Consider the following 55760-nt stretch of genomic DNA (forward strand, 5'->3'; position numbering starts at 1 on the left):
GGCGGAAACCCCCTAACACTTAGCACTCATCGTTTACGGCGTGGACTACCAGGGTATCTAATCCTGTTCGCTCCCCACGCTTTCGCTCCTCAGCGTCAGTTACAGACCAGAGAGTCGCCTTCGCCACTGGTGTTCCTCCACATCTCTACGCATTTCACCGCTACACGTGGAATTCCACTCTCCTCTTCTGCACTCAAGTTCCCCAGTTTCCAATGACCCTCCCCGGTTGAGCCGGGGGCTTTCACATCAGACTTAAGAAACCGCCTGCGAGCCCTTTACGCCCAATAATTCCGGACAACGCTTGCCACCTACGTATTACCGCGGCTGCTGGCACGTAGTTAGCCGTGGCTTTCTGGTTAGGTACCGTCAAGGTGCCGCCCTATTTGAACGGCACTTGTTCTTCCCTAACAACAGAGCTTTACGATCCGAAAACCTTCATCACTCACGCGGCGTTGCTCCGTCAGACTTTCGTCCATTGCGGAAGATTCCCTACTGCTGCCTCCCGTAGGAGTCTGGGCCGTGTCTCAGTCCCAGTGTGGCCGATCACCCTCTCAGGTCGGCTACGCATCGTCGCCTTGGTGAGCCGTTACCTCACCAACTAGCTAATGCGCCGCGGGTCCATCTGTAAGTGGTAGCCGAAGCCACCTTTTATGTCTGAACCATGCGGTTCAGACAACCATCCGGTATTAGCCCCGGTTTCCCGGAGTTATCCCAGTCTTACAGGCAGGTTACCCACGTGTTACTCACCCGTCCGCCGCTAACATCAGGGAGCAAGCTCCCATCTGTCCGCTCGACTTGCATGTATTAGGCACGCCGCCAGCGTTCGTCCTGAGCCAGGATCAAACTCTCCGATAAAGTAGTTTGACTGACTACGCACATCGCTGTGCGATTTATTTAAAACTTTGAATTAACAGGTACGTTTTGTCTTGTTTAGTTTTCAAAGATCATTACCGCTTGTTGAAGCAGCTTTATTATCTTACCACTCAGCTTCTTTTATGTCAACAACTTTTTTCAAGTTGTTTCCGAAGCTTTTAGTTGTTGTCTGCTGTTCATCAGCGACGTTTAATAATATACCACGGTGTCTCTCTATAAATCAAGCATTTTTTTAAAACAGAGAAAAAAAGAAAACCAGTATATTATCTTTAAAGTTTGAGAATGGTCGGGAAGACAGGATTCGAACCTGCGACCCCATGGTCCCAAACCATGTGCTCTACCAAGCTGAGCTACTTCCCGATTTTTAAATATATTATGGCGCGCCCGAGAGGAGTCGAACCCCTAACCTTTTGATCCGTAGTCAAACGCTCTATCCAATTGAGCTACGGGCGCAATCAATTTCACAATATCCCGTTGGGATAAAATGGAGCGGAAGACGGGATTCGAACCCGCGACCCCCACCTTGGCAAGGTGATGTTCTACCACTGAACTACTTCCGCAAGATGTACAGCCAGAATACAGCATCAGATAACCCAAAAACTGTATTGTTATTTATTCAGTAAAACTCCAAACGGTATAACCCGCAGAATAATCTAAAGCATACTGTTCATTATGACAAAAGTAATTATATCAAGGTTTTGATAAAAGTCAATACCGATTAACAATTAATTATGTTAATCTCTTTTGCACCCTTGAAGAAAGGCTTCATCTGAAGACGCGCTAAATACCTATACCTTAACTGGTACAATCAGTAACAGATTTTTACTGAACTGAACAAAAAAATAACAGTTCCATAACATGCGGAAACTGCTTCAGATCAACGTATTTAGATAAGCTTCCAAGCGGGCTCGAACCGCTGACCTCTTCCTTACCATGGAAGTGCTCTACCTGCTGAGCTATGGAAGCAATGGCTCCGCAGGTAGGACTCGAACCTACGACCGATCGGTTAACAGCCGATAGCTCTACCACTGAGCTACTGCGGAATATTATAAGCTTCATAAACAAAAACATGGTAGATAAAATAAAAAAGCTTGGCGGCGTCCTACTCTCACAGGGGGAACCCCCCGACTACCATCGGCGCTGAAGAGCTTAACTTCCGTGTTCGGCATGGGAACGGGTGTGACCTCTTCGCTATCGCCACCAAACCATTGAGAGTGTTCTCTCAAAACTAGATAACAGTAAGCATACATTCAAATTGGTTAAGTCCTCGATCGATTAGTATCTGTCAGCTCCATGTGTCGCCACACTTCCACCTCAGACCTATCAACCTGATCATCTTTCAGGGATCTTACTTCCTTGCGGAATGGGAAATCTCATCTTGAGGGGGGCTTCATGCTTAGATGCTTTCAGCACTTATCCCGTCCGCACATAGCTACCCAGCGATGCCCTTGGCAGAACAACTGGTACACCAGCGGTGCGTCCATCCCGGTCCTCTCGTACTAAGGACAGCTCCTCTCAAATTTCCTGCGCCCGCGACGGATAGGGACCGAACTGTCTCACGACGTTCTGAACCCAGCTCGCGTACCGCTTTAATGGGCGAACAGCCCAACCCTTGGGACCGACTACAGCCCCAGGATGCGATGAGCCGACATCGAGGTGCCAAACCTCCCCGTCGATGTGGACTCTTGGGGGAGATAAGCCTGTTATCCCCGGGGTAGCTTTTATCCGTTGAGCGATGGCCCTTCCATGCGGAACCACCGGATCACTAAGCCCGACTTTCGTCCCTGCTCGACTTGTAGGTCTCGCAGTCAAGCTCCCTTGTGCCTTTACACTCTGCGAATGATTTCCAACCATTCTGAGGGAACCTTTGGGCGCCTCCGTTACCTTTTAGGAGGCGACCGCCCCAGTCAAACTGCCCACCTGACACTGTCTCCCCGCCCGATAAGGGCGGCGGGTTAGAAGGTCAATACAGCCAGGGTAGTATCCCACCGATGCCTCCACCGAAGCTGGCGCTCCGGTTTCCAAGGCTCCTACCTATCCTGTACAAGCTGTACCAACATTCAATATCAGGCTGCAGTAAAGCTCCACGGGGTCTTTCCGTCCTGTCGCGGGTAACCTGCATCTTCACAGGTACTATAATTTCACCGAGTCTCTCGTTGAGACAGTGCCCAGATCGTTGCGCCTTTCGTGCGGGTCGGAACTTACCCGACAAGGAATTTCGCTACCTTAGGACCGTTATAGTTACGGCCGCCGTTTACTGGGGCTTCAATTCGCACCTTCGCTTACGCTAAGCGCTCCTCTTAACCTTCCAGCACCGGGCAGGCGTCAGCCCCTATACTTCGCCTTACGGCTTCGCAGAGACCTGTGTTTTTGCTAAACAGTCGCCTGGGCCTATTCACTGCGGCTCTCTCGGGCTTGCACCCTAACAGAGCACCCCTTCTCCCGAAGTTACGGGGTCATTTTGCCGAGTTCCTTAACGAGAGTTCTCTCGATCACCTTAGGATTCTCTCCTCGCCTACCTGTGTCGGTTTGCGGTACGGGCACCTCTCACCTCGCTAGAGGCTTTTCTTGGCAGTGTGGAATCAGGAACTTCGCTACTATAATTCGCTCGCCATCACAGCTCAGCCTTCACGGGAAACGGATTTGCCTATTTCCCAGCCTAACTGCTTGGACGCGGATATCCAATACCGCGCTTACCCTATCCTCCTGCGTCCCCCCATTGCTCAAATGGTGAGGAGGTGGTACAGGAATATCAACCTGTTATCCATCGCCTACGCCTTTCGGCCTCGGCTTAGGTCCCGACTAACCCTGAGCGGACGAGCCTTCCTCAGGAAACCTTAGGCATTCGGTGGAGGGGATTCTCACCCCTCTTTCGCTACTCATACCGGCATTCTCACTTCTAAGCGCTCCACAAGTCCTTCCGGTCTTGCTTCACAGCCCTTAGAACGCTCTCCTACCACTGTTCGAAGAACAGTCCGCAGCTTCGGTGATACGTTTAGCCCCGGTACATTTTCGGCGCAGAGTCACTCGACCAGTGAGCTATTACGCACTCTTTAAATGGTGGCTGCTTCTAAGCCAACATCCTGGTTGTCTAAGCAACTCCACATCCTTTTCCACTTAACGTATACTTTGGGACCTTAGCTGGCGGTCTGGGCTGTTTCCCTTTCGACTACGGATCTTATCACTCGCAGTCTGACTCCCAAGGATAAGTCATCGGCATTCGGAGTTTGACTGAATTCGGTAACCCGGTAGGGGCCCCTAGTCCAATCAGTGCTCTACCTCCGAGACTCTTACCTTGAGGCTAGCCCTAAAGCTATTTCGGAGAGAACCAGCTATCTCCAGGTTCGATTGGCATTTCACCCCTACCCACACCTCATCCCCGCACTTTTCAACGTGCGTGGGTTCGGGCCTCCATTCAGTGTTACCTGAACTTCACCCTGGACATGGGTAGATCACCTGGTTTCGGGTCTACGACCACGTACTCAATTCGCCCTATTCAGACTCGCTTTCGCTGCGGCTCCGCATCTTCTGCTTAACCTTGCACGGGATCGTAACTCGCCGGTTCATTCTACAAAAGGCACGCCATCACCCGTTAACGGGCTCTGACTACTTGTAGGCACACGGTTTCAGGATCTCTTTCACTCCCCTTCCGGGGTGCTTTTCACCTTTCCCTCACGGTACTGGTTCACTATCGGTCACTAGGGAGTATTTAGCCTTGGGAGATGGTCCTCCCGGATTCCGACGGAATTTCACGTGTTCCGCCGTACTCAGGATCCACTCAGGAGAGAACGAAGTTTTGACTACAGGGCTGTTACCTCCTATGGCGGGCCTTTCCAGACCTCTTCATCTACCTCGTTCCTTTGTAACTCCGTACAGAGTGTCCTACAACCCCAAGAGGCAAGCCTCTTGGTTTGGGCTGGTCCCGTTTCGCTCGCCGCTACTCAGGGAATCGCATTTGCTTTCTCTTCCTCCGGGTACTTAGATGTTTCAGTTCCCCGGGTCTGCCTTCTCATATCCTATGTATTCAGATATGGATACCACTCCATTACGAGTGGTGGGTTTCCCCATTCGGAAATCTCCGGATCAAAGCTTGCTTACAGCTCCCCGAAGCATATCGGTGTTCGTCCCGTCCTTCATCGGCTCCTAGTGCCAAGGCATCCACCGTGCGCCCTTTCTAACTTAACCGTTAAAAAGAATCACTACGTGATATCTTGCATTACTAATTGAATGTGAATTACTTCTGTTATCTAGTTTTCAAAGAACAACATCTCGAAGAATCGAATGATCCTTCAAAACTAAACAAGACAGGGAACGTTCTGTTTATAAGACCCAAGGTCTTATATTCCGTTAAAATCCTTAGAAAGGAGGTGATCCAGCCGCACCTTCCGATACGGCTACCTTGTTACGACTTCACCCCAATCATCTGTCCCACCTTCGGCGGCTGGCTCCATAAAGGTTACCTCACCGACTTCGGGTGTTACAAACTCTCGTGGTGTGACGGGCGGTGTGTACAAGGCCCGGGAACGTATTCACCGCGGCATGCTGATCCGCGATTACTAGCGATTCCAGCTTCACGCAGTCGAGTTGCAGACTGCGATCCGAACTGAGAACAGATTTGTGGGATTGGCTTAACCTCGCGGTTTCGCTGCCCTTTGTTCTGTCCATTGTAGCACGTGTGTAGCCCAGGTCATAAGGGGCATGATGATTTGACGTCATCCCCACCTTCCTCCGGTTTGTCACCGGCAGTCACCTTAGAGTGCCCAACTGAATGCTGGCAACTAAGATCAAGGGTTGCGCTCGTTGCGGGACTTAACCCAACATCTCACGACACGAGCTGACGACAACCATGCACCACCTGTCACTCTGCCCCCGAAGGGGACGTCCTATCTCTAGGATTGTCAGAGGATGTCAAGACCTGGTAAGGTTCTTCGCGTTGCTTCGAATTAAACCACATGCTCCACCGCTTGTGCGGGCCCCCGTCAATTCCTTTGAGTTTCAGTCTTGCGACCGTACTCCCCAGGCGGAGTGCTTAATGCGTTAGCTGCAGCACTAAGGGGCGGAAACCCCCTAACACTTAGCACTCATCGTTTACGGCGTGGACTACCAGGGTATCTAATCCTGTTCGCTCCCCACGCTTTCGCTCCTCAGCGTCAGTTACAGACCAGAGAGTCGCCTTCGCCACTGGTGTTCCTCCACATCTCTACGCATTTCACCGCTACACGTGGAATTCCACTCTCCTCTTCTGCACTCAAGTTCCCCAGTTTCCAATGACCCTCCCCGGTTGAGCCGGGGGCTTTCACATCAGACTTAAGAAACCGCCTGCGAGCCCTTTACGCCCAATAATTCCGGACAACGCTTGCCACCTACGTATTACCGCGGCTGCTGGCACGTAGTTAGCCGTGGCTTTCTGGTTAGGTACCGTCAAGGTGCCGCCCTATTTGAACGGCACTTGTTCTTCCCTAACAACAGAGCTTTACGATCCGAAAACCTTCATCACTCACGCGGCGTTGCTCCGTCAGACTTTCGTCCATTGCGGAAGATTCCCTACTGCTGCCTCCCGTAGGAGTCTGGGCCGTGTCTCAGTCCCAGTGTGGCCGATCACCCTCTCAGGTCGGCTACGCATCGTCGCCTTGGTGAGCCGTTACCTCACCAACTAGCTAATGCGCCGCGGGTCCATCTGTAAGTGGTAGCCGAAGCCACCTTTTATGTCTGAACCATGCGGTTCAGACAACCATCCGGTATTAGCCCCGGTTTCCCGGAGTTATCCCAGTCTTACAGGCAGGTTACCCACGTGTTACTCACCCGTCCGCCGCTAACATCAGGGAGCAAGCTCCCATCTGTCCGCTCGACTTGCATGTATTAGGCACGCCGCCAGCGTTCGTCCTGAGCCAGGATCAAACTCTCCGATAAAGTAGTTTGACTGACTACGCACATCGCTGTGCGATTTATTTAAAACTTTGAATTAACAGGTACGTTTTGTCTTGTTTAGTTTTCAAAGATCATTACCGCTTGTTGAAGCAGCTTTATTATCTTACCACTCAGCTTCTTTTATGTCAACAACTTTTTTTACGTTGTTCCCGAAGCTTTTTGTTGTTGTCTGCTGTTCATCAGCGACGTTTAATAATATACCATGCATTCTTTAAATTTAGCAAGTGTTTTTTTCATTTTTTTAAAACGTATTTCGTTATATTCATCTCCGCCGCGGCATACGATGTAATCAAGCATGGACAAGATAAGGAGGCGTCATCAGTGAATCACTTCTACGTGTGGCACATCAGAAGGATAAAACAGCTGCTTATTATTATCATTGCCGCATTTGCAGCAGCCAGCTTTTTTTATATACAGAGAGCCGTCCCCCTTCCTGTATTTTTAACTGATAGCGGCCCAAAGGCTATTTCAAAAGGGGAGACGAGAGCGGGGGAAGTCGCATTAACATTCGATATCAGCTGGGGCGATGAAAAGGCGGTTCCGATTCTGAACGCGCTAAAAGCAAACGGTATTAAAAACGCTACTTTTTTTCTATCAGCTTCTTGGGCGGAACGGCACCCGGACACAGTTGAACGTATGGTAAAAGACGGACATCAAATCGGCAGCATGGGATATGCGTATAAGAATTATACCAACCTAGAGGACAATGAAATAAAAAAAGATATCCTCCGGGCCCAGACCGCATTTAAAAAGCTGGGTGTGAAGAATGTTCATTTACTCCGCCCGCCGACCGGACAATTTAATAAAAAGGTTCTTACCATTGCACAGCAGTACCACTATTCAGTGGTTCATTACAGTGTTAACTCGCAGGATTGGAAAAATCCCGGTCCTGATAAAATCATTGAAAATGTAAACAGTCATATAAAAGGCGGCGACATTGTTCTGCTGCACGCCTCTGATTCAGCAACACAGACTGAAGAAGCGCTCCCCGCCATCATTCACAATTTAAAGCAAAAAGGACTGAAAAACGTGACCGTCGGCGACCTGATCGCAAATACTGACGTCAAGTCATCAGAAGTGAAATAATTACCTCTGGGCAAACTTCGGCAGCATTAGCAGCTGAAACGCATTGCAGCCCATCAGCGGAATCAGCATCAAATAAAGCCAGTCCTCATTATTCACTCGTAGCGCAGGAACCCATTCAAGCGCTGTAATAACAACCATTAAAAATAATGATGAAACGAACGTATTTTTTGAGGACTGCTTTTGTTTTATATACGCCGTCAACAGGCCGACGGCAAGCAGAGCCAGCGGCAGCCAGACAAACCCCGCAATCGAGTCATCCCGCTCTCCGAAAAACAAAAATCTGACGTACATTAAATCAAAAGCGACAAACAGAATGATAAACAGCTGAAGCAGATTCCAAAGCGAGCTTGATCTGAGAATTTCAAGGGCAAACCGGTGCACCGTCAGAAAAACGAAGAATCCCATCTGGCTGATCACACTGAAAATCATGCCCACCCCGATAAACCAGATCAGAACGGAGAAAATCTGACCGGCCTCAAAATTCAGAAAGAACCCCTTGTACTCCCCCCACTTCAGAGCAAATCCCACGACGCTTGTAATAAGAGCGCCCACAGCTAAAATCGAAAAGAAAAATCGAACAAGCCCGCGGCTTTTCATCTCTTATTCATCCCCCTGACAATCGCGTTCAGCGATATTTTGTTATGTATAAATCCATTCCGATGAATCATATTAAAAATAAGTACAAGTAAGGAAGGAGCTTATGCATGTCAAAAGCCAAAACGCTATTGATAAGCTGTTTTGTTTTATTATCTGTAACAGCTTGTGCTCCAAAAGACCAAGCAGCGGATATGGATTATGACCAGACTAAAAAAATGGTTGTTGATATATTAAAGACCGATGATGGAAAAAAGGCAATTAAGGAAATATTAAATGATGATGCGATGAATGAGGCATTGGTGATTGATCAAAATGCCATTAAAGGCACAATAGAGAAAACCCTCACCTCTAAAAAAGGGGCGGAGTTCTGGAAAACCATTTTTGAAGACTCAAAATTCGCCGAGAGCTTTGCAAAAACTCTTCAGCCCGAGCATGAAAAAATCATAAAAAAACTGATGAAAGACCCTGATTATCAGAAAAGTTTTATGCAGATCATGCAGGACCCCGGCATGGATAAAAAATACTATGAGCTGGTGAAAAGCCAAAAGTTCCGCAGTTACTTAGAAGATGTAATTACAGAGACACTTTCCAGCCCGCTTTTCAAAAAGCAATTCGAGGATGAATTGAAAAAAGCAGCTTCAAGCTCTGAAAAAGAAAGCCAATAAAAGGCCGGGCCGTGTTGATCCCGGCCCCTTTTTTATTCAGCTGTTTTTTCAATGACTTTCTGGGCGATCCCCATATAAATTTCCCCGATCGGATGACTTCTGTCATAGACAGAAGGCGCAAACTGATCCTTGTCCCAATCAGGCTGTTTTAAAGGAATTCTGCCAAGCAGCGGCACTTGCAATTCCTCTGCAAGCTTATCTCCACCGCCTTGACCGAACACATATTCTCTCTCGCCGGTTTTTGCACTTTCATAGTAAGCCATATTTTCAATGACCCCTACAACTTCATGATCGGTCTTAATCGCCATAGAACCCGCTCTCGCCGCTACAAATGCGGCTGTAGGGTGCGGCGTTGATACGATAATCTCTTTGCAGCTCGGAAGCATCGTGTGTACATCGAGCGCCACATCACCAGTGCCGGGCGGCAGATCAAGAACGATATAGTCAACCTCTCCCCAGTCAACTTCATGGAAGAAGTTATTCAGCATCTTGCCCAGCATCGGCCCTCTCCACACAACCGGAGCGTTTTCTTCGACGAAAAAGCCCATCGACATAACCTTTACTCCAAATCTTTCGACAGGAAGCAGTTTTTCTCCTTCTACTGTCGGGCGAACTGTAATACCCATCATGTCCGGCACGCTGAATCCGTATATATCCGCATCGATCAAGCCGACTTTTTTTCCGAGCCGCGCAAGAGAAATGGCCAGGTTGACGGAAACCGTTGATTTGCCGACACCGCCTTTTCCGCTTGCCACCGCAAGAAAGACCGGCGGATGTTTCCTATTCAGCAGGGTTTCGCTTTCAGCAGCCGGCCGGCTGAATTTCGCCAATGTTTCTTCCGGCAGCTCTTCAAACCGCAGTCCCACAGTTTCCGCACCCGCTTCTTTCAGAACGGATACGATTTCCTGCTGAATACCCATCTGTTCAGCCGTCCCCGTTTTTGCCAATGCAATTTTCACACTGACATGCCGTTTTTCCGGCTTGATCTTTACTTCTTTAATGGCATCCAATTCTCCCAGCGGTCTATGAAGAAAAGGTTCGCGCATGTTTCCGACTATATTTCTTACTTCATCTTCTCTTATCATCGAACCCTCACCCTTTGTGTATTCGTTTACAAATGGTATTATACCATATATTAAACATAGAATCGGCGAAAAACCCTCCTTACTCGGGAGGGTCTCCTTTCTCTGTGAAGTATCTCAATACGCCCTTATACACGGAAGAAGCGATTTTGTCCTGATATTTGGGCTGGCCGAGCCTTTTCGCTTCCGCGGGATTGGACAGAAATCCGATCTCCACCAGCGCGCCCGGTTTGGTTACATTCTGCATTAAGTAAATGCCGTGTATCCGTTTCGCCTTTCTCGTTGTATTCTCCAAATTGATTCTCAATTCGTCCTGTATATATTTTGCCACTTTTTCATTTTCTTCGTATTTTCCATAGTAGAAGCTTTGGGCGCCGCTCCATCTCGGTGACGGTATGGCGTTCAGATGAATGCTGATATAAAGCTCCGCCTCTGAACGGTTGATGATTTCCACGCGCTTTCTCAGATCTTCCGCTTTGCGTCTGCTGTAGCCTTTCGTCCCTTCAGGAGCTAAATCAGTATCCGTCTCCCGCGTCATAATGACCAAAGCTCCCTGCTCCTGCAAATAGTCTCTGACCCTGGAGGCCACTTCGAGAGTAATGTCCTTTTCAAGGTGACTGCCTCCCGTGGCGCCTCCGTCCGGCCCGCCGTGTCCCGGATCGAGATAGATGATTTTCCCGCTCAGCGGCAGACTCCACGGCCGCCAGGAATCATCATTATGGAATTGAAACCGGAATAAACACAATAATATGATAAAGCCAAGTAAAAAACCGAGCCATTTCAGCTTTTTTGTCATACCTTTCCCTCCCGCTTGTCCCCGTTATTAATAAGTATGGGACAAGGGAAGAAATTATGATTACCTCATGCGGAGCTTACATTGTTTTTCTCTTTGCAGAAATCCTTCCGTCCACCAGCTGTTGATAAACCGGCAAGACGCTTCATAGATTTCTTTTTGTTCAACGGAAGAATATTGCTCATGCGTCCAATTGCAAAGATATTCAAAAAAATCGACCGTCAGTTCTTCCTCTTCTTCAGCCGAACGGGCGTTTGCCCTCTGCAAAGACTCACCATAATAGCCAAAGACGCCGAACCGGCCGCCTAATAAATACGCTTCAATTGCAAAATCTATGCATCCTTCACTCAGAATGCCGTTTTCGTCTTGAAGAAAGGGAAACAAAGGGGTAAGACATGCTTTTACGGACTGAATGATCTGCGTCAGTGACAGCTCCTTTAGTAAACTCTTCTCAAGCTCAAAATCCTTCTGGCGTTTCACGTCTGAAAAAGATAATACTTCTGCCATTGCCAGCCACGCTCCTTTTTACTGTTATTTTGAAAGGAAAAGGGAAAAAGCATGCTTTGTTGATAGTGGAAATCCTCCCAAATGAAGGAGTTTTATGTTAACTGGAAGAATAAAGAGCTGAGGTGACGTTATGAAAAAGCTGTTTCAATACAATTGGACGGTGCGTGACGAGTGGTTTATGATATGTGAAAAGCTGAGCCGGGAGGAACTGACGAAAACCCGGACGGGCGGAATGAAGAGCATCTTGCGCACTTTATTTCATATCATTGATGTCGAGATCAGCTGGGCTCGTGCCATTTTAGGTAAAGATGATGTTTTACCTGCTGAGTCTGACTATACGAGCATTCAGGATCTCAGAAAACTGTCTGAACAGTATCGGGAGGATGTCATTCATGCGGTCTCCCTCAAAGGATCGGATCTTGTTAAGCCGGGCTGGATGGACCAAACCTTTCCTAAAGAAGATATTCTCCGCCACATCCTTGCGCATGAGATTCACCATATGGGACAACTGTCGGTTTGGGCCAGAGAAATTGGAGTAGAACCGGTTTCGGCTAATGTGATCAGCCGTCCGCAGGAAAAAGCCGCAAAAAAACAGCACCTCTGACGGGATGCCGTTTTTATATTTTAATGCTTCTTGTTACGGAGTATGTATTAATGTATTCATCCAGCACGAGGCCGCCTTTGTCCTCGTAAAAACCGGCAACCATGAAGCCTGCGTCAATCTGACCTTTAATTTGATCCTCCAGCGTATGACCGAATTCAAGCGCTTCATGATTATCAATAAGTTCCTTTACCTTTTTCTTACTCAGATCTTTTTCATCCGAAAACGGAATGGAATACTTTACTTTTAGTACGCCTTCCTGCTCTAAATCCATATCAAATAAGAACACGACGGGATTTACAAAACCGGAGACTAAAGACCCGCCTTTTTTCAATACGCGATGAGCTTCTTTCCATACCGGAAGAACCGTATCAACAAAGCAATTCGATACCGGGTGCACGATAAAATCAAATGACTCATCATCAAAACAGCTCAGATCATTCATGCTGCCTTTGACAGTCCGCAGCGTAAGATCGTCCCGCTCGGCAACCATTCTGTCTTGCGCAAGCTGTTTTTCCGAATTGTCAAAGATGGTCACGTCCGCTCCTGCAGCAGCAAGAACCGGCCCTTGCTGTCCGCCTCCTGAAGCGAGACAAAGAACCTTCAGACCGTCTATGGGCGGAAACCAATCCGCCGGCACATCTTTTCCGGGGGTCATTCTGATGCTCCAATTGCCTTTTTTCGCTTCACCAATCGTATGAGAATCAACCGCAACCGTCCATTCATTGCCTGTTTCGACTTTTTTATCCCATGCCTTGCTGTTATGTATGACTAACTTATTCATTATAACTGCGCTCCTTATTGGTAATGAATAGAGTATAACAAACAATTCTAGAAAAACATCGGATAACCTCTTGAATATGAGAAAAAAATACAAAAAAACCACAACCAAGAAGTTGTGGTTTTTGCCATCCAAAACGATTAACGTTTTGAGAACTGAGGTGCACGACGAGCGCCTTTAAGACCGTATTTTTTACGTTCTTTCATACGAGCGTCACGAGTCAGAAGACCAGCACGTTTAAGTGTTGCACGGTATTCTGGATCTGCTTCAAGCAAAGCACGAGCGATACCATGACGGATTGCTCCAGCTTGACCAGATAAGCCGCCTCCATGTACGTTTACTAAAACATCATAAGTACCAGCTGTTTCAGTTAAAGTTAATGGTTGTTTGATATCTTCGATTAGAGCTGGAGATGGAATGTGCTCGCTGATTTCACGATTATTAACGACGATACGACCTTCACCTGGAACTAAGCGCACACGCGCTACAGAACTTTTACGACGGCCAGTACCGTAATATTGAACCTGTGCCAAATTGGTAACCTCCTTTTTAATTAACCGCGAAGTTCGTAAACTTCAGGTTTTTGTGCTTCATGTGGATGCTCAGATCCACGGTATACGTTCAATTTCTTGAACATTTGACGACCTAGAGAACCTTTTGGAAGCATGCCTTTGATAGCAAGCTCAAGCATTTTCTCAGGGTAGTTTGTACGCATTTCAAGAGCAGTTCTTGATTTTAATCCGCCTGGATGTTGAGTGTGACGGTAGTAGATTTTGTCAGTTAACTTTTTACCAGTTAACTCGATTTTTTCAGCGTTGATGATGATCACATGATCTCCAGTATCAACGTGCGGTGTGTAAGTCGGTTTGTGTTTCCCGCGAAGGATAGATGCAACTTCTGTAGAAAGACGTCCTAAAGTCTTGCCTGCTGCATCAACAACTAACCACTTGCGTTCAATAGTACTTGCGTTAGCCATAGGTGTTGTACGCATTGAATTTCCCTCCTAAATAATCTGTCATTTTCAATAATCTTCGATTACGTTCTATTTCACAACACAATAAGTTCCGGGGCTTATCGTGGGGTTGAAATACATACCATATGATATCTTATAACTTTATGCAGACTCTGTCAAGAAAATGTTACACCTGGTTTAGTTGTCATAGCAAACGCTCCATAAATACAGCCCGTGCCCCGGTGCGGTGCGCCCCGCGGCTTCGCGATCCTTCGCTTCGAGCATTGCTTTTACATCATCGGGAGAAAATTTTCCAGCTCCTGTATCCAATAACGTTCCGGCAATGATTCTGACCATATTATAGAGAAAACCGTTTCCGGTGATCCGCATCTGCAGGCCGTCTCCGGTCTCAGTCCAATCCAGCTCGTAAATCGTTCTGACTTTATCCTGAACCGCGGTATCAGCCGCGCAAAAGCTTGTGAAATCATGTGTCCCGACGAGGTGCCTTGAAGCTTCCCTCATTTTCTGCACATTAAGCGGATATGCAAAATGGTAAGCGTAATGTCGTTTAAATACGTCCGGGTGTTTCTCCGTATATACAAAGTAGCGATATTCCTTTTGGACCGCGCTAAATCGTGCATGGAACCCATCATCCGCAATCTCTGCTGTTTTGACGGCAATATCATCAGGCAGCAGGGCATTGAGCGCAAACGGCCATTTCTCAGCCGGGATGGACAGCGGTGTATCAAAATGAATGACCTGCCCGGCAGCATGAACATCGCTGTCCGTGCGGCCGGATGAGTACACAGGCACTCTGCCGTCCGTTTTATGGATGACGGCCAGCGCTTTTTCCAATTCACTTTGAACGGTCCGCTTTCCAGGCTGAACCTGATATCCGTTAAATAAATGCCCGTCATAAGCAATGGTACATTTCACTCTCATTCAGCAGCACCTCTAACTTCTTAAGAAAAACAATAACACGGCTAATACGATGATGAGCAGAATGGCTCCGGTATCCTTTCCGGTCCAGACGAGCTTTCTGTATTTCGTTCTCCCCTCACCGCCCCGGTAGCCTCTCGCCTCCATGGCGACCGCAAGCTCTTCCGCACGTTTAAAGGCGCTGACAAACAGCGGGACAAGCAGCGGAACAACCGCTTTGATTCTGTCTTTCACCGGGCCGCTTGTAAAGTCCGCACCCCTCGCCATTTGCGCCTTCATGATTTTATCTGTCTCTTCCATCAATGTCGGGATAAATCGCAATGATATCGACATCATCAATGCGAGTTCGTGTACGGGCAGCTTCACCTTTTTAAAAGGATTCAGGAGCTGCTCCATTCCATCCGTTATTTCAATCGGCGTTGTTGTCAGCGTCAGCAGCGTCGTCATAAAGATAAGGTAAACGAAACGGAGGGAGATAAAAATCCCCTGTATAAGTCCGCCCTCATACACTTTAAACCAGCCAAGCTGAAAAATGACAGATCCTTCATGCGTCATGAAAATGTGTAATAAAAAGGTAAACGCCACAATCCAGATAATCGGCTTAAGCCCCTTCAGCAAAAAGCTGAACGGCACGCGAGTCAAGGCGATCACCCCGAATGTAAACAAACCGAGCAAAGCGTACGTCTGTACGTTGTTTGCCAAAAAAACGATACATACAAAAAGAAAGATGCTGACAAGTTTTGTTCGCGGGTCCAATCGGTGAATAAGCGATGATCCGGGAACATACTTTCCGATAATCATGCTGTCCATCATTGGTCCTTTTCCTCCTGAAAGAAAGCCTTGATTTCACTGGCGGCATCCTGCAGGGTCAGCATGGGTTTTTCATACTTGACTCCGAGAGCCTCCTCAAGCCGTCTCTGAAACTTCACCGATTCAGGAAGATCCAGTCCCATTTCGGCCATCTCTTCACCTTTTACAAACAAGTCACGCGGACTCCCCGTCGCTTTAATGGTCCCTTTGTGCATGACGATCATTTCGTCGGCATAACGGGCGGCGTCCTCCATGCTATGGGTGACGAGAACGGTAGTCAGGTTTCCCCGCTGATGAAGCGCATAGAACATGTCCATAATGTCCTGGCGCCCTCTCGGATCAAGACCGGCCGTCGGTTCATCCAAAACCAGCACTTCCGGCTCCATCGCGAGAACGCCGGCAATCGCCACTCTGCGCATCTGGCCGCCGCTGAGCTCAAATGGTGAACGATCCAAAATGTCTTCCGGAAGGCCCACAAGCCCCAGCATTTCTTTTGCTTTCCGTTCAGCGTCTTCTTTTTTTACACCAAAATTCATCGGTCCGAATGCGATGTCCTTCAGCACAGTCTCTTCAAACAGCTGATGTTCGGGAAATTGGAAAACGATTCCGACTTTTTTTCGCAAAGTCTTAAGATCTTTATTCTTTTTACCGGCTGCCAGAATCGTGCTCCCGAGTTCAAGCTGTCCTTTAGTCGGTTTCAGCAACCCGTTTAAATGCTGCAGGAGCGTCGATTTGCCCGACCCTGTATGCCCGATGACGGCAACGTAGCTGCCCTCTTTTATCACGGCATTGATATCATACAGAGCCAGCCGTTCAAACGGTGTCTTCATTTGATAGCGGTGTTCTACATCTTTGATTTTAATGTCCACAGCTCATTCACCAGCCCTTCCTGAGTCAGATGGTTTTTCGTTAACGCCAGTCCGCTTTCTTTCAAAAGCAGGCTGAGCTGGAATGAGAAAGGCAAATCAAGACCGATGCGAACCAAGTCTTCGTTTAATTTAAAAATCTCTTCAGGCGTGCCCTCTGCATATTTCCTGCCGCCGTTCATCACAATGATCCTGTCCGCCCTTGCGGCTTCTTCCAGGTCATGTGTTATCGAAATGACGGTGGCCATGCCCTGATCTTTTAAGCGTCTGACAGTATCAAGGACTTCTTCTCTCCCAATCGGGTCAAGCATGGATGTCGCTTCATCCAAAATCATAATATCAGGACGCGCGGCAATAATTCCCGCGATCGCCACTCTTTGTTTTTGACCTCCGGAGAGATGGTGCGGCTCTTGATCAAGAAAATCCTGCATATTGACTTGTGTGACAGCCCAATCTACTCTCTCAATCATTTCTTCGCGCGGAACACCATTGTTTTCTAAACCAAAAGCCACATCATCGCGAACAGTCGTTCCGACAAATTGGTTATCGGGATTCTGAAAGACCATCCCTATTTTTTTTCGCACATCCCACACGGTATCCTCAGTCAGTTTGATGCCGCCGACTTCAATTTCTCCGGCCTCGGGCAAAATCAGTCCGTTCAGTGCTCTGGCCAAAGTCGACTTCCCTGAACCGTTGTGGCCTACGATAGCAAGCCATTCTCCTTCGTATACCTCCAGACTCACACCGTCCAACGCCGGTCTTTCTGCATCTTTGCGGTAGCGGAATAGAATGTCTTTTACGGATATAAGCTGTTTTTGATCCACGGGCGCCTGACCTCCTCTCAGCTATAGCTCTGCTTTTCTGTCTCATGATAAAAAGTTCTGATATCTAAAAAAAGGGCATAGATCCAGTTAGAAACTGTCCCGCCCTTCTTTAGATACACAAAAATATGTGATTAAACCAATTCGATGATTGCCATTGGTGCACCGTCACCACGGCGAGGACCAAGCTTCATAATACGTGTGTATCCGCCTTGGCGCTCCTCGTAACGAGTTGCAATGTCAGAGAATAATTTTTGAAGTGCATCTTGGTTATTTTCTTCATTAGCAACCTCGTTGCGAATGTATGCAGCTGCTTGACGACGAGCATGCAAGTCACCGCGCTTACCAAGAGTGATCATCTTTTCAACAACAGAGCGAAGTTCTTTCGCACGTGTTTCAGTTGTTTCAATTCTTTCGTTGATGATCAAATCTGTTGTAAGATCACGAAGCATAGCTTTACGCTGTGAACTCGTACGTCCTAGTTTTCTGTATGACATGTGATGTCCCCTCCTTTAATGGAATGCTGTTTCTAAATAAAAAACACACGAAAATCCTAGTTCACATGGAAACTAGATCAATCGTCTTTGCGAAGGCCGAGTCCAAGTTCTTCTAGTTTCGCTTTCACTTCTTCAAGTGATTTGCGTCCCAGGTTGCGAACTTTCATCATATCTTCTTCCGTCTTGTTCGCAAGTTCTTGAACCGTGTTAATGCCCGCACGCTTCAAGCAGTTGTAAGAACGGACAGAAAGGTCAAGTTCCTCAATCGTCATTTCAAGAACTTTTTCTTTTTGATCCTCTTCTTTTTCAACCATGATTTCAGCATGCTGAGCTTCGTCAGTTAAACCGACGAATATATTAAGGTGTTCAGTTAAAATCTTTGAACCGAGAGCAATTGCTTCCTTCGGTCCAGTGCTTCCGTCAGTCCAAACATCAAGTGTAAGTTTGTCATAGTTTGCAACCTGGCCTACACGAGTGTTTTCTACCTGATAAGATAAACGAGAAACTGGCGTAAAGATTGAATCGATCGGAATCACGCCGATTGGCTGATCGTCTCTTTTGTTCGAATCAGCAGGTGTATACCCACGTCCTCTTTGTGCAGTAAGGCGAACTCGGAAACTCGCATTCTCACCAAGAGTCGCGATATGAAGATCCGGATTAAGGATTTCAACATCGCTGTCGTGTGTAATATCAGCTGCTGTGACAGTTCCTTCGCCCTGTACATCAATTTCAAGCGTCTTCTCTTCATCAGAGTAGATTTTCAATGCAAGCTTTTTAATGTGCAAGATTATCGTTGTAACATCTTCCACAACGCCTTCGATTGTCGAGAATTCGTGCAGTACACCATCTATCTGGATCGATGTTACAGCGGCACCAGGGAGTGAGGATAAGAGGATACGACGTAAGGAGTTACCCAGAGTTGTACCATATCCACGCTCAAGCGGCTCTACGACAAACTTACCAAATTTGGCATCGTCGCTGATTTCAACCGTTTCGATTTTTGGTTTTTCAATCTCGATCATTACTTAAAACCCTCCTTCAAAACGTCGAAACCTCGAATAGAATCATATGAGATTCCATCCGAAATTCCCCATTGTTTAGTCCCGTATGTGCTCAGGCAACGAGTCGGTGCATTCGTTTCATAAATAACTGTATCATAACCCATTATTGACAGGGACACAAAATCTATACAAACAAATTACACGCGGCGACGTTTTGGTGGACGGCATCCATTATGAGGAACAGGAGTTACGTCTCTGATAGCTGTAACTTCAAGTCCGGCAGCTTGTAAAGCACGGATTGCAGCTTCACGGCCAGAACCTGGTCCTTTAACAGTTACTTCAAGAGTTTTAAGTCCGTGTTCGATTGAACCTTTAGCAGCTGTTTCAGCAGCCATTTGCGCAGCAAAAGGAGTAGATTTACGAGAACCTCTGAATCCTAGAGCTCCGGCACTTGACCAAGAAAGAGCATTACCATGAGTATCAGTGATCGTAACGATCGTGTTGTTGAAAGTTGAACGAATATGAGCGATTCCTGACTCAATATTCTTTTTCACGCGACGTTTACGCGTGTTTTGTTTACGAGCAGCAGCCATTGTTTAGGTACCTCCCTTACTTATTTTTTCTTGTTAGCTACAGTACGACGCGGACCTTTACGAGTACGCGCATTGTTTTTAGAGTTTTGTCCGCGAACAGGCAAACCTCTGCGATGGCGGATTCCGCGGTAGCTTCCGATTTCGATCAGACGCTTGATGTTAAGAGAAACTTCACGGCGAAGGTCACCTTCTACTTTCAGTTTGTCAATAACATCACGGATTTTACCAAGTTCTTCTTCAGTAAGATCACGCACACGAGTATCTTCAGAAACACCAGCCTCTTTCAAGACTTGCTGAGCCGTTGTGCGGCCAATTCCGAAGACATATGTTAAAGAAATAACAACACGTTTGTCACGTGGGATATCTACACCAGCAATACGAGCCATTCTCTGGGCACCTCCTTATTAATTATCCTTGTTTTTGTTTATGCTTTGGATTTTCACAGATCACCATTACTTTTCCTTTTCTGCGAATAACTTTACATTTCTCGCAGATTGGTTTAACTGATGGTCTCACTTTCATGTGTTTCCAACCTCCTTCAGTTTCCGGAGTGCTTTATTTGTAACGGTACGTAATCCTGCCACGAGTTAAGTCATATGGAGATAATTCTACCGTAACTTTGTCTCCAGGTAAAATGCGAATGAAGTGCATGCGGATTTTACCAGATACGTGAGCCAAAACCGTATGGCCATTTTCGAGTTCAACTTTGAACATCGCGTTTGGCAGTGTTTCGACAATCGTACCTTCCACTTCAATTACATCGTCTTTCGCCATTCAAGTGTTCTCCCTTCTTCAAATCAGTAACTTGCTCTCTGACAAATTTCAAAAGAGAAAATCTCAGTTATCCGTTTGTCACACGCCCTGTTTCGTTTATACTGTTCTGAACTTCCGGAGATACGCAATCATAAAGGGTGAATGATTGATATTCTTTTTCTAAGGAGAATGAAATGTACGCTTTTCTCCGTCTGCTTTAGTACACGATGATGAATCTTCATTCCGATGACAGCAGCTAGCCTGTTTTTCTTCCGACCAATTGTAAACCTACAATCTGCCCAGGTGCGGAATGAAAACATGTGTCAAGGAATTCATTTCATCATCTAGACTTTTGTCAGTATATCAAAACCCGTTTCCGTAATCGCAATCGTATGTTCAAAATGAGCACACTTTTTCCCATCTACCGTTACAACCGTCCAGTTATCAGCCAATGTTTTCACATATCGGCTGCCAGCGTTAACCATCGGTTCTATAGCGAGAACCATACCAGGCTTCAGCCTAGGTCCTTTGTTTGGCGGACCGTAATGAGGAATTTGCGGATCCTCATGCAAGTCTTGACCAACACCATGTCCGACATACTCCCTAACAACTGAAAACTGCTCATTTTCGACATACGTTTGTATTGCGTGGGAAATATTCGACAAACGTTCACCTGGTTTTGCTTCCTTCAAGCCTTTATATAAAGACTCCTCTGTTACTTCCAGCAGTCGTTTATCATCATCACTGATGTTTCCTACCGGATATGTCCAAGCAGAGTCACCATGATAACCATTTAATTTAGCACCGATATCAATGCTGATAATGTCACCGTCACGTAAAACCCTTTTACCGGGTATTCCGTGAACGAGTTCTTCATTAACTGATACACAGATGCTCCCGCGAAACCCATTATACCCCTTAAAAGATGGGATTGCACCCTGCTTCTCAATAAAACGTTCGGCAATTTGATCCAATTCTTTTGTCGAGATTCCTGGTTTAATGTGCTTTTTCATCTCTTCATGAGTCAAAGCCACGATTCGCCCTGCTTCCCGCATGATGCCAAGCTCACGAGGGGTCTTACAGATAATCATTTGCTCAATCCTCCAAGAAGCTCTTTCACATCTTTGTACACGTCGTTAATGTCCTGCTGGCCATTGACGTTGACAAGATACCCTTTCTCAGAATAAAAATCGAGTAAAGGCTGAGTCTGCTTCATGTTGACCTCAAGCCGTTTTGAGACGGTTTCCTCATTATCATCTGCCCGTTGATAAAGGTCTCCTCCGTCTTTATCACAAACATCCGGCGTTTTCGGCGGATTGAAAACCAAATGATAGGTTGTGCCGCAAACACTGCAAATTCTGCGTCCAGTCAAACGTTCCATTAAAGAGTCTTTGTCTACTTTAATGTTAATGACATAATCAATCGGCTTGCCGTATTCCTCAAGAATGTTTTCAAGAGCTTCAGCCTGAGCGACTGTTCGCGGAAATCCGTCCAGAAGAAAACCTCTTTCACAATCATCTTTGCCTAGTCTTTCTTTGACAATGCCGATTGTGACTTCGTCCGGTACGAGCTCGCCTTTATCAATATAAGACTTTGCTTCGAGTCCGAGTGGTGTTTCTTCTTTCATAGCAGCACGGAACATATCTCCCGTTGAGATATGAGGTATCCCATAATCCTCAACAATTCGTTCTCCCTGTGTGCCTTTACCGGCTCCAGGAAGTCCCATTAAGACTAAGTTCATTCGGATTTCCCCCGTCCTCTCTTATTTAGAGGAATGGTTAAAACCAGTCCTCTAATTTTTCATAAATCCTCGGTAATTACGTTTCACTAACTGGCTCTCCAGCTGCTTCATTGTCTCCAAGGCTACCCCGACGACAATTAACAATGATGTTCCGCCAATCTGTGCACTTTGAGGCAATCCAGCGAATTGAATGAAAAAGATAGGAAGAATGGAAATCACGGCTAAGAATATAGAACCCACAAACGTAAGTCGATACAAAATGCTCGTAATTCTATCTTGAGTCATTTTCCCTGGACGAACCCCCGGGATATAGCCACCCTGTTTTTTAAGGTTATCAGCCATTTGTTCAGGGTTTACCTGCACAAAAGCATAGAAGTACGTAAAGGCGATAATTAATGCGACATAAACCGCCATGCCCACCGGATGTGTATTGTCAAAGTTGGCTTGAATCCACTTTGTCACATCGTTCTCTCCGAAAAATGACGCGATAGTACGCGGCGTAATAAGAAACGCAACCGCAAAGATTACCGGAATAACCCCTGCCGGATTCACTTTAAGCGGAAGGTGAGTTGACTGGCCTCCGCCAACAGGTGAACGACCTTGCCCTTTTGCATATTGAATCGCGATTTTGCGTACGGCCTGCTGAATGAAAATAACACCAACAATAACGGCCAAAATCGCAATCACCAGTAAAGCGATTTTTACAATATGAATAAACAGCTGATCGCTGCTGCCGACAAATTGAGTCTCATAAATCTGCCCAACAGTTTTCGGAATACTAGCCACAATCCCCGCGAAGATGATGATCGAAATTCCGTTACCTACTCCATTGGAAGTAATTTGTTCTCCCAGCCACATTAAAAAAGCAGTTCCTCCAGTGAGTACTAAAGCAATAATCAGATATGTCGATATGCCGGATTTTTCAATCAGCATACCGTTTGCCAGGTTGTTAAACCCGTAAGACATACCTAATGCCTGGATAAAACCAAGCACAATTGTAAAATATCTCGTGAACTGAGCTAATTTACGGCGGCCGACTTCACCTTGCTTAGACCACTCGGTAAACTTCGGCACAACATCCATCTGAAGCAGCTGAATGATGATTGAAGCAGTGATGTAAGGCGTAATTCCCATCGCAAAAATGGAGAACTGATAAAGCGCACCGCCGCCAAATGTGTTAAGGAGATCAAAAACCCCCATCGAACTTTGTGTCTGCAACGCCTGAGCATTTACATATGGCACAGGGATAAACGCACCTATGCGAAAGACGATAAGCATGAGTAATGTAAAAATGATTTTATTCCGAATATCACTCACACGCATAAAGTTGGAGATTGTCTTAAACAAGTTAGATCACCTCAGCTGTACCGCCAGCAGCTTCAACAGCTTCTTTCGCAGAAGCAGAGAATTTATTGGCTTTTACAGTTAATTTTTTCTCTAATTTACCGTTGCCAAGAATCTTTACTCCTGCATTAAGTTTGCTAATAACACCAGTCTCAAGAAGAAGTTCAGGAGTGACTTCCGTTCCTTCCGCAAAACCGTTCAATTTGTCTACGTTCACAATAGCGTAATCCTTACGGTTGATGTTTGTAAAACCGCGTTTAGGAAGACGTTGGAATAAAGGCATTTGTCCCCCCTCGAATCCAGGGCGTACACCGCCGCCAGAACGAGCGTTTTGACCTTTGTGACCTTTACCAGCTGTTTTACCGTTACCAGAACCAATACCACGACCTACGCGATTGCGTACTTTACGTGAACCTTCTGAAGGCTTTAATTCATGAAGTTTCATTAGGACACCTCCTTAGCCTATAATTTATTTTTATTGTTCTTTAACAGAAACTAGATGAGATACTTTATTAATCATACCGCGGATCGCAGCGTTATCTTCATGAACGACAGTTTGGTTTGTTTTCTTTAAACCAAGTGTTCTTACAGTAACGCGCTGATCTTCCGGGCGACCGATTACACTGCGTTTGAGGGTAATTTCTAATTTAGCCATTAATGTTCCCTCCTTATCCTAACAGTTCTTCTACAGATTTTCCACGAAGCTTCGCAACCTCTTCGGCACGTTTAAGCTCACTTAAACCTTGAAGTGTTGCACGGATCATGTTGATCGGTGTGTTAGAACCTAAAGACTTAGAAAGGATATCAGCAACGCCAGCAAGCTCAAGTACCGCACGTACAGGGCCTCCAGCGATAACTCCAGTACCTTCAGAAGCAGGTTTCAACAAGATATTGCCTGCACCGAAACGTCCGATGATTTCGTGTGGAATCGTAGTTCCAACCATTGGTACTTCAATCAAATTCTTTTTCGCATCTTCAACAGCTTTGCGGATTGCTTCAGGTACTTCTTGTGCTTTACCAGTACCGAAACCTACGTGACCGTTTTTGTCACCGACAACGACTAGAGCTGCGAAACGGAAACGACGACCACCTTTAACAACTTTCGCTACGCGGTTAACCGTAACTAAGCGTTCTTCTAACTCTAATTTGCTTGGGTCAATACGACGCATAATCATGTGTCCCTCCTTTTTTTATTAAAATTTCAGTCCGGCTTCACGAGCTGCATCGGCCAGAGCTTTTACACGTCCATGGTATAAGTATCCGCCGCGGTCAAATACTACGTCAGAAACACCTTTCTCAGAAGCGCGTTTCGCAACGAGTTCACCGACTTTAGCAGCAGCAGCGCTGTCACCAGTGCTTTCCACGTTCAAATCTTTATCGAGAGTAGAGGCACTAGCAAGTGTAACGCCATTTACATCATCGATGATTTGAGCATAAATGTGTTTGTTTGAACGGAACACATTCAGACGAGGTCTTTCAGCTGTGCCTGAAAGTTTAGCACGAACACGGGCATGTCTTTTTTGACGAGCAGCATTTTTGCTAGTTTTCGTAATCATCCTTAGGTCACTCCTTTCTTCACTTTAAGCGGTCTTACTTAGCAGATTTACCTTCTTTACGGCGAACAACTTCACCTTCGTAGCGGATTCCTTTACCTTTGTAAGGCTCTGGAGAACGTACAGCGCGGATGTTAGCAGCGATAGCTCCTACACGCTCTTTGTCTGTACCTTTTACAACTACTTTAGTTTGAGAAGGAACTTCGATTTCGATGCCCTCTTCAGGAACGATCTCAACAGGGTGAGAGTATCCAACGTTTAAAACAAGTTTGTTTCCGGATTTAGCCGCACGATAACCGACACCGACTAATTCCAAACCTCTTTCAAATCCTTTAGATACGCCTTCAACCATGTTTCCAAGCAGACTGCGAGTCGTACCATGCAGCGCACGGTGCTCTTTGTGATCAGAAGGACGAGTAACTGTAAGCACGTTGTCCTCAATTTTGATTTCCATATCAGGATGGAAAGTACGAGTTAATTCTCCTTTTGGTCCTTTTACAGCTACAGTGTTGCCTTCGTTCAGCGTTACTGTAACTCCAGAAGGGATCTCAAGCAGTTTTTTACCTACACGAGACATACTAAAACACCTCCATTCTTGTTAAACTTCTTACCAAACGTATGCTAGAACTTCTCCACCAGCTTGTTTTGCACGGGCTTCTTTGTCCGTTAAAACACCTTGTGATGTAGAAATAATCGCGATTCCAAGACCGTTAAGTACGCGAGGTACTTCATTTGATTTAGCGTATACACGCAAACCTGGTTTGCTGATTCTTTTAAGACCAGTGATAACGCGCTCGTTGTTTTGTCCGTATTTCAAGAAAACGCGGATGATACCTTGTTTGCTGTCTTCTACGAACTCAACGTCACGAATGAAACCTTCACGCTTTAAAATGTCAGCAATTTCTCTTTTCAATTTAGAAGCAGGAATTTCAAGCTTCTCATGACGTACCATGTTTGCATTGCGAATACGAGTCAGCATATCTGCAATTGGATCTGTCATAACCATTATATAATTACCTCCTTCCCATTCTTGGGGATTACCAGCTGGCTTTTTTCACGCCAGGAATTTGTCCTTTATATGCAAGCTCACGGAAACAAATACGGCAAAGTTTAAATTTACGAATGACTGAGTGCGGACGTCCGCAGCGTTCACAGCGAGTGTACTCTTGCACTTTAAACTTTGGTGTACGTTGTTGTTTCGCAATCATTGACTTTTTAGCCACGATTTCGCCTCCCTTTCATTGATTATTTCTGGAACGGCATACCTACTTGAGTTAATAGCTCACGAGCCTCTTCGTCAGAGTTAGCAGTCGTTACGATAACGATGTCCATTCCGCGAACCTTTGTTACTTTATCGTAGTCAATTTCAGGGAAGATTAACTGTTCTTTAATACCAAGAGTGTAGTTTCCGCGACCGTCGAAAGATTTCTTAGAAATCCCGCGGAAGTCACGTACACGCGGTAAAGATACAGAAATAAGTTTATCAAGGAAATCATACATGCGCTCTCCGCGAAGAGTTACTTTCGCACCGATAGGCATTCCCTCACGAAGACGGAATCCAGCAATTGATTTCTTCGCACGAGTAACGACAGGTTTTTGACCTGCGATAAACGTTAATTCTTCAACAGCACTGTCGATTGCTTTTGCGTTTTGAACAGCATCACCGACACCCATGTTGATTACGATTTTTTCGATTTTTGGCACCTGCATAACAGAGTCGTAGTTGAACTTCGTCATTAAAGCAGGTGAAATTTCTTTATTGTACTTTTCTTTAAGGCGGTTCATGAGATAGACCTCCCTTCCTTTAAATACTATTTATCTAAGACTTGCCCAGATTTTTTTGCAACACGAACTTTTTTGCCATCTTCCACTTTGTATCCTACGCGAGTCACTTCACCTGTTTTAGGATCGAGCGGCATAACGTTTGATACATGAATTGGCGCCTCTTGATTAGAAATACCGCCTTGAGGGTTTGCTTGAGTTGGTTTAGAGTGCTTCTTCACCATGTTTACGCCCTCAACTAGAACGCGGTCCTTTTTAGGGAAAGCAGCAAGGATCGTACCTTGTTTGCCTTTATCTTTACCAGAGATAACCATTACTTTATCGCCTTTTTTCACATGCATCCTGATCGCACCTCCTTGAGTAAGGCATTTATTTCATTAGATAACTTCTGGAGCCAGAGAAACAATTTTCATGAAGTTGTTTTCACGTAATTCACGGGCAACCGGTCCGAAGATACGAGTTCCACGCGGGCTCTTGTCGTCACGGATGATAACACATGCATTCTCATCGAAGCTGATGTATGATCCGTCAGTTCTGCGTGCTCCGCTTTTTGTGCGAACGATAACAGCTCTTACGACTTCACCTTTTTTGACAACGCCTCCTGGTGTTGCTTGTTTAACCGTGCAAACAATTACATCACCAATGTTAGCCGTTTTACGTCCAGAACCGCCAAGAACTTTAATAGTAAGTACCTCACGCGCACCGGAGTTGTCAGCAACTTTTAAACGAGTCTCTTGTTGAATCATTATTTGTTACCTCCCTTCGGAAAAAGAATTCCGAACTTTATTAGATAATAACAGCTTCTTCGACAACTTCTACTAGACGAAAACGCTTAGTTGCAGATAATGGACGAGTTTCCATGATCTTTACGATGTCTCCGATTTTAGCTTGGTTATTTTCATCATGTGCTTTGAATTTCTTTGAGTATTTTACGCGTTTACCGTAAATAGGATCCTTTTTGTATGTTTCAACAACAACAGTGATGGTTTTATCCATTTTGTCAGAAACAACACGGCCTTGGTAAACTTTGCGTTGGTTACGTTCGCTCATGCTCACGACCTCCCCTCAGTGATTATTTGTTGGCAGCAATTTCTCTTTCACGAATCACAGTTTTCATGCGCGCGATAGCTTTGCGCACTTCACGAATGCGAGCAGTATTTTCAAGTTGTCCTGTCGCTAATTGAAAGCGAAGATTGAAAAGTTCTTCTTTAAGAGACTTTACTTTTTGTTCAATTTCAGCAGTGGTAAGGTCACGAATTTCATTAGCTTTCATTTGATTCACCACCAATTTCTTCACGTTTTACGAACTTCGTTTTAATTGGCAATTTGTGAGATGCAAGACGAAGAGCTTCACGAGCTACCTCTTCAGACACACCAGAAATTTCAAATAAAACTTTGCCCGGTTTTACAACAGCTACCCAGCCTTCAGGAGCCCCTTTACCGGAACCCATCCGTACCTCAAGCGGTTTAGCAGTGTAAGGTTTTGAAGGGAAAATTTTAATCCAAACTTTACCGCCACGTTTCATGTAACGAGTCATCGCAATACGTGCAGCTTCGATTTGGCGGTTTGTGATCCAAGAAGCTTCAAGAGCCTGGATACCGTACTCACCAAAATGTACTTCAGTACCGCCTTTAGCGCGACCGCGCATTTTTCCGCGATGCTCTCTGCGATATTTAACGCGTTTTGGTAATAACATATTATTTTCCTCCTTCCTCAGTTTTCTTCTTAGTAGGAAGAACCTCTCCACGATAGATCCAGACTTTTACACCAAGCTTACCGTAAGTTGTGTCAGCTTCAGATGTTGCATAGTCGATGTCAGCACGTAAAGTGTGCAATGGAACAGTTCCTTCACTGTAGTATTCAGAACGAGCAATGTCAGCTCCGCCAAGACGGCCGGAAACCATTGTTTTCACACCTTGTGCTCCAGCACGCATAGTGCGTTGGATTTGTTGTTTCTGCGCACGGCGGAAAGAAATACGGTTTTCTAGTTGACGAGCGATGTTGTCAGCTACAAGCTGAGCATCAAGATCTGCTCTTTTGATTTCAAGAATGTTAATGTGTACACGCTTGCCAGTAAGGCTGTTAAGGGCTTTACGAAGTGCTTCAACTTCAGATCCGCCTTTACCGATTACCATACCAGGCTTAGCAGTGTGGATCGTAATGTTAACGCGGTTTGCTGCGCGCTCGATTTCTACTTTAGAAACAGAAGCGTCAGAAAGGCGTTTGCTAATGAATTCACGAATTTTTAAATCTTCGTGCAGGAAGTCAGCGTAATCTTTACCAGCGTACCACTTAGATTCCCAATCACGAATGACTCCGATACGAAGACCGACTGGATTTACCTTTTGACCCACTACTTATCCCTCCTTCTTTTCTGATACAACGATTGTAATGTGGCTCGTACGTTTGTTGATTTGGCTCGCACGTCCCATAGCACGCGGGCGGAATCTTTTTAACGTTGGGCCTTCGTCAACAAATGCCTGAGAAATAACCAGATTGTTAGCGTCCATCTCGTAGTTGTGCTCAGCATTTGCGATAGCAGATTTTAAAACTTTTTCGATGATCGGAGAAGCAGCTCTCGGAGTTAAGTTCAGGATAGATACTGCTTCGCCTACTTGCTTACCTCGAATCAGGTCCATTACTAGACGTGCTTTACGAGGAGCAATACGGACTGTTCTTGCAACAGCTTTAGCTTGCATTTAAAAGCCTCCTCTCTTAGCGTCTTGTTTTTTTATCGTCACTGGCGTGGCCTTTGTAAGTACGAGTCGGTGCGAATTCGCCCAACTTGTGGCCTACCATGTCTTCAGAAATGAATACAGGCACGTGTTTACGTCCGTCATATACTGCGATAGTGTGACCGATAAATTGTGGGAAAATAGTTGAACGGCGAGACCAAGTTTTTACAACTTGTTTCTTGTCCGTTTCATTTAATTTCTCGATTTTTGTCATCAAGTGTCCATCGACAAATGGTCCTTTTTTCAAGCTGCGAGCCATTTTGGAACCTCCCTTCGTGATTGCACTACGGTCCGAAATGAACCGTAGACAACCCCGTTATTTATTTTTACGACGACGTACGATAAATTTATCAGATTTGTTCTTTTTCTTACGTGTCTTGAATCCAAGAGTCGGTTTGCCCCAAGGAGACATTGGTGATTTGCGTCCGATTGGCGCGCGACCTTCACCACCACCGTGCGGGTGATCGTTAGGGTTCATTACAGAACCGCGGACTGTAGGGCGGATGCCTTTCCAGCGAGAGCGTCCTGCTTTACCAACGTTGATAAGTTCGTGCTGCTCGTTACCTACTTGACCGATAGAAGCGCGGCAAGCAGAAAGGATCATGCGAACTTCACCAGAGTTAAGACGTACAAGAACGTATTTGCCTTCTTTACCAAGAACCTGAGCAGATGTACCAGCTGAACGTACAAGCTGTCCGCCTTTACCAGGTTTTAATTCAATGTTATGCACAACTGTACCAACAGGGATGTTGATAAGCGGAAGTGCGTTACCTACTTTGATGTCAGCTTCAGGGCCGGACATGATTTCAGTACCTACTTGAATTCCTTTTGGTGCAAGAATGTAACGTTTTTCTCCGTCTACATAGTTGATTAGTGCAATGTTAGCTGAACGGTTTGGATCGTACTCAACTGTAGCAACGCGTCCAGGTATACCATCTTTATCGCGTTTGAAGTCGATAACACGGTATTGGCGTTTGTGTCCGCCACCTTGGTGACGTACAGTCAATTTACCTTGGTTGTTACGTCCGCCTTTTTTGTGAAGGGGCGCAAGCAAGGATTTTTCCGGCTGGTCAGTCGTGATTTCAGCAAAATCTGAAGTTGTCATGCCACGACGTCCGTTAGAGGTCGGTTTATACTTTTTAATCGCCATTTTGAATTTCCCTCCTTCTTTTTACAGATAATTAAGCTTCAAAAATTTCGATTTCTTTGCTGTCTGCAGTAAGTTTTACGATCGCTTTTCTGCGACGGCTAGTCATACCAGTGTAGCGGCCGACACGTTTTGATTTCCCTTTGTAGTTCATGATGTTGACTTTGTCAACTTTCACTCCAAAGATACTTTCAACTGCATCTTTCACTTCTGTTTTATTAGCTCTTACATCAACTTCAAAAGTATATTTTTTTTCAGTCATTAAATCAGCAGAACGTTCAGTAATGACGGGGCGCTTAAGAACATCACGAGGATCTTTCATTATGCAAGCACCTCCTCTACTTTTTCAACCGCAGCTTTTGTAATCAGAAGCTTCTCGTGGTTGACAACGTCTAACACGTTGATTCCGTTAGCTTGAACAACTGTAACTCCAGGGATGTTGCGTGCAGAAAGAGATACTGCTTCGTTTGCATCCGCAGTTACGATTAAAGCTTTTTTCTCAACAGATAATCCTTTAAGGATAGCTGCCATTTCTTTTGTTTTAACCGTATCAAGAGTAAGATCTTCAAGAACAATAATGTTGTTGTCGTTCACTTTAGAAGACAATACTGATTTGATTGCCAAGCGGCGAACTTTTTTAGGTAATTTGTAAGAATAGCTGCGTGGTGTTGGGCCGAATACGACACCACCTCCGCGCCATTGCGGTGAACGGATTGAACCTTGACGGGCACGACCTGTACCTTTTTGACGCCATGGTTTGCGACCTCCGCCGCGTACTTCAGAACGATTTTTTACTTTGTGAGATCCTTGACGTAAGGAAGCTCTTTGCATAAGAATAGCGTCGAATACTACGCTCTCATTTGGCTCAATTCCAAATACAGACGCGTTTAATTCGATATCACCAGCAGTAGAACCGTTTTGGTTGTATAATGCTACTTTTGGCATGATCAATTTCCTCCTTTCCTAAGAGACTTATTTAGATTTAACAGCACTTTTAACAGTGATTAAAGTTTTTCTCGCACCAGGTACGTTACCTTTAATCAAAAGAAGATTGCGCTCAGCATCTACTTTTACGATTTCAAGGTTTTGGACAGTGATTTGATCTCCGCCCATGCGTCCAGGTAATAGTTTACCTTTGAATACACGGTTAGGATCTACAGGTCCCATTGAACCAGGACGACGGTGGTAGCGTGAACCGTGAGACATAGGTCCGCGAGATTGTCCGTGGCGCTTGATTGCACCTTGGAAACCTTTACCTTTAGATACTCCTGTTACATCTACGATTTCTCCTGCAGAGAAAATTTCAACCTTGACTTCCTGACCAATTTCATACGCATCCATATCCACGCCGCGTAATTCTTTAACGAAGCGCTTAGGAGCAGTTTCCGCTTTTGCAACGTGTCCTTTTTCCGGTTTGTTTGAAAGCTTTTCACGCTTATCGTCAAAACCAAGCTGGATCGCTTCATAGCCATCATTTTCAGCTGTTTTCTTTTGAAGAACAACGTTTGGAGCTGCTTCAATAACAGTTACCGGGATAAGATCACCGTTCTCTGCGAATACTTGCGTCATACCAATTTTTCTTCCTAAGATTCCTTTGGTCATTCGTCACACCTCCTATTAAGATCATTCTATATTTTAGAATTAAAGTTTGATTTCGATATCGACACCAGATGGTAAGTCTAATCGCATGAGAGCATCAACAGTTTGTGGTGTTGGGTTCACAATGTCGATTAAACGTTTATGTGTACGCATTTCAAATTGCTCACGAGAATCTTTGTATTTGTGCACCGCACGAAGGATTGTGTAAACTGATTTTTCAGTTGGCAACGGAATCGGACCAGATACGCTGGCACCAGAACGTTTTGCCGTTTCAACAATCTTCTCTGCAGATTGATCAAGGATTCTATGATCATATGCTTTTAAACGAATACGAATTTTTTGTTTTGCCATTATTTTCCCTCCTTTTCGCCTACATCACGTTAGACAGTTCTCCGTGAGAAAAACCTGATCACCTTGCCATGGCAAAGCGGCCGGGTGTGTCAGCAACCTCTCACTTCATCGCAGTCAAAGACCAACATACACTATTATACAGAAAATAGACGTATGTTGCAAGGTTTATTTAAAGAACCTTGTGGTTTTCACACTTTGATTATTATACAGGTGATACCATGATTAATCAAGGATATGCCTGTTTTCTTTCAAAGATGGAACGATGCGAACCGGCTGACAACTTCGGCAAAGCGATCCGGTTCCTCCAAGTGAGGCGAATGGGCTGAGTTCTCAAACCAATGCCATTCTTTATACGGCGCATCAACCTTCTGATAATATTCATAAGACGTCGTCCCCGGGACCGTCAAATCGTATCTCCCTGACATAAAACAGCATGGTATTATAATAGAAGAAACTGATTCCCCGGCATTAAAGAAAATGAGATCCTCCCACAGGTGTTTCAGGCTGAACATTTGTCCCCGCGCGGCTAAGAAACTCCCTCTCACACCGTACGGTTCACCAAACAGCATTCGCCCCCCTGCTTTAAGAGCACCGATCGGATGATGGGTAAAGCCCCCTCCCCTCATCTCGATACAAAGCAGAAACAACGTTCGCTGCAGCTGTTTCTCCCATGGAGGCGCTCCGATAAAGCTAAGCGTCTTTTCCAGCAGGAAATGTTTGCGTCGCCTGCTCCATTCCATCATCAGCCGGTAAGCTTCCGTTTCTTCCTTTTGAATATTAACCACCTGACTGATACCGATATACGCATAATACAAATCAGGCCTCTCTTGAAGAACATGAAGCGCCAGAACTGAACCCCACGAATAGCCGGCGATATATATTTTTTGCCTGCTGAATTGCTTGCATAAGCGTTCGGTCAAATGAATGGTATCGGCTGTCAGCTGATCCAAGGTCATAGATGAAGCCGGAATTTCCTTTGAATAAGAGAGACCCGCCCCTCTCTGATCCCAGTTCACAACGGTGAAATGCTTTTCCAGCTTATTCTGGTATTTTCTCGCATAGCCGATTTGGGGCGTGCCGGGACCGCCGTGCAAAAACAAAAGCAGCGGATTACTCCTGTCATCACCATTAATCATAATGGTTTGTTCACTGCCATTAATCAGCAATTGCTGAAGCATTGAAATACGATTGGTTTTCTTGAAGTTATCGTTCATCGCTCTGCTCCTAAAATTTGTATACGTTCTATTATACATGGAATCAGCGGGGAAACAAAAAAACGAGGCCCCATAAGGGACCCCGCATTAATGAACGAGTCGATTACTCAGTGATTGTAGAAACAACGCCTGAACCAACTGTACGTCCGCCTTCACGAATAGAGAAACGAGTTCCTTCTTCGATAGCGATTGTAGAGATAAGTTCAACGATCATTTCAGTGTTATCTCCAGGCATAACCATTTCTACGCCTTCTGGAAGATTGATGATACCAGTTACGTCAGTTGTACGGAAGTAGAACTGAGGACGGTAGTTAGAGAAGAATGGAGTATGACGTCCACCCTCTTCTTTAGAAAGAACGTAAACTTCAGCTTTGAATTTGCTGTGTGGAGTGATTGTACCTGGTTTAGCAAGTACTTGTCCACGTTGGATATCTTCACGAGCTACACCGCGAAGAAGTGCACCGATGTTGTCTCCAGCTTCAGCGTAGTCAAGAAGCTTACGGAACATTTCAACACCTGTAACAGTTGTTTTGCTGTTTTCTTCTTGAAGACCGATGATTTCAACTTCGTCACCGACTTTAACTTGTCCGCGTTCTACACGGCCAGTAGCAACTGTACCACGACCAGTGATTGAGAATACGTCCTCAACCGGCATCATGAATGGTTTGTCAGTGTCGCGTTCTGGAGTTGGGATGTACTCGTCAACTGCAGCCATAAGTTCAAGAATTTTTTCTTCGTACTCAGCGTCACCTTCAAGAGCTTTAAGAGCAGAACCTTTAACAACTGGTACATCATCACCAGGGAAGTCGTATTCGCTAAGAAGATCGCGAACTTCCATTTCAACAAGCTCAAGAAGCTCTTCGTCGTCTACCATGTCGCATTTGTTAAGGAATACTACGATGTATGGTACACCAACGTTTTTAGAAAGAAGGATGTGCTCACGAGTTTGTGGCATTGGGCCATCAGCAGCAGATACTACAAGGATAGCTCCGTCCATTTGCGCAGCACCAGTGATCATGTTTTTAACATAGTCAGCGTGTCCTGGGCAGTCAACGTGTGCATAGTGACGAGTGTCAGTTTCGTACTCAACGTGTGCAGTAGAGATTGTGATACCGCGCTCACGTTCTTCTGGAGCACCATCAATTTGATCGTACGCCATAGCTGTACCTTTACCAGATTTCTTATGAAGTACTGTTGAGATAGCAGCAGTTAATGTTGTTTTACCATGGTCAACGTGTCCAATTGTACCGATATTGGCATGTGATTTGGAACGGTCGAATTTTTCTTTAGCCATTCTAAAATCCTCCTTAAGAGCTTTTAATTAGTAATGTATAGAGTGATAGAAAGTGAAAGCAAGCTCTCACTTCCTCATCTTACAATAGTAGTTATACTTGAGTTAAGTGGCAAAATCAATTATTCGCCTTTATTTTTTTTGATAATTTCTTCAGCGATGCTCTTCGGCACTTCTTCGTAGTGATCCATGAACATTGTGAACGTACCGCGTCCTTGCGTGTTAGAACGAAGGGCAGTAGCGTAACCGAACATTTCAGCAAGAGGTACCATCGCACGCACAACTTGAGCGTTACCGCGAGCTTCCATACCTTCTACGCGTCCGCGACGAGAAGTAACATCACCCATGATGTCTCCCATGTATTCTTCAGGAATAACAACTTCAACTTTCATGATTGGTTCAAGAAGAACTGGGTTACATTTGCTGACTGCATTTTTCAATGCCATAGAAGCAGCGACTTTAAACGCCATTTCGTTTGAGTCAACATCATGGTAAGATCCATCAAAAAGTTTCGCCTTGATGTCGATTAGCGGGAATCCGGCTAGGACACCATTTTCAAGAGAGTCTTCAAGACCTGCTTGTACGGCTGGGATGTATTCACGAGGAACAACACCACCGACGATTGCGTTTTCGAATTCAAAGCCAGCGCCTTCTTCGTTCGGTTCAAACTCGATCCAAACGTGACCGAACTGACCGCGTCCGCCTGATTGACGTACGAATTTACCTTCAACTTTTGCACCGGTACGGAATGTCTCACGGTACGCAACTTGAGGAGCACCAACGTTAGCTTCAACTTTGAACTCACGCTTCATACGATCAACAATGATATCAAGGTGAAGCTCACCCATACCAGAGATGATTGTTTGACCCGTTTCAGGGTTTGTTTGTGTACGGAATGTAGGATCTTCTTCAGCAAGTTTCGCTAAAGCGATACCCATTTTATCTTGGTCAGCTTTTGATTTAGGCTCAATCGCTACGTCGATAACAGGCTCTGGGAATTCCATTGATTCAAGGATTACAAGATCCTTCTCATCACATAGAGTATCTCCAGTAGAAGTATCTTTTAGACCTACAGCAGCTGCGATGTCTCCAGCGTAAACAGTAGAGATCTCTTCACGGCTGTTTGCGTGCATTTGAAGGATACGTCCTACGCGCTCACGCTTGCCTTTTGTAGAGTTCTTTACATATGAACCGGAATCAAGTGTACCGGAATATACGCGGAAGAATGTCAGCTTACCGACATAAGGGTCAGTCATAACTTTAAATGCAAGTGCAGAGAATGGCTCTTCATCAGAAGAATGACGAACGATCTCTTCATCTGTGTCAGGACGTACACCTTTGATTGCAGCAACATCAGTTGGCGCAGGAAGGTAGTCAAGAACAGCATCAAGTACAAGCTGAACACCTTTGTTTTTGAAAGCAGATCCAACAAGTACAGGGTAGAATTCAACATTCAGTGTACCTTTACGGATAGCAGCTTTCAGTTCAGGGATAGTGATTTCTTCACCTTCAAGGTACTTTTCCATAAGCTCTTCATCAAGCTCAGCTACAGCTTCAATCAGGCTGCTGCGAAGCTCTTCAGCTTGCTCTTTGTACTCTTCAGGGATTTCTTTCGCATCTGAACGAGTTCCAAGGTCATCTTCGTAGAAATACGCAACGTTTTCTACTAAGTCAATGATACCTTCGAAGTTGTCTTCAGCGCCGATCGGCAATTGAATTGCGTGAGCGTTAGCTTGAAGACGGTCTCTTAAAGTGCCTACAGAGTAAAGGAAGTCTGCGCCGATTTTGTCCATTTTGTTGACAAATACAACGCGCGGTACTCCGTAAGTTGTTGCTTGGCGCCATACTGTTTCTGTCTGAGGCTCAACACCTGATTGAGCATCAAGTACGGCAACCGCACCATCAAGTACACGGAGTGAACGTTCAACTTCAACTGTGAAGTCTACGTGTCCCGGTGTATCGATGATGTTTACACGGTAACCTTTCCACTGTGCAGTCGTTGCTGCAGAAGTGATTGTGATACCGCGTTCTTGTTCCTGCTCCATCCAGTCCATTTGCGAAGCACCTTCGTGAGTTTCGCCAATTTTGTGGATACGGCCTGTGTAGAACAAGATCCGTTCTGTAGTAGTCGTTTTACCGGCATCGATGTGAGCCATGATCCCGATATTACGAGTTTTTTCTAAGGAGAACTCTCTTGCCATTGGGTAATTTCTCCTTCCTTATTAGGGAATTATTATTTTGATTATATGAATCCTACCAGCGGTAGTGAGCAAATGCTTTGTTCGCTTCTGCCATCTTGTGAGTGTCTTCACGTTTCTTAACGGCAGCACCAGTGTTGTTAGCTGCATCAAGAATTTCGTTAGCCAGGCGCTCTTCCATTGTTTTTTCTCCGCGAAGACGCGCATAGTTAACCAACCAGCGAAGACCAAGAGTTGTACGGCGTTCAGGACGAACTTCTACAGGCACTTGGTAGTTAGCTCCACCTACACGGCGTGCTTTTACTTCAAGTACAGGCATGATGTTTTTCAATGCTTGTTCGAAAACCTCCATTGCATCATTGCCAGTGCGTTCTTTAATGATATCGAATGACTTGTATAGGATTGTTTGAGATTTACCTTTTTTACCGTCGATCATCATTTTGTTGATCAGGCGGGATACCAGCTTAGAGTTGTAAAGCGGATCAGGTAAAACATCTCTTTTTGCTACAGGACCTTTACGTGGCATCTGAATATCCTCCCTTCATAGTTTTAATGATTTATTTGATTACTTTGCTTTAGGACGTTTCGTACCGTATTTAGAACGGCCTTGCGCACGGTTTTCAACTCCGGCAGTATCAAGTGCGCCACGAACGATGTGGTAGCGTACCCCCGGTAAGTCTTTTACACGTCCGCCGCGGATCAGTACAACGCTGTGCTCTTGCAGGTTGTGACCGATACCAGGAATGTAGGCAGTAACCTCGATTCCGTTAGTCAAACGAACACGAGCATATTTACGAAGTGCTGAGTTCGGTTTTTTCGGTGTCATTGTACCCACACGAGTACATACCCCGCGTTTTTGTGGAGAAGATACGTTAGTGTGCTCTTTTTTAAAGCTGTTGTATCCTTTGTTTAGTGCAGGTGACTTAGAGTTTTCAACTTTGCTCACGCGTCCCTTGCGAATTAGCTGATTAATTGTAGGCATGTTGTGTTCCTCCCTTCATTACGTTTTATAACCCACATACCCAGGTGGTTCATCATTAGGCAAAAAACAATGTCTTTACACAAGATTGATATCTTATATAAAAACAAAAAGTACGCTATAACATAATGGCAACAGCTGCTGCTCCCACTTCAATTCCGCAGGCTTTGCCGAGCTTTTTCATGGAATCCACCATACAGACAGCGGTATTTTGGTTCTTTGCAAGCTGGATAACGCCAGCTGTAAGAACTGAATCCGCGTCTTTTGCCACGACGACTTCCTTCACTGAACCTCGTTTTAGAGCTTTCACTGTTTGCTTCGTACCAATAATAATTGATTTGGCCTGTGATACTTTATCATAAGACATAAACATATCCTCCAAAGTAACAGGTTTTATTTCGAGCACCTTGGTTATATTATCACTCTGCGGGGCGGATGTCAACAACGTATGACATTTTTTAGTGCAGTCCACCGCCAGAATAATTGTAATACTGAGGAAAAGCTGTCGAAACAGCCTTTCCTGCAGCAGTTTCTATTATTCAGCCGGAACCATATCTTCCGAAGGCTGAACGTTTGAAACAGGTTTTACTTTTCTGTAATTCATCATACCGGTACCGGCCGGAACCAGCTTACCGATGATAACATTCTCTTTCAGGCCGAGAAGTTCATCGCGCTTGCCTTTAATCGCAGCATCTGTAAGAACGCGTGTTGTTTCTTGGAATGATGCGGCAGACAAGAATGAATCCGTCTCGAGTGAAGCTTTTGTGATACCGAGAAGGACAGGACGGCCTGTAGCAGGTCGATTGCCTTCAAGCAGCACTTTTTTGTTCGCTTCTGTGAATTGGTGAATATCTAGCAATGTGCCAGGGAGAACATCAGTATCTCCGGCATCGATCACACGGACTTTGCGAAGCATCTGGCGAACCATTACTTCTACGTGTTTATCGCCGATTTCAACCCCCTGCATACGGTAAACCTTCTGAACCTCATGCAGAAGATATTCCTGAACCGTTGTCAGGTCAGTGACTTTAAGAAGTTCTTTCGGATCGATAGAACCTTCTGTCAGCACTTGGCCGCGGGTAATCTGATCACCCTCAGCCACTTTCAGGCGTGAGTTGTAAGGTGCCGTGTATGAACGTGTCTCAACAGCGCCCTGAACAACAATCTCCTGCTGTTTGTCGCGGACTTCATTGATTTCGGCAATTGTACCGTCAATCTCAGAAATCGTCGCTTGACCTTTCGGATTACGCGCTTCGAAAAGCTCTTGGATACGCGGAAGACCTTGTGTGATATCGTCTCCGGCAACCCCGCCTGTGTGGAACGTACGCATTGTTAACTGTGTTCCAGGCTCACCGATAGATTGAGCGGCGATAATACCTACTGCTTCGCCGACTTCAACATCAGTTCCGGTTGCAAGGTTACGTCCGTAGCATCGTTTACATACACCATGAGGAGTGTTACATGTGAACGCAGAACGGATCCACACTTCTTCGATTCCGGCTTCAACGATTTCCAGCGCTTTATCTTCATCGATCAATTCATTTTCGTTAATGAGCACAGCACCCGTTTCAGGATGTTTGATCTGTTTTCTGGCGAAACGTCCGATCAGACGCTCTTCCAGACGCTCGATGATTTCCGTGCCTTCTTTGAGCGGTTTTGCAAGAATACCGCGGTCTGTTCCGCAATCTGTTTCACGAATGATAACATCCTGCGCAACATCAACAAGACGGCGTGTAAGGTAACCTGAGTCAGCTGTTTTCAGGGCGGTATCGGCAAGACCTTTACGCGCACCGTGAGTGGAGATAAAGTACTCCAAAACTGTCAGGCCTTCACGGAAACTTGATTTAATCGGCAATTCAATGATTCGTCCAGCCGGGTTGGCCATCAGACCGCGCATACCCGCAAGCTGTGTAAAGTTAGATGCGTTACCACGGGCTCCTGAGTCACTCATCATGTAGATCGGGTTGACTTCGTCTAATGATTTCATCAGTTTGCCTTGGATAACATCTTTCGCTGAACTCCAAATTGAAATGACTCTTTCATAACGTTCTTCTTCGGTGATTAAACCGCGTCTGAACTGTTTCAGGACATTATCAACTTTGCTTTGTGCTTCTTCAAGGATTTCCTGTTTGTCATCGAGAACGACGATATCAGAAACCCCTACTGTGATGCCGGCTTTCGTTGAATATCTGAAACCGAGGTTTTTCATGCGGTCAAGCATTTTAGACGTTTCCGTGATATGGAATCGTTTAAAGATTTCCGCGATGATTTTACCGAGAATGCCTTTTTTAAACGGTGCGTTGATCGGCTGCTCAGCAATCACAGCTTTTACGTCAGCACCTTTATCTAAGAAGAAACGGTCAGGTGTCTTCTCTTCAATGTTGCTCTTCGTTGGTTCATTCATGTAAGGGAATGATTCCGGAAGAATTTCATTGAAGACGAGCTTACCGACAGTTGTAATTAACAATTTTGAACGCTGTTCTTCAGTAAATGTCACATTCTTAAGGGAGTTCGCCGCAACAGCAACTCTCGTATGAAGGTGAACATAACCGTTTTGATAAGCAAGAAGCGCTTCGTCCGTATTTTTGAAAACCATACCCTCGCCGACTGCTCCGGCGCGCTCAAGCGTCAGGTAGTAGTTTCCTAATACCATATCCTGAGACGGCGTAACAACCGGTTTACCATCTTTAGGGTTCAAGATGTTTTGGGCCGCAAGCATCAGAATGCGCGCCTCAGCTTGAGCCTCAGCTGATAAAGGTACGTGAACCGCCATTTGGTCACCGTCAAAGTCAGCGTTATAAGCTGTACATACTAACGGGTGAAGACGGATGGCGCGTCCTTCAACAAGCGTCGGTTCGAAAGCCTGGATACCTAATCTGTGAAGAGTAGGGGCACGGTTCAGTAAGACCGGATGCTCCTTAATGACAGATTCAAGTACATCCCATACTTCAGGCTGCACGCGTTCGATTTTGCGTTTTGCGCTCTTGATATTGTGAGCAAGGCCTTTTTCAACAAGCTCTTTCATGACGAAAGGCTTGAAGAGCTCAAGCGCCATTTCCTTCGGCAAACCGCACTGATACATTTTCAGATGCGGACCTACGACGATAACGGAACGGCCTGAGTAGTCTACACGTTTACCGAGAAGGTTCTGACGGAAACGCCCTTGTTTCCCTTTCAGCATGTGAGAAAGAGATTTAAGCGGACGGTTACCCGGTCCGGTAACCGGACGGCCGCGGCGTCCGTTGTCAATCAGAGCATCGACTGCTTCCTGAAGCATACGTTTTTCGTTCTGAACGATGATGCTTGGCGCGCCGAGGTCTAACAGACGTTTTAAACGGTTATTACGGTTGATGACACGACGGTAAAGGTCGTTCAGATCAGACGTTGCGAAACGTCCGCCGTCAAGCTGAACCATCGGTCTTAATTCAGGCGGAATAACCGGAAGCACGTCGAGGATCATCCAAGACGGCTTGTTTCCTGAATTACGGAAGGCTTCAAGCACTTCAAGGCGTTTGATCGCACGTGTACGGCGCTGTCCTTGAGAAGTCTTCAGCTCTTCTTTTAACATATCAACTTCTTTGACAAGGTCGATGTCCTGCAGAAGTTTATTAATGGCTTCCGCACCCATAGAGGCTTGGAATTTGTTTCCGTACTTATCCAGATACGCACGGTATTCCTTTTCAGATAAAAGCTGTTTCTTTTCGAGCGGTGTATTGGCCGGGTCAGTTACGACGTAAGAAGCAAAGTAAATAACTTCTTCCAGCGCACGCGGTGACATATCCAATACAAGACCCATACGGCTCGGAATACCTTTGAAATACCAAATGTGAGAAACCGGGGCAGCCAGTTCAATATGCCCCATTCTCTCACGACGGACTTTAGCCCGCGTTACTTCAACTCCGCAACGGTCACAAACTACGCCTTTATAACGAACCCGCTTGTACTTGCCGCAATGACATTCCCAGTCCTTAGTCGGTCCGAAAATGCGTTCGCAGAACAGGCCGTCCTTTTCAGGTTTCAATGTACGATAGTTTATCGTTTCAGGCTTTTTCACTTCACCAAAAGACCATGAACGGATTTTATCCGGTGAAGCAAGACCGATGTTCATATACTCAAAATTGTTCACATCTAGCAAGGGGCCTACCTCCCTTTTTATCTTCGGATTAACCGATGTCACTTGCCTTTATCAATCAGAGACTACTCTTTCGTTACTGCGTCACGTTCAACGTCTGGAGATGCTGTTTCTTCCGGCGCTTCATCACCTGATAATGCAAGGCCGTCAGCTTGTTTCGCATCTTCCTCGTCTTCTAGATCTCTCATTTCTATTTCTTCTTCATCGCCTGAAAGGATTTTCACGTCCATACCTAAGCTTTGAAGCTCTTTGATCAATACTTTGAATGATTCCGGAACACCAGGCTCTGGAACATTGTCGCCTTTGACGATGGCTTCATATGTTTTCACACGTCCGACCACGTCATCGGACTTCACAGTCAGGATTTCTTGAAGCGTGTAAGCTGCGCCGTAAGCTTCAAGCGCCCAAACCTCCATCTCACCGAAACGCTGTCCGCCGAATTGGGCTTTACCGCCGAGAGGCTGCTGCGTAACAAGTGAGTAAGGACCTGTAGAACGGGCATGAAGTTTATCATCAACCATGTGTGCCAGTTTGATCATGTACATGATTCCGACAGATACACGGTTGTCAAACGGTTCTCCCGTACGGCCGTCATAAAGAACTGTTTTAGCGTCTCTTGACATGCCTGCTTCTTCAAGTGTTTCCCACACATCTTCTTCACGCGCGCCGTCAAATACAGGTGACGCGATGTGAATGCCGAGGTAGCGGGCAGCCATACCCATGTGAAGTTCTAATACCTGACCGATATTCATACGTGATGGTACACCCAGCGGGTTAAGCATGATATCGATCGGCGTGCCGTCAGGAAGGTAAGGCATATCTTCTTCAGGAAGAATCTTCGAGATAACCCCTTTGTTTCCGTGACGTCCGGCCATTTTATCACCTTCAGAAATCTTACGTTTCTGAACGATATATACGCGTACAAGCTGGTTCACTCCCGGAGGAAGTTCGTCGCCGTCTTCACGGTTGAAGACTTTTACGTCGTGGATAATTCCGCCGCCGCCGTGAGGCACACGGAGAGAAGTATCACGGACTTCACGCGCTTTTTCTCCAAAGATCGCATGAAGAAGGCGTTCTTCAGCCGTAAGCTCAGTTACACCTTTAGGCGTTACTTTACCTACGAGAAGGTCTCCGTCGTTGACTTCCGCACCGATACGGATAATTCCGCGGTCATCAAGATTGCGAAGCGCATCTTCCCCTACGTTTGGAATATCGCGGGTGATCTCTTCCGGCCCAAGCTTTGTATCACGTGCTTCTGATTCATATTCTTCAATGTGAATAGATGTGTATACATCATCTTTCACAAGGCGTTCACTCATGATGATGGCATCCTCATAGTTGTAACCATCCCATGTCATGAAGCCGACCATTACGTTGCGGCCGAGAGCAAGTTCACCAAGCTCCATTGAAGGTCCGTCAGCAAGGATTTCTCCTTTGACTACTTCGTCGCCGACACTGACGATCGGACGCTGATTGTAGCACGTACCTTGGTTGGAGCGGACAAATTTCAGCAAGCTGTACTTATCCAGGTTGCCTTTTACTTTTTGGCCGTCAATTTCTTCATAGCGGCGCACCCATACGTTTTTCGCTTCCACCCGTTCAACGATACCAGGGTGTTTACAAATAACGGCTGCACCGGAGTCTTTACCGGATACGTATTCCATACCCGTTCCGACGATCGGAGCTTCCGGCTGCATCAAAGGCACAGCCTGACGCTGCATGTTCGCTCCCATGAGGGCGCGGTTCGAGTCATCGTTTTCCAAGAACGGAATACATGCTGTCGCAGCAGATACAACCTGTTTAGGAGATACGTCCATGTAATCCACTCGGTTGCGGGCTACAACGGTGTTTTCCCCTCTGAAACGCGCTACGATGCTGTCATCCAAGAAAGAACCGTCATCGCTCAGCTTAGCATTCGCTTGGGCTACGACATAGTTATCCTCTTCATCAGCAGTCAGGTAGTCGATTCTAGGCGTTACTTTTCCTGTTTCAGGATCAACGCGGCGGTATGGCGTCTCAATGAAACCAAAGCGGTTTACTTTCGCAAATGATGACAATGAGTTGATCAAACCGATGTTCGGGCCCTCAGGCGTTTCAATCGGACACATACGGCCATAGTGAGAGTAGTGAACGTCACGTACTTCCATACCTGCGCGCTCACGTGTCAAACCGCCCGGTCCGAGAGCTGACAGACGGCGTTTGTGCGTCAATTCAGCAAGCGGGTTCGTCTGATCCATGAATTGAGAAAGCTGTGAGCTTCCGAAGAACTCTTTAATAGACGCAATAACAGGTCTGATGTTAATCAGCTGCTGCGGCGTAATTGTATTCGTGTCTTGAATAGACATTCTTTCACGAACGACACGTTCCATCCGGCTTAAACCGATACGGAATTGGTTTTGCAGGAGCTCACCTACAGAACGCAGACGGCGGTTTCCGAGATGGTCGATATCATCAGTGTCACCCACTCCGTGCAGGAGGTTGAAGAAGTAGCTGATAGAAGAAATAATATCAGCAGGCGTAATGTTTTTAATCGCCTCTTCGATGTAAGCATTGCCGATCACATTGATCGTCTGCTCTCCTTCTGCATCGGTAGGAGCATAGATTTTAATGGATTGAAGCATCACTTCATCCTCGACAACGCCGCCGTTAGGATAAAGTTTTCTGAAGCCGATTCCATTTTCTAAGTATGGCAGTACTTTATCAAGTGTTCTTCTGTCAAGAATCTGCCCTTTTTCAGCGAGAATTTCACCGGTTTCCGGATCCACCAGTGTTTCTGCAAGGCGCTGGTTAAACAGGCGGTTCTTGATATGAAGCTTTTTATTAATTTTATAGCGTCCTACATTCGCAAGGTCGTATCGCTTCGGATCGAAGAAACGGGAATCCAGCAAGCTTTTTGCGTTTTCTACTGTAGGCGGCTCTCCGGGACGAAGGCGCTCATAGATTTCAAGAAGCGCTTTGTCACTGTTTTCAGTGTTGTCCTTATCCAGTGTATTGCGGAGATATTCGTTCTCACCAATGAGATCGAGAATCTCTTGGTCGGAACCGAAGCCGAGAGCACGCAAAAGAACCGTAACCGGCAACTTACGTGTGCGATCAATGCGGACATACACAACATCTTTCGCATCAGTTTCGTATTCTAACCATGCGCCACGGTTTGGAATGACAGTCGCGGTAAAACCTTTTTTACCGTTCTTGTCTACTTTACCACTGAAATATACACTTGGAGACCGAACAAGCTGAGATACGATAACACGTTCTGCACCGTTGATGATAAAAGTACCGGTATCTGTCATAATAGGGAAATCACCCATGAAGACATCCTGGTCTTTTACCTCTCCAGTTTCTTTGTTAATTAAACGAACCTTCACTCTCAGCGGAGCTGAGTAAGTCACATCACGTTCTTTTGACTCTTCAACGGGATACTTAGGATCTCCTAAACTGTAGTCAATGAACTCTAGAGAGAGGTTACCAGTGAAATCCTCAATTGGTGATATGTCTTGAAACATCTCTCTAAGACCCTCATCAAGAAACCACTGATAAGAAGAGGTTTGAATTTCAATGAGATTTGGTAATTCTAACACTTCGCTAATGCGAGCATAGCTTCTGCGCTGGCGGTGTCGTCCATACTGAACTAGTTGACCTGTCAACTGATTCACCCCTCAAATCATGCGTATTATATGTGTAATAAGCATCTCTTACGATAAAGAAATACTTTTACAAGACAAAAGAAAAAAGGGTTTCTAATTAAGAAAACCACATCCAAAAACAAATACCGATTTTATTAGCATTTCCATGTTTGTATAATTTATACATGCACTATGATTATTTCAGCATATCATGCAAAATATATACATTGGCATTTTACAATATTAACATAGCTGAAAATTCAAGTCAAACTTTTTTTGCTTTTATGATATAATAGCCTTTCTTTTTTTGAACCACAGAAACTTCGTCAAAAAGCTCCTTCAGTTTTTCAATGGCAGAAGGCCCGCCCTGTTTTTTCTGTATAACGATCCACAATTCACCTGAAGCCCTTAAATGCTCAGCGCTTTTTTCAAAAATGGCATGGACAACTTTTTTTCCGGCGCGGATTGGGGGGTTTGTAATAATAGAAGCAAATGTTTGAGCAGAATCAATATTTGAAAATAAATCACTCTGATAAATTCGAACGTTTTTTATTCCGTTTTTTTCTGCATTTTCATTTGACAGCTCTACGGCTCTTTCATTCACGTCAATCATGTGCACGGTCCGGTCTGTAAATGCACCGGCGAGTGACAGACCGATCGGGCCGTAACCGCAGCCTGCATCCAGGAAGTCACCATCGATCTCCGGCTCTTCAAACGCTTCAATTAAGACACGCGAACCGAAATCAACTTCCTTTTTCGAGAAAACGCCGCTGTCACTTGTGAATGTATAAGATCTGTTCCGCAGTGTAAATGACCATGTCTGTTTATCGCTTTTAACTGAAGGTTTTTCTGAATAATAGTGATCACTCATTATTAGAACCTCCTTTTATAATGGCACTTAAAGAAAAGCAAAGAAAAAGCCCGCCTCATAAAAGCGAGCTTCCCCTACAGGCAAGTGAAGATTACTTAACTTCTACAGAAGCGCCAACTTCTTCAAGTTTAGCTTTAAGCTCTTCAGCTTCTTCTTTCGCAATACCTTCTTTAAGTGGTTTTGGAGTGTTGTCAACAAGTTCTTTAGCTTCTTTCAAGCCAAGACCAGTGATTTCACGAACAACTTTGATAACTTTGATTTTCTGAGAACCTGCACCAGCAAGGATAAGGTCGAATTCGCTTTGCTCTTCAGCAGCTCCGCCAGCAGCAGCTCCGCCAGCTACAGCTACAGGAGCAGCAGCAGTTACGCCAAATTCTTCTTCGATTGCTTTTACTAGGTCGTTCAATTCAAGTACAGTTGCTTCTTTAACGGAAGCAATGATTTCTTCGATATTTAAAGCCATTTGAAATTCCTCCATTTGTTTTATTTTAGGGTAAAATCAGATTAAGCGCCTTGTTCTTCCTTTTGTTCTGCAACTGCTTTAGCTGCAAGTGCAAGGTTGCGAACTGGAGCTTGAAGTACGCTAAGCAACATAGAAAGTAAGCCATCGCGTGAAGGAAGTTCAGCAAGAGCTTTCACTTCTTCAACAGAAGATACTTTTCCTTCGATAACGCCCGCTTTGATTTCCAGAGCTTCGTGATTCTTCGCGAACTCGTTAAGAACTTTTGCCGGAGCGACAACATCTTCAGTACTGAATGCGATCGCATTCGGTCCAGTTAAGACATCATTCAAACCATCAAGTTCAGCTTGTTCAACCGCACGGCGAGTCATTGTGTTTTTGTACACTTTGAACTCTACGTTAGCTTCGCGAAGCTGTTTACGGAGTTCAGTTACTTCAGAAACGTTAAGTCCGCGGTAGTCAACGATGATCGTTGATTTGCTTTCTTTCAGTTTAGAAGCAATCTCTTCAACAACAACTTTTTTTGTATCAATTGCGCTGCTCATGGTTACACCTCCTGTAGATTTTGTGTAACACTTATACCGCTAGGTGATCACGACTGTGACGACGATTTCATATAAAAAGCCTCCATGTGGACATGGAGGCTGTATATACAAGCATACGTAACGTAATAGCTGTGATATATATACACCTCGGCAGGATATTAAGCCTCAACGGCCCCTGCTGTCTACGGTATAAATGATATTCTATTTTACAACATTTTGAATCATATCAGAATGCTGATCTAAAGTCAAATATTATTTTACGTTGAAAGTAGAAGCGTCTACTTTGACACCAGGGCCCATAGTAGAAGTAACGGCAACGTTTTTCACGTAAACACCTTTAGCCGCAGCCGGTTTTGCTTTCAGGATTGTATCATACATTGTTGTGAAGTTCTCAACAAGTTTTTCATCCTCGAAAGAAACTTTTCCGATCGGAACATGGATGTTACCAGCTTTGTCAACGCGGTATTCTACTTTACCAGCTTTGATTTCGCCGATTGCTTTTTCCACTTCGAATGTAACAGTTCCTGTTTTAGGGTTTGGCATAAGACCTTTTGGTCCAAGCACACGGCCGATTTTACCGACTTCACCCATCATGTCAGGAGTCGCAACGATTACATCGAATTCGAACCAGCCTTGCTGGATTTTCGCGATGTAATCAGAATCGCCAACGTAGTCTGCACCGGCAGCTTCAGCTTCTTTTGCTTTTTCGCCTTTAGCGAATACAAGCACGCGCTGAGTTTTACCAGTTCCGTTAGGAAGTACAACTGCACCGCGGATTTGCTGATCGTTTTTACGAGGGTCAACCCCTAAACGAAAAGCAACTTCAACTGTAGCGTCGAATTTAGCTGTGTTTGTTTTTTTAGTAAGCGCCACTGCTTCAGCGACATCGTAAGCTTTCGCACGGTCTACAAGCTTCGCAGCTTCAACGTACTTTTTACCTTTTTTAGCCATTTTAAAATTTCCTCCTTATGTGGTTATAGCGGAATAACCTCCCACGAATAAGGGTTGCGAACTTGTGAAAACTCGCAACCCGACAAGAAACAAATTAATCCTCGATAACGATACCCATACTGCGGGCAGTACCTTCAACCATGCGCATTGCCGCTTCAACGTCTGCTGCGTTTAAGTCAGGCATTTTCGTTTCAGCGATTTCGCGAACCTTATCGCGCTTAACGGTTGCCACTTTATTACGGTTTGGTTCACCAGAACCAGACTCAATTCCAGCTGCTTTTTTAAGCAATACTGCAGCAGGCGGAGTTTTTGTAATAAATGTAAATGAACGGTCTTCGTAAACCGAAATTTCAACAGGAATGATTAAACCAGCTTGGTCAGCTGTACGAGCGTTAAACTCCTTACAGAATCCCATGATATTTACACCGGCTTGACCTAGTGCAGGTCCAACTGGCGGCGCTGGGTTAGCTTTTCCAGCAGGAATTTGCAATTTTACAACTTTTACTACTTTTTTAGCCACGAGACACACCTCCTTAAGTCCGTGATGTGGTAATAGGGTAAACCCTCCCACTCAAGGTTTCATTCTTTATATGAATGACGAAATATCAAGCTAGCTGCCTTGGATTAGTCCAAGACGTACCTTTGCTATATTATCATTAATATATAGCAATTTCAAGTTTTTTCACATTACAATTTGTCGATCTGGGTAAATTCCAGTTCAACCGGCGTTTCACGGCCGAACATGTTAACGAATACTTTCACTTTGCTCTTATCATAATCAATCTCTTCAATTGATCCTGTAAAGTTGGCGAAAGGTCCGTCTATGACTTTGACTGTCTCATTTAATTCAAAATCAATGTCGGTTTTCCGCTCATCCATGCCCATCCGCTTTAAGATGGTTTCCGCTTCGCCAGGAAGAAGCGGAGTCGGCTTTGAGCCTGAACCGGCTGATCCGACGAATCCGGTAACGCCCGGCGTGTTGCGGACCACATACCAGGAATCATCAGTCATGACGATTTCAACAAGCACATAACCCGGGAACACTTTCTTTTTGACTACTTTTTTCTTGCCGTTCTTAATATCAGTCTCTTCTTCTTCAGGGACGACAACGCGGAAAATTTTATCCTGCATTCCCATTGATTCCACACGTTTTTCAAGGTTCGCTTTTACTTTGTTTTCATAACCGGAATACGTATGAACAACATACCAATTCTTTTCCATTCTATCAGGACTCTGCAGTCCTTCCCTCCCCGCATTTAAAAATGAAGTGTAAAACAAAAAATAGGCTCAGGGCCTATGAATCCTTTTTTCAACAACACAATAAAAAACCCGCTGAACGGGTTTTGGCAAACGATATTATGATCTATTATAGCACGTATTGCTGATCATTATTCAACTATTAAACGAATTAATTGAGAAATTCCTGTATCAAGGAGGGCAAAAAAGATAACAAAAAAGATAACCGTTGAAATCACCGTGATCGTATAGCGCGTTAACTCTTTGCCTTTAGGCCAGCTAACCTTTTTCATTTCTTTCCCAACATCTTTAAAGAAACTCATCATGCGCATGTAAAAGACCTCCACAATTTAAAAAGCGAACACTATTTTGTTTCTAAATGAGCTGTATGTGAATTGCAAGTGCTGCAGTACTTCTTAACTTCTAACCGCTCAGCCGCTGATGCAGAGCTTTTCATTGTCGTATAATTACGATTTCCGCATGTTTTGCATGCCAGCGTAATCTTTTTTCTCATGTCGTTACACCTTTTCCTAAACATTCATTTATCTTAATAAAATAGCACAGTCAGAAAAATTCTGTCAATATGACACAGAAACCTGCTACAGGCTGATCTCTCTTATTTCTAAATACTTTTCAAGCTTGCGCTTCACGCGCTGCAGGGCATTATCGATTGATTTTACGTGTCGGTTTAAGTCATCTGAAATCTCTTGGTAACTTCTTCCGTCCAAGTACAAAACAAGCACCTTTCTCTCCAGATCGCTCAGCAGTTCTCCCATTTTCATTTCGATATCATCAAATTCTTCCTGATTAATAATCATCTCTTCAGGATTTAACGTTTTAGCGCCTGAAATGACATCAAGCAGTGTTCTGTCAGATTCTTCATCAAAAATAGGTTTGTCTAAAGAAACATAGGAATTTAAAGGAATGTGTTTCTGACGGGTAGCTGTCTTTATTGCGGTAATAATCTGGCGGGTAATGCATAATTCTGCAAAAGCTTTAAATGAAGTAAGCTTGTCCTCTCTAAAGTCTCGGATAGACTTATATAAGCCTATCATCCCTTCCTGTACAATATCTTCTCTGTCGGCCCCTATTAAAAAATAAGACCTTGCTTTCGCCCGTACAAAATTACGGTACTTCGTAATCAAGTAATCTAACGCATCACTATCCCCAACATGAACCTTTTCAATGACCTGCTCGTCCTCCAACTGGCAAAATTGCACTTTGTTGAACTTTCCCTTGCTGTTCTGTAGATTCACTGCGATCCCCCCGGCGCACGTAGATAGAAATATTATACATTAATGGGCGAAAAAGCGTCAACCTAATCCAGACCGCCTCGGCGCCACTTTTCAAACGTTTTCAAAACCTCTTCGGACAGCTCGATTTTACCCGGTGGTTTTTCAGAAGTGATCTTTGAAACCCGCCTTTGAATCCGGCGTTCTATCGTATCCACTTCCCTCAGGAGCTCCCGGGCGGATTTGCGGAGAGCCCCTTGTCCGAAAATCGCCCACTGCTCCGTATAATCGGAGGTTGCGACATGAATCTGTGTCGCAATATTATTCAGCGCCTGGGCAAGCTTCTCGATCCGTTCATCCGCCGTTTCATTCTCCCGTGTGAAAATCACTTCGACTCTGTGATTCGTTTGTTTTTTCTCTATGCCTTTTACCAGGTGTGCATCAAACACCACAATGACTCTGATTCCCGTGTAGGACTGATATTCCGCCATCTTCTGGATCAGTACATCTCTCGCTTCTTCAAAACTGTTCGCTTTTAAATCCTTTAGCTGCGGCCAAGCTCCAATCATGTTGTATCCGTCTACTAACAGGATGTCCATCTGTCTTCATTCCCCTAAAGGATTGCGCTTCCGGTAGACTTCATACATGAGAAGGCCGGCCGCTACCGACGCATTCAGAGAAGTGACTTTTCCGGCCATCGGAAGCTTAATGAGAAAATCACATTTCTCTTTCACAAGCCGGCCCATTCCTCTGCCTTCGCTTCCGATAACGAGCGCCAAAGGCATCTTGCCGTCCATAGAGCGGTAGTCTTCCCGGGCAGATGCATCCGTTCCGACGACCCAAATCCCCCGCTCCTTCATTTCATCAAGTGTCCGGGCAAGGTTGGTCACCTTCACGACGGGAATGTGTTCAATCGCACCGGTCGAAGCTTTTGCGACCGTCGAAGTCAGTCCGACCGCTCTGCGTTTCGGAATTACGATGCCGTGTGCACCGACAGCGTCAGCCGTTCTCATGATGGAACCGAGATTATGAGGGTCTTCCAGCTCGTCCAGTATGAGAAAGAAAGGCTGTTCGTTTCTCTCTTCCGCTCTTTTATATAATTCGTCTAATTGTGCATATTCATATGCCGCCACCTGGGCGACAACACCCTGATGCTGCCCCTCCACCATCTGATCGAGTTTTTTCCTCGGTACAAATTGAATGGTGACGCCGCGCTTTTTAGCAAGCTCCATAACTTGCTGGGCCTGTCCTTTTACTGTGTTTTCCGCCATCCATAACTTATACAGCTTGCGATCTGACTTTAACGTCTCAATCACCGCGTTTTTTCCTATGACGTAATCATGTTGCTGACTCATTTGTTTTCCTCCCTGACGTCCCGACTTGTATAGCCTCAGCAATCAGCTGATTCAGTCTTTCTTCTCTTTTCTCAAGAAAAAGGTATCCGAGTAAAGCCTCAAAAGCTGTACTATGGCGGTACGTCTGTACATCTGTGTTTTTAGGCGTCGTCCCTGATTTCGCGTTTCTGCCTCTTCTCAGCACGGCTTCCTCTTCCTCCGTGAAAAAGGATTCGTCCTGAAGGCGGAACAATATGTCTGCCTGTGATTTTGCCGATACAATCCGGCTCGCCTTCTTATGAAGGTCATTCGGTTTCGTAAAGCCCTGCTTAAGCAGGTGATGCCGGACGTATATTTCAAAAATGGCATCACCCATATAAGCAAGCGCAAGACCGTTTAACTGCTTTGAATCTTTGATTTGTTCAAATTGAAGCATCCGCTTACTCTCCCCGCTTCCAGCGAGTTCCCTGGGCCGTATCTTCAAGAATGATATTCATGCTTTTCAGCTGATCGCGAATCTGGTCTGACAAAGCAAAATCGCGATTGCGGCGGGCTTCATTTCTCTTCTCAATCAACTCTTCAATCTCTTCGTCGACAAGCTCTTCTTCGCCGAGCGTAAGTCCGAGAACAGATCCGATTCTGTCAAACATGCTGATAAAGGCTTTAATGACGTGATCCGCCGTATTGTCTTCCTGCATGTAGTAATTGGCGAGCTTCGCCAGATCAAACCAAACGGAAATTGCATTCGCCGTATTAAAATCATCATCCATTGCTTCTTCAAACGCAGTGCGGTGCTCTTCGATTTTAGCGAGCCATTCCTCATCATTGTCAGTCAGATTCGTGCTGCTAATCAAACGATGGTTTAAATTACTGTAGGCCGTCTTCAGGCGGTTAAACGCGTTTTTTGTTTTCTCAAGCAGCTCTTCCGAATAGTTGATCGGGTGGCGGTAATGAACGGACAGCATGAAAAATCTCAAAAGCTGCGGGTCATGTTGCTTAATGATATCGTGCACCAAAACAAAGTTGCCGAGCGATTTTGACATTTTCTCATTATCGATATTGATATATCCGTTGTGAAGCCAGTATTTTGCGAATGTCTTGCCTGTTAATGCTTCAGATTGGGCGATTTCGTTTTCATGGTGCGGGAATGTCAGGTCCTGACCGCCGGCATGAATATCGATTTCGTCACCCAAATACTTTTTCACCATTGCGGAGCATTCAATATGCCAGCCCGGGCGGCCTTTTCCCCAAGGGCTATCCCATGAAATTTCTCCGTCCTTAGCAGCTTTCCAAAGAGCAAAGTCCAGCGCATCCTCTTTCTTCTCGCCGACACGGATACGCGCGCCTGATCTGAGTTCATCAATTGATTGCTGAGATAGCTTGCCGTACCCTTCGAAGGCCCTTGTTTTGAAATAGACGTCGCCTTCTGATTCATAAGCGTAGCCTTTTTTAATCAGCTCGCTGACAAATTCAATAATGGCGTCCATGTTTTCCATGACCCGGGGGTGAAGATCCGCTTTCCGGCATCCGAGGGCGCCCACGTCTTCAAAATACGCTTTAATGAACCGTTCAGAAACGGTCGGGACGTCCTCGCCGAGCTCGTTGGCCGCCTTAATCAGTTTGTCGTCAACATCGGTGAAATTCGATACGTATTGAACATCGTATCCTTTATACTCCAAATAGTTGCGTACGGTATCATACACAATCGCCGGACGGGCGTTTCCGATATGAATATAGTTGTATACAGTCGGTCCGCACACGTACATTTTTACTTTTCCTTCCTCAAGAGGAACGAATGTTTCCTTTTTCCGTGTCAATGTATTATAAAGTGTAATGGTCATTTTTGGTTGATCCTTTCTTTTTTATCTTCCAGTTCAGCCTGCAGCTCAAAAATCTGCTGCTCCAATGCTCTTAACCGGTCAGCAACCGGATCGGGCAAGTCTTGGTGATTGAGATCGCGTTTGATTTTTCTTCCGTTCTGAATGACGACTTTCCCCGGTATGCCGACAACGGTCGAAAAGTCGGGAACATCACGAAGCACAACGGAACCGGCCCCTACTTTAGAACCCTGCCCGACCGTAATAGAGCCGAGCACCTTCGCTCCGGTTGCAATTAAAGCATCATCCTTTATGGTCGGATGCCGCTTCCCCTTTTCTTTTCCCGTTCCCCCGAGAGTGACACCTTGGAATACCGTCACGTTATTGCCGATTTCACATGTTTCCCCTATGACGACCCCCATACCGTGGTCAATGAAAAACCTTCTCCCGATGGTCGCGCCGGGATGGATTTCAATTCCGGTAAAGAAACGGGCAATCTGTGATATCAGGCGCGCCAGGAAGAAAAATCTCCGTTTATATAAAGCATGTGCAATCCGATGCGCCCATATAGCATGTAAACCAGAATAAGTTAAAACAACTTCGAAATAGCTTCTTGCTGCCGGATCTTGATCGAACACTGTATCTATGTCTTCTTTTAGCATTTTAAAAAACACATGCTTCCCCCCATTCTCTCCCCGCTCCAGTCTGTTTTTCCGCCTATAAAAAAAGCGTCTCTGCATGTAAACATGACAGAGACGCTTTTACCGCGCGGTTCCACTCTGTTTGAAAAACAAGTCACTGTTTTCCCAACTTAAAAGCCGGTAACGGCGGCGGCCGCCTTTAAATACTGATTTCCGCAGAAATGTTCTTCAAAGGTCTTAAGGGCGCACTTCTAAAACATGACGCATGAATCTCTCTCAGCCGATGAAGATTCTTTCTGTAATGGTCATTGTTTTATACTCTTCCCTGTCAACAATCGTATATTTAAATGCTTTTCAGGCGTCTGACGGCTGTTTCTCTGCCGATCAGCTCAATGGCCTGCGGAAGCTCAGGACCGTGTGTCTGACCGGTAACCGCTACACGAATCGGCATGAACAGCTTTTTGCCTTTATGGCCTGTTTCTTTCTGAACAGCTTTGATTGAGGCTTTGATCAGCTCAGGCGTAAATTCTTCAAGCTCTTCAAGCTTCGCAGCAAATACGCTGAGCACTTCAGGCACCTGTTCCTCTTCCAGAACGGCTTTTGCCTCTTGATTATACTCGATCTCATCTTTAAAGAACAAATCAGTCAGCTCGACAATTTCAGCGCCGTAGCTCAATTGCTCATGGTAAAGAGAAATTAATTTACGAACCCATTCCTGCTCCTCGGCAGAAAGCTCAGTGCCGACTTTTCCTGCTTTTTGCAGGTGCGGCAGGGTCAGCTCAACCACTTGATCAAGATCCAGCGCTTTGACGTATTGGTTGTTGACCCATTTCAG

The 55760-nt window shown here is 45.4% G+C and carries 67 protein-coding genes, 5 tRNA genes, 4 rRNA genes, 1 pseudogene and 2 other annotated features (2 of these 79 only partly in view); of the genes and pseudogenes, 3 read left to right on the forward strand and 74 right to left on the reverse strand.

Annotation, left to right across the window (positions count from 1 at the left end):
• The 9 genes from SB24_RS08785 to SB24_RS08825 all read right to left on the reverse strand — a co-directional run.
• Positions 1–855: ribosomal RNA gene (locus tag SB24_RS08785) — 16S ribosomal RNA — on the reverse strand; it reaches 695 nt to the left of the window's first position.
• Positions 856–1156: 301 nt separating this feature from the next.
• A tRNA-Pro gene (locus SB24_RS08790) sits at positions 1157–1233 on the reverse strand.
• Positions 1234–1249: 16 nt separating this feature from the next.
• Positions 1250–1326: transfer RNA gene (locus tag SB24_RS08795), tRNA-Arg, on the reverse strand.
• Positions 1327–1358: 32 nt separating this feature from the next.
• Positions 1359–1433 (reverse strand) — tRNA-Gly (locus SB24_RS08800).
• Between the two features lie 333 nt (positions 1434–1766).
• A tRNA-Thr gene (locus tag SB24_RS08805) sits at positions 1767–1839 on the reverse strand.
• A 2-nt stretch (positions 1840–1841) separates the two neighbouring features.
• Positions 1842–1916: transfer RNA gene (locus SB24_RS08810), tRNA-Asn, on the reverse strand.
• Between the two features lie 46 nt (positions 1917–1962).
• Positions 1963–2078, reverse strand: a 5S ribosomal RNA gene (gene rrf, locus SB24_RS08815).
• Between the two features lie 50 nt (positions 2079–2128).
• Positions 2129–5058 (reverse strand): 23S ribosomal RNA (locus SB24_RS08820).
• Positions 5059–5233: 175 nt separating this feature from the next.
• Positions 5234–6783: ribosomal RNA gene (locus SB24_RS08825) — 16S ribosomal RNA — on the reverse strand.
• Together the 16S, 23S and 5S rRNA genes with 5 tRNA genes alongside form the textbook arrangement of a ribosomal RNA operon.
• 339 nt (positions 6784–7122) lie before the next feature.
• Between SB24_RS08825 and pdaB the strand changes: the two genes are divergently transcribed.
• Positions 7123–7887 carry a polysaccharide deacetylase family sporulation protein PdaB gene (gene pdaB / locus SB24_RS08830; RefSeq protein WP_020955228.1) on the forward strand — a complete coding sequence of 255 codons (765 nt, stop codon included), beginning with the start codon at positions 7123–7125 and terminating at the stop codon, positions 7885–7887.
• Here pdaB and kbaA read toward each other — a convergent pair whose 3' ends face one another.
• Positions 7888–8484, reverse strand: coding sequence for a KinB-signaling pathway activation protein (gene kbaA, locus SB24_RS08835; protein ID WP_007410420.1), 597 nt, complete (start codon positions 8482–8484; stop codon positions 7888–7890). It lies immediately after the preceding gene.
• A gap of 107 nt (positions 8485–8591) precedes the next feature.
• On the opposite strand from kbaA, the gene gerD reads away from it, so the two are divergent.
• Entirely contained in the window at positions 8592–9149 is a 558-nt protein-coding gene (gene gerD / locus SB24_RS08840; protein ID WP_007410419.1) for a spore germination lipoprotein GerD, read from the forward strand.
• Positions 9150–9181: 32 nt separating this feature from the next.
• Here the strand turns inward: gerD and SB24_RS08845 are convergent, their stop codons facing one another.
• The 3 genes from SB24_RS08845 to SB24_RS08855 all read right to left on the reverse strand — a co-directional run bounded on the left by SB24_RS08845 (position 9182) and on the right by SB24_RS08855 (position 11531).
• Positions 9182–10234 carry an Mrp/NBP35 family ATP-binding protein gene (locus SB24_RS08845; protein ID WP_007410418.1) on the reverse strand — a complete coding sequence of 351 codons (1053 nt, stop codon included), beginning with the start codon at positions 10232–10234 and terminating at the stop codon, positions 9182–9184.
• A 79-nt stretch (positions 10235–10313) separates the two neighbouring features.
• Entirely contained in the window at positions 10314–11027 is a 714-nt protein-coding gene (cwlD, locus tag SB24_RS08850) for an N-acetylmuramoyl-L-alanine amidase CwlD (protein ID WP_007410417.1), read from the reverse strand.
• A 60-nt stretch (positions 11028–11087) separates the two neighbouring features.
• Positions 11088–11531: a DUF2521 family protein gene (locus SB24_RS08855; RefSeq protein WP_007410416.1), complete on the reverse strand. Its 444-nt coding sequence runs from the start codon at positions 11529–11531 to the stop codon at positions 11088–11090.
• A gap of 130 nt (positions 11532–11661) precedes the next feature.
• On the opposite strand from SB24_RS08855, the gene SB24_RS08860 reads away from it, so the two are divergent.
• Positions 11662–12135, forward strand: coding sequence for a DinB family protein (locus SB24_RS08860; RefSeq protein WP_033575231.1), 474 nt, complete (start codon positions 11662–11664; stop codon positions 12133–12135).
• A 13-nt stretch (positions 12136–12148) separates the two neighbouring features.
• On the opposite strand, the gene SB24_RS08865 is transcribed toward SB24_RS08860, so the two are convergent.
• The 61 genes and pseudogenes from SB24_RS08865 to gltX form a co-directional block, all read right to left on the reverse strand.
• Positions 12149–12916, reverse strand: coding sequence for a class I SAM-dependent methyltransferase (locus SB24_RS08865; RefSeq protein WP_007410414.1), 768 nt, complete (start codon positions 12914–12916; stop codon positions 12149–12151).
• A 137-nt stretch (positions 12917–13053) separates the two neighbouring features.
• A complete protein-coding gene (gene rpsI, locus SB24_RS08870) occupies positions 13054–13446 on the reverse strand; it encodes a 30S ribosomal protein S9 (RefSeq protein ID WP_003225846.1) in 393 nt (130 codons plus the stop codon).
• A gap of 20 nt (positions 13447–13466) precedes the next feature.
• Positions 13467–13904, reverse strand: a complete 438-nt coding sequence (gene rplM, locus SB24_RS08875; RefSeq protein WP_003225844.1) for a 50S ribosomal protein L13 — start codon at positions 13902–13904, stop codon at positions 13467–13469.
• A 159-nt stretch (positions 13905–14063) separates the two neighbouring features.
• Positions 14064–14807, reverse strand: a complete 744-nt coding sequence (truA, locus tag SB24_RS08880; protein WP_015416678.1) for a tRNA pseudouridine(38-40) synthase TruA — start codon at positions 14805–14807, stop codon at positions 14064–14066.
• A gap of 12 nt (positions 14808–14819) precedes the next feature.
• Positions 14820–15617, reverse strand: coding sequence for an energy-coupling factor transporter transmembrane component T family protein (locus SB24_RS08885; RefSeq protein WP_039252959.1), 798 nt, complete (start codon positions 15615–15617; stop codon positions 14820–14822).
• A complete protein-coding gene (locus tag SB24_RS08890) occupies positions 15614–16483 on the reverse strand; it encodes an energy-coupling factor ABC transporter ATP-binding protein (RefSeq protein ID WP_003156552.1) in 870 nt (289 codons plus the stop codon). Before SB24_RS08890 ends, SB24_RS08885 begins: the two co-directional genes overlap by 4 nt.
• The gene (locus SB24_RS08895; RefSeq protein WP_007615256.1) at positions 16459–17304 is read right to left on the reverse strand and encodes an energy-coupling factor ABC transporter ATP-binding protein; all 846 of its coding nucleotides are present in this window, start codon (positions 17302–17304) and stop codon (positions 16459–16461) included. The genes SB24_RS08890 and SB24_RS08895 overlap by 25 nt, the downstream gene beginning before the upstream one ends.
• A gap of 131 nt (positions 17305–17435) precedes the next feature.
• Complete coding sequence (rplQ, locus tag SB24_RS08900) at positions 17436–17798, reverse strand: 50S ribosomal protein L17 (RefSeq protein ID WP_003156550.1); 363 nt, start codon at positions 17796–17798, stop codon at positions 17436–17438.
• 77 nt (positions 17799–17875) lie between these two features.
• Positions 17876–18820, reverse strand: coding sequence for a DNA-directed RNA polymerase subunit alpha (locus tag SB24_RS08905; RefSeq protein ID WP_003156549.1), 945 nt, complete (start codon positions 18818–18820; stop codon positions 17876–17878).
• A 176-nt stretch (positions 18821–18996) separates the two neighbouring features.
• The gene (gene rpsK / locus SB24_RS08910) at positions 18997–19392 is read right to left on the reverse strand and encodes a 30S ribosomal protein S11 (RefSeq protein WP_007410409.1); all 396 of its coding nucleotides are present in this window, start codon (positions 19390–19392) and stop codon (positions 18997–18999) included.
• A gap of 20 nt (positions 19393–19412) precedes the next feature.
• Positions 19413–19778, reverse strand: coding sequence for a 30S ribosomal protein S13 (rpsM, locus tag SB24_RS08915; RefSeq protein ID WP_003156545.1), 366 nt, complete (start codon positions 19776–19778; stop codon positions 19413–19415).
• Between the two features lie 22 nt (positions 19779–19800).
• Complete coding sequence (rpmJ, locus tag SB24_RS08920; protein ID WP_003156543.1) at positions 19801–19914, reverse strand: 50S ribosomal protein L36; 114 nt, start codon at positions 19912–19914, stop codon at positions 19801–19803.
• A gap of 33 nt (positions 19915–19947) precedes the next feature.
• A complete protein-coding gene (gene infA / locus SB24_RS08925; protein ID WP_003156508.1) occupies positions 19948–20166 on the reverse strand; it encodes a translation initiation factor IF-1 in 219 nt (72 codons plus the stop codon).
• Positions 20144–20465: pseudogene (locus tag SB24_RS20415) on the reverse strand (KOW domain-containing RNA-binding protein). The gene infA and the pseudogene SB24_RS20415 overlap by 23 nt, the downstream one beginning before the upstream one ends.
• A gap of 24 nt (positions 20466–20489) precedes the next feature.
• Positions 20490–21236 carry a type I methionyl aminopeptidase gene (gene map / locus SB24_RS08930; protein ID WP_007410408.1) on the reverse strand — a complete coding sequence of 249 codons (747 nt, stop codon included), beginning with the start codon at positions 21234–21236 and terminating at the stop codon, positions 20490–20492.
• The gene (locus SB24_RS08935) at positions 21233–21886 is read right to left on the reverse strand and encodes an adenylate kinase (protein WP_039252962.1); all 654 of its coding nucleotides are present in this window, start codon (positions 21884–21886) and stop codon (positions 21233–21235) included. The genes map and SB24_RS08935 overlap by 4 nt, the downstream gene beginning before the upstream one ends.
• A 51-nt stretch (positions 21887–21937) precedes the next feature.
• Positions 21938–23233 (reverse strand): preprotein translocase subunit SecY, encoded by a 1296-nt coding sequence (secY, locus tag SB24_RS08940; RefSeq protein ID WP_007410406.1) that lies wholly within the window; start codon positions 23231–23233, stop codon positions 21938–21940.
• 1 nt (position 23234) lies between these two features.
• Positions 23235–23675 (reverse strand): 50S ribosomal protein L15, encoded by a 441-nt coding sequence (gene rplO / locus SB24_RS08945; RefSeq protein WP_007410405.1) that lies wholly within the window; start codon positions 23673–23675, stop codon positions 23235–23237.
• A 30-nt stretch (positions 23676–23705) separates the two neighbouring features.
• On the reverse strand, positions 23706–23885 hold the full coding sequence (rpmD, locus tag SB24_RS08950; RefSeq protein WP_003156497.1) for a 50S ribosomal protein L30: 180 nt from the start codon (positions 23883–23885) through the stop codon (positions 23706–23708).
• Between the two features lie 13 nt (positions 23886–23898).
• A complete protein-coding gene (gene rpsE, locus SB24_RS08955) occupies positions 23899–24399 on the reverse strand; it encodes a 30S ribosomal protein S5 (RefSeq protein ID WP_003156493.1) in 501 nt (166 codons plus the stop codon).
• 24 nt (positions 24400–24423) lie between these two features.
• Positions 24424–24786 carry a 50S ribosomal protein L18 gene (gene rplR, locus SB24_RS08960; RefSeq protein ID WP_003156492.1) on the reverse strand — a complete coding sequence of 121 codons (363 nt, stop codon included), beginning with the start codon at positions 24784–24786 and terminating at the stop codon, positions 24424–24426.
• Between the two features lie 34 nt (positions 24787–24820).
• Complete coding sequence (rplF, locus tag SB24_RS08965) at positions 24821–25360, reverse strand: 50S ribosomal protein L6 (RefSeq protein WP_003156490.1); 540 nt, start codon at positions 25358–25360, stop codon at positions 24821–24823.
• Between the two features lie 30 nt (positions 25361–25390).
• Positions 25391–25789, reverse strand: coding sequence for a 30S ribosomal protein S8 (gene rpsH, locus SB24_RS08970; RefSeq protein WP_003156489.1), 399 nt, complete (start codon positions 25787–25789; stop codon positions 25391–25393).
• A gap of 31 nt (positions 25790–25820) precedes the next feature.
• Positions 25821–26006: a 30S ribosomal protein S14 gene (rpsN, locus tag SB24_RS19550; protein ID WP_003156488.1), complete on the reverse strand. Its 186-nt coding sequence runs from the start codon at positions 26004–26006 to the stop codon at positions 25821–25823.
• Between the two features lie 22 nt (positions 26007–26028).
• The gene (rplE, locus tag SB24_RS08975) at positions 26029–26568 is read right to left on the reverse strand and encodes a 50S ribosomal protein L5 (protein WP_003156487.1); all 540 of its coding nucleotides are present in this window, start codon (positions 26566–26568) and stop codon (positions 26029–26031) included.
• Between the two features lie 26 nt (positions 26569–26594).
• Positions 26595–26906, reverse strand: coding sequence for a 50S ribosomal protein L24 (gene rplX, locus SB24_RS08980; protein WP_003156486.1), 312 nt, complete (start codon positions 26904–26906; stop codon positions 26595–26597).
• Positions 26907–26942: 36 nt separating this feature from the next.
• On the reverse strand, positions 26943–27311 hold the full coding sequence (rplN, locus tag SB24_RS08985) for a 50S ribosomal protein L14 (RefSeq protein WP_007410404.1): 369 nt from the start codon (positions 27309–27311) through the stop codon (positions 26943–26945).
• 40 nt (positions 27312–27351) lie between these two features.
• The gene (gene rpsQ / locus SB24_RS08990) at positions 27352–27615 is read right to left on the reverse strand and encodes a 30S ribosomal protein S17 (protein ID WP_003156484.1); all 264 of its coding nucleotides are present in this window, start codon (positions 27613–27615) and stop codon (positions 27352–27354) included.
• A gap of 22 nt (positions 27616–27637) precedes the next feature.
• A complete protein-coding gene (rpmC, locus tag SB24_RS08995; RefSeq protein WP_003156482.1) occupies positions 27638–27838 on the reverse strand; it encodes a 50S ribosomal protein L29 in 201 nt (66 codons plus the stop codon).
• Positions 27828–28262 carry a 50S ribosomal protein L16 gene (gene rplP, locus SB24_RS09000; protein WP_003156478.1) on the reverse strand — a complete coding sequence of 145 codons (435 nt, stop codon included), beginning with the start codon at positions 28260–28262 and terminating at the stop codon, positions 27828–27830. The genes rpmC and rplP overlap by 11 nt, the downstream gene beginning before the upstream one ends.
• A 1-nt stretch (position 28263) precedes the next feature.
• Complete coding sequence (rpsC, locus tag SB24_RS09005; RefSeq protein ID WP_003156476.1) at positions 28264–28920, reverse strand: 30S ribosomal protein S3; 657 nt, start codon at positions 28918–28920, stop codon at positions 28264–28266.
• Between the two features lie 3 nt (positions 28921–28923).
• Positions 28924–29265 carry a 50S ribosomal protein L22 gene (gene rplV, locus SB24_RS09010; protein ID WP_003156475.1) on the reverse strand — a complete coding sequence of 114 codons (342 nt, stop codon included), beginning with the start codon at positions 29263–29265 and terminating at the stop codon, positions 28924–28926.
• 16 nt (positions 29266–29281) lie between these two features.
• Positions 29282–29560, reverse strand: coding sequence for a 30S ribosomal protein S19 (gene rpsS, locus SB24_RS09015; RefSeq protein ID WP_003156472.1), 279 nt, complete (start codon positions 29558–29560; stop codon positions 29282–29284).
• Between the two features lie 57 nt (positions 29561–29617).
• Positions 29618–30451 carry a 50S ribosomal protein L2 gene (rplB, locus tag SB24_RS09020; RefSeq protein ID WP_003156470.1) on the reverse strand — a complete coding sequence of 278 codons (834 nt, stop codon included), beginning with the start codon at positions 30449–30451 and terminating at the stop codon, positions 29618–29620.
• A 31-nt stretch (positions 30452–30482) separates the two neighbouring features.
• Positions 30483–30770, reverse strand: a complete 288-nt coding sequence (rplW, locus tag SB24_RS09025; RefSeq protein ID WP_003156467.1) for a 50S ribosomal protein L23 — start codon at positions 30768–30770, stop codon at positions 30483–30485.
• Entirely contained in the window at positions 30770–31393 is a 624-nt protein-coding gene (gene rplD / locus SB24_RS09030; protein ID WP_007615239.1) for a 50S ribosomal protein L4, read from the reverse strand. The genes rplW and rplD overlap by 1 nt, the downstream gene beginning before the upstream one ends.
• A 27-nt stretch (positions 31394–31420) precedes the next feature.
• Entirely contained in the window at positions 31421–32050 is a 630-nt protein-coding gene (gene rplC, locus SB24_RS09035; protein WP_007410402.1) for a 50S ribosomal protein L3, read from the reverse strand.
• A 39-nt stretch (positions 32051–32089) separates the two neighbouring features.
• The gene (gene rpsJ / locus SB24_RS09040; RefSeq protein ID WP_003156464.1) at positions 32090–32398 is read right to left on the reverse strand and encodes a 30S ribosomal protein S10; all 309 of its coding nucleotides are present in this window, start codon (positions 32396–32398) and stop codon (positions 32090–32092) included.
• A 248-nt stretch (positions 32399–32646) separates the two neighbouring features.
• On the reverse strand, positions 32647–33612 hold the full coding sequence (locus SB24_RS09045) for an alpha/beta fold hydrolase (RefSeq protein ID WP_015416676.1): 966 nt from the start codon (positions 33610–33612) through the stop codon (positions 32647–32649).
• Positions 33613–33715: 103 nt separating this feature from the next.
• The gene (gene tuf, locus SB24_RS09050; RefSeq protein WP_007410400.1) at positions 33716–34906 is read right to left on the reverse strand and encodes an elongation factor Tu; all 1191 of its coding nucleotides are present in this window, start codon (positions 34904–34906) and stop codon (positions 33716–33718) included.
• A 119-nt stretch (positions 34907–35025) separates the two neighbouring features.
• Entirely contained in the window at positions 35026–37104 is a 2079-nt protein-coding gene (gene fusA / locus SB24_RS09055; RefSeq protein WP_007410399.1) for an elongation factor G, read from the reverse strand.
• A gap of 52 nt (positions 37105–37156) precedes the next feature.
• The gene (gene rpsG, locus SB24_RS09060) at positions 37157–37627 is read right to left on the reverse strand and encodes a 30S ribosomal protein S7 (RefSeq protein WP_003156447.1); all 471 of its coding nucleotides are present in this window, start codon (positions 37625–37627) and stop codon (positions 37157–37159) included.
• 39 nt (positions 37628–37666) lie between these two features.
• Positions 37667–38083 (reverse strand): 30S ribosomal protein S12, encoded by a 417-nt coding sequence (gene rpsL, locus SB24_RS09065; RefSeq protein WP_003156445.1) that lies wholly within the window; start codon positions 38081–38083, stop codon positions 37667–37669.
• A gap of 115 nt (positions 38084–38198) precedes the next feature.
• Complete coding sequence (locus tag SB24_RS09070; protein WP_003156443.1) at positions 38199–38447, reverse strand: 50S ribosomal protein L7ae-like protein; 249 nt, start codon at positions 38445–38447, stop codon at positions 38199–38201.
• Between the two features lie 168 nt (positions 38448–38615).
• The gene (gene rpoC / locus SB24_RS09075; RefSeq protein WP_007410398.1) at positions 38616–42215 is read right to left on the reverse strand and encodes a DNA-directed RNA polymerase subunit beta'; all 3600 of its coding nucleotides are present in this window, start codon (positions 42213–42215) and stop codon (positions 38616–38618) included.
• A 62-nt stretch (positions 42216–42277) separates the two neighbouring features.
• Positions 42278–45859 carry a DNA-directed RNA polymerase subunit beta gene (rpoB, locus tag SB24_RS09080; RefSeq protein WP_003156440.1) on the reverse strand — a complete coding sequence of 1194 codons (3582 nt, stop codon included), beginning with the start codon at positions 45857–45859 and terminating at the stop codon, positions 42278–42280.
• 244 nt (positions 45860–46103) lie between these two features.
• Positions 46104–46709 (reverse strand): class I SAM-dependent methyltransferase, encoded by a 606-nt coding sequence (locus SB24_RS09085; RefSeq protein WP_025284098.1) that lies wholly within the window; start codon positions 46707–46709, stop codon positions 46104–46106.
• A 91-nt stretch (positions 46710–46800) separates the two neighbouring features.
• Positions 46801–47172, reverse strand: a complete 372-nt coding sequence (gene rplL, locus SB24_RS09090; RefSeq protein ID WP_003156436.1) for a 50S ribosomal protein L7/L12 — start codon at positions 47170–47172, stop codon at positions 46801–46803.
• A 41-nt stretch (positions 47173–47213) separates the two neighbouring features.
• The gene (gene rplJ, locus SB24_RS09095) at positions 47214–47714 is read right to left on the reverse strand and encodes a 50S ribosomal protein L10 (protein WP_014416746.1); all 501 of its coding nucleotides are present in this window, start codon (positions 47712–47714) and stop codon (positions 47214–47216) included.
• A gap of 63 nt (positions 47715–47777) precedes the next feature.
• Positions 47778–47920, reverse strand: a sequence feature (ribosomal protein L10 leader region).
• Positions 47921–47966: 46 nt separating this feature from the next.
• Positions 47967–48665 (reverse strand): 50S ribosomal protein L1, encoded by a 699-nt coding sequence (rplA, locus tag SB24_RS09100; RefSeq protein ID WP_003156431.1) that lies wholly within the window; start codon positions 48663–48665, stop codon positions 47967–47969.
• 94 nt (positions 48666–48759) lie between these two features.
• Positions 48760–49185, reverse strand: coding sequence for a 50S ribosomal protein L11 (gene rplK / locus SB24_RS09105; RefSeq protein ID WP_003156430.1), 426 nt, complete (start codon positions 49183–49185; stop codon positions 48760–48762).
• A 167-nt stretch (positions 49186–49352) separates the two neighbouring features.
• A complete protein-coding gene (gene nusG, locus SB24_RS09110) occupies positions 49353–49886 on the reverse strand; it encodes a transcription termination/antitermination protein NusG (RefSeq protein WP_003156423.1) in 534 nt (177 codons plus the stop codon).
• 167 nt (positions 49887–50053) lie between these two features.
• On the reverse strand, positions 50054–50233 hold the full coding sequence (secE, locus tag SB24_RS09115; protein WP_003156422.1) for a preprotein translocase subunit SecE: 180 nt from the start codon (positions 50231–50233) through the stop codon (positions 50054–50056).
• Between the two features lie 32 nt (positions 50234–50265).
• Positions 50266–50415, reverse strand: coding sequence for a 50S ribosomal protein L33 (gene rpmG, locus SB24_RS09120; RefSeq protein ID WP_003156421.1), 150 nt, complete (start codon positions 50413–50415; stop codon positions 50266–50268).
• 85 nt (positions 50416–50500) lie between these two features.
• A complete protein-coding gene (sigH, locus tag SB24_RS09125; RefSeq protein WP_003156415.1) occupies positions 50501–51157 on the reverse strand; it encodes an RNA polymerase sporulation sigma factor SigH in 657 nt (218 codons plus the stop codon).
• A gap of 62 nt (positions 51158–51219) precedes the next feature.
• Entirely contained in the window at positions 51220–51732 is a 513-nt protein-coding gene (gene rae1 / locus SB24_RS09130; RefSeq protein ID WP_003156414.1) for a ribosome-dependent mRNA decay endonuclease Rae1/YacP, read from the reverse strand.
• A 6-nt stretch (positions 51733–51738) separates the two neighbouring features.
• Positions 51739–52488, reverse strand: a complete 750-nt coding sequence (rlmB, locus tag SB24_RS09135; RefSeq protein WP_003156413.1) for a 23S rRNA (guanosine(2251)-2'-O)-methyltransferase RlmB — start codon at positions 52486–52488, stop codon at positions 51739–51741.
• Entirely contained in the window at positions 52472–52903 is a 432-nt protein-coding gene (locus SB24_RS09140; protein WP_003156412.1) for a Mini-ribonuclease 3, read from the reverse strand. Before SB24_RS09140 ends, rlmB begins: the two co-directional genes overlap by 17 nt.
• A 4-nt stretch (positions 52904–52907) precedes the next feature.
• Positions 52908–54308 (reverse strand): cysteine--tRNA ligase, encoded by a 1401-nt coding sequence (cysS, locus tag SB24_RS09145; RefSeq protein WP_039252977.1) that lies wholly within the window; start codon positions 54306–54308, stop codon positions 52908–52910.
• Positions 54305–54958 carry a serine O-acetyltransferase gene (gene cysE, locus SB24_RS09150; RefSeq protein WP_007410393.1) on the reverse strand — a complete coding sequence of 218 codons (654 nt, stop codon included), beginning with the start codon at positions 54956–54958 and terminating at the stop codon, positions 54305–54307. The genes cysS and cysE overlap by 4 nt, the downstream gene beginning before the upstream one ends.
• A gap of 74 nt (positions 54959–55032) precedes the next feature.
• Positions 55033–55266: a binding site (T-box leader), on the reverse strand.
• Positions 55267–55268: 2 nt separating this feature from the next.
• Positions 55269–55760 carry the final stretch of a glutamate--tRNA ligase gene (gltX, locus tag SB24_RS09155; RefSeq protein WP_007410392.1) on the reverse strand. 960 nt of this gene lie beyond the right edge of the window, so only the last 492 of its 1452 coding nucleotides appear in the window; its start codon lies beyond the right edge, outside the window; its stop codon occupies positions 55269–55271.

The organism is Bacillus sp. Pc3 (assembly GCF_000815145.1).
GTDB lineage: Bacteria > Bacillota > Bacilli > Bacillales > Bacillaceae > Bacillus > Bacillus velezensis.

Coding starts and splice junctions, on each gene's coding strand:
- kbaA (WP_007410420.1), bottom strand. CDS start 8,484: ATGAAAAGCCGCGGGCTTGTTCGATTTTTCTTTTCGATTTTAGCTGTG.
- gerD (WP_007410419.1), top strand. CDS start 8,592: ATGTCAAAAGCCAAAACGCTATTGATAAGCTGTTTTGTTTTATTATCT.
- SB24_RS08845 (WP_007410418.1), bottom strand. CDS start 10,234: ATGATAAGAGAAGATGAAGTAAGAAATATAGTCGGAAACATGCGCGAA.
- cwlD (WP_007410417.1), bottom strand. CDS start 11,027: ATGACAAAAAAGCTGAAATGGCTCGGTTTTTTACTTGGCTTTATCATA.
- SB24_RS08855 (WP_007410416.1), bottom strand. CDS start 11,531: ATGGCAGAAGTATTATCTTTTTCAGACGTGAAACGCCAGAAGGATTTT.
- SB24_RS08860 (WP_033575231.1), top strand. CDS start 11,662: ATGAAAAAGCTGTTTCAATACAATTGGACGGTGCGTGACGAGTGGTTT.
- SB24_RS08865 (WP_007410414.1), bottom strand. CDS start 12,916: ATGAATAAGTTAGTCATACATAACAGCAAGGCATGGGATAAAAAAGTC.
- rplM (WP_003225844.1), bottom strand. CDS start 13,904: ATGCGTACAACACCTATGGCTAACGCAAGTACTATTGAACGCAAGTGG.
- truA (WP_015416678.1), bottom strand. CDS start 14,807: ATGAGAGTGAAATGTACCATTGCTTATGACGGGCATTTATTTAACGGA.
- SB24_RS08885 (WP_039252959.1), bottom strand. CDS start 15,617: ATGATGGACAGCATGATTATCGGAAAGTATGTTCCCGGATCATCGCTT.
- rplQ (WP_003156550.1), bottom strand. CDS start 17,798: ATGTCATACAGAAAACTAGGACGTACGAGTTCACAGCGTAAAGCTATG.
- SB24_RS08905 (WP_003156549.1), bottom strand. CDS start 18,820: ATGATCGAGATTGAAAAACCAAAAATCGAAACGGTTGAAATCAGCGAC.
- rpsK (WP_007410409.1), bottom strand. CDS start 19,392: ATGGCTGCTGCTCGTAAACAAAACACGCGTAAACGTCGCGTGAAAAAG.
- rpsM (WP_003156545.1), bottom strand. CDS start 19,778: ATGGCTCGTATTGCTGGTGTAGATATCCCACGTGACAAACGTGTTGTT.
- rpmJ (WP_003156543.1), bottom strand. CDS start 19,914: ATGAAAGTGAGACCATCAGTTAAACCAATCTGCGAGAAATGTAAAGTT.
- infA (WP_003156508.1), bottom strand. CDS start 20,166: ATGGCGAAAGACGATGTAATTGAAGTGGAAGGTACGATTGTCGAAACA.
- map (WP_007410408.1), bottom strand. CDS start 21,236: ATGATTATCTGTAAGACCCCTCGTGAGCTTGGCATCATGCGGGAAGCA.
- SB24_RS08935 (WP_039252962.1), bottom strand. CDS start 21,886: ATGAACTTAGTCTTAATGGGACTTCCTGGAGCCGGTAAAGGCACACAG.
- rplO (WP_007410405.1), bottom strand. CDS start 23,675: ATGAAACTTCATGAATTAAAGCCTTCAGAAGGTTCACGTAAAGTACGC.
- rpmD (WP_003156497.1), bottom strand. CDS start 23,885: ATGGCTAAATTAGAAATTACCCTCAAACGCAGTGTAATCGGTCGCCCG.
- rpsE (WP_003156493.1), bottom strand. CDS start 24,399: ATGCGTCGTATTGACCCAAGCAAATTAGAGTTAGAAGAACGCTTAGTT.
- rplR (WP_003156492.1), bottom strand. CDS start 24,786: ATGATTACGAAAACTAGCAAAAATGCTGCTCGTCAAAAAAGACATGCC.
- rplF (WP_003156490.1), bottom strand. CDS start 25,360: ATGTCTCGTGTAGGTAAAAAACTGCTTGAGATCCCTTCTGGAGTTACA.
- rpsH (WP_003156489.1), bottom strand. CDS start 25,789: ATGGTTATGACAGATCCAATTGCAGATATGCTGACTCGTATTCGCAAT.
- rplE (WP_003156487.1), bottom strand. CDS start 26,568: ATGAACCGCCTTAAAGAAAAGTACAATAAAGAAATTTCACCTGCTTTA.
- rplX (WP_003156486.1), bottom strand. CDS start 26,906: ATGCATGTGAAAAAAGGCGATAAAGTAATGGTTATCTCTGGTAAAGAT.
- rplN (WP_007410404.1), bottom strand. CDS start 27,311: ATGATTCAACAAGAGACTCGTTTAAAAGTTGCTGACAACTCCGGTGCG.
- rpsQ (WP_003156484.1), bottom strand. CDS start 27,615: ATGAGCGAACGTAACCAACGCAAAGTTTACCAAGGCCGTGTTGTTTCT.
- rpmC (WP_003156482.1), bottom strand. CDS start 27,838: ATGAAAGCTAATGAAATTCGTGACCTTACCACTGCTGAAATTGAACAA.
- rplP (WP_003156478.1), bottom strand. CDS start 28,262: ATGTTATTACCAAAACGCGTTAAATATCGCAGAGAGCATCGCGGAAAA.
- rplV (WP_003156475.1), bottom strand. CDS start 29,265: ATGCAAGCTAAAGCTGTTGCAAGAACAGTCCGTATTGCTCCTCGTAAA.
- rpsS (WP_003156472.1), bottom strand. CDS start 29,560: ATGGCTCGCAGCTTGAAAAAAGGACCATTTGTCGATGGACACTTGATG.
- rplB (WP_003156470.1), bottom strand. CDS start 30,451: ATGGCGATTAAAAAGTATAAACCGACCTCTAACGGACGTCGTGGCATG.
- rplW (WP_003156467.1), bottom strand. CDS start 30,770: ATGAAAGATCCTCGTGATGTTCTTAAGCGCCCCGTCATTACTGAACGT.
- rplD (WP_007615239.1), bottom strand. CDS start 31,393: ATGCCAAAAGTAGCATTATACAACCAAAACGGTTCTACTGCTGGTGAT.
- rplC (WP_007410402.1), bottom strand. CDS start 32,050: ATGACCAAAGGAATCTTAGGAAGAAAAATTGGTATGACGCAAGTATTC.
- rpsJ (WP_003156464.1), bottom strand. CDS start 32,398: ATGGCAAAACAAAAAATTCGTATTCGTTTAAAAGCATATGATCATAGA.
- SB24_RS09045 (WP_015416676.1), bottom strand. CDS start 33,612: ATGAACGATAACTTCAAGAAAACCAATCGTATTTCAATGCTTCAGCAA.
- tuf (WP_007410400.1), bottom strand. CDS start 34,906: ATGGCTAAAGAAAAATTCGACCGTTCCAAATCACATGCCAATATCGGT.
- fusA (WP_007410399.1), bottom strand. CDS start 37,104: ATGGCAAGAGAGTTCTCCTTAGAAAAAACTCGTAATATCGGGATCATG.
- rpsG (WP_003156447.1), bottom strand. CDS start 37,627: ATGCCACGTAAAGGTCCTGTAGCAAAAAGAGATGTTTTACCTGATCCG.
- rpsL (WP_003156445.1), bottom strand. CDS start 38,083: ATGCCTACAATTAATCAGCTAATTCGCAAGGGACGCGTGAGCAAAGTT.
- SB24_RS09070 (WP_003156443.1), bottom strand. CDS start 38,447: ATGTCTTATGATAAAGTATCACAGGCCAAATCAATTATTATTGGTACG.
- SB24_RS09085 (WP_025284098.1), bottom strand. CDS start 46,709: ATGAGTGATCACTATTATTCAGAAAAACCTTCAGTTAAAAGCGATAAA.
- rplL (WP_003156436.1), bottom strand. CDS start 47,172: ATGGCTTTAAATATCGAAGAAATCATTGCTTCCGTTAAAGAAGCAACT.
- rplJ (WP_014416746.1), bottom strand. CDS start 47,714: ATGAGCAGCGCAATTGATACAAAAAAAGTTGTTGTTGAAGAGATTGCT.
- rplA (WP_003156431.1), bottom strand. CDS start 48,665: ATGGCTAAAAAAGGTAAAAAGTACGTTGAAGCTGCGAAGCTTGTAGAC.
- nusG (WP_003156423.1), bottom strand. CDS start 49,886: ATGGAAAAGAATTGGTATGTTGTTCATACGTATTCCGGTTATGAAAAC.
- secE (WP_003156422.1), bottom strand. CDS start 50,233: ATGCGCATGATGAGTTTCTTTAAAGATGTTGGGAAAGAAATGAAAAAG.
- rpmG (WP_003156421.1), bottom strand. CDS start 50,415: ATGAGAAAAAAGATTACGCTGGCATGCAAAACATGCGGAAATCGTAAT.
- rae1 (WP_003156414.1), bottom strand. CDS start 51,732: ATGGACATCCTGTTAGTAGACGGATACAACATGATTGGAGCTTGGCCG.
- rlmB (WP_003156413.1), bottom strand. CDS start 52,488: ATGAGTCAGCAACATGATTACGTCATAGGAAAAAACGCGGTGATTGAG.
- SB24_RS09140 (WP_003156412.1), bottom strand. CDS start 52,903: ATGCTTCAATTTGAACAAATCAAAGATTCAAAGCAGTTAAACGGTCTT.
- cysS (WP_039252977.1), bottom strand. CDS start 54,308: ATGACCATTACACTTTATAATACATTGACACGGAAAAAGGAAACATTC.